51 protein-coding genes and 9 pseudogenes are annotated in these 56,667 nt (G+C 60.7%); 36 read left to right on the top strand and 24 right to left on the bottom strand.

What is annotated here, in order from left to right:
* The first annotated feature begins 500 nt into the window (after positions 1-500).
* Positions 501-1,256 carry a ThuA domain-containing protein gene (locus FOM02_RS43495; RefSeq protein WP_265441124.1) on the top strand — a complete coding sequence of 252 codons (756 nt, stop codon included), beginning with the start codon at positions 501-503 and terminating at the stop codon, positions 1,254-1,256.
* 599 nt (positions 1,257-1,855) lie between these two features.
* A pseudogene (locus FOM02_RS47440) lies at positions 1,856-1,915 on the top strand (MBL fold metallo-hydrolase); the annotation flags it as partial.
* A gap of 627 nt (positions 1,916-2,542) precedes the next feature.
* On the opposite strand, the gene FOM02_RS43485 reads toward FOM02_RS47440, so the two are convergent.
* The 3 genes from FOM02_RS43485 to FOM02_RS43475 all read right to left on the bottom strand — a co-directional run bounded on the left by FOM02_RS43485 (position 2,543) and on the right by FOM02_RS43475 (position 4,633).
* A complete protein-coding gene (locus FOM02_RS43485) occupies positions 2,543-3,400 on the bottom strand; it encodes a glucose 1-dehydrogenase (RefSeq protein WP_027561288.1) in 858 nt (285 codons plus the stop codon).
* Positions 3,401-3,539: 139 nt separating this feature from the next.
* Positions 3,540-3,872, bottom strand: a complete 333-nt coding sequence (locus FOM02_RS43480) for a metallophosphoesterase family protein (RefSeq protein ID WP_322596936.1) — start codon at positions 3,870-3,872, stop codon at positions 3,540-3,542.
* Between the two features lie 266 nt (positions 3,873-4,138).
* Positions 4,139-4,633, bottom strand: a complete 495-nt coding sequence (locus tag FOM02_RS43475; RefSeq protein WP_156950897.1) for a hypothetical protein — start codon at positions 4,631-4,633, stop codon at positions 4,139-4,141.
* A gap of 340 nt (positions 4,634-4,973) precedes the next feature.
* Here FOM02_RS43475 and coxB point away from each other — a divergent pair, with 340 nt between their 5' ends.
* From coxB to FOM02_RS43420, 11 genes are all read left to right on the top strand, one after another.
* Positions 4,974-6,026 (top strand): cytochrome c oxidase subunit II, encoded by a 1,053-nt coding sequence (gene coxB / locus FOM02_RS43470; protein ID WP_265441123.1) that lies wholly within the window; start codon positions 4,974-4,976, stop codon positions 6,024-6,026.
* A gap of 2 nt (positions 6,027-6,028) precedes the next feature.
* Entirely contained in the window at positions 6,029-7,936 is a 1,908-nt protein-coding gene (gene ctaD / locus FOM02_RS43465) for a cytochrome c oxidase subunit I (protein ID WP_035730388.1), read from the top strand.
* Entirely contained in the window at positions 7,933-8,532 is a 600-nt protein-coding gene (locus FOM02_RS43460; RefSeq protein ID WP_027561294.1) for a cytochrome c oxidase subunit 3, read from the top strand. The genes ctaD and FOM02_RS43460 overlap by 4 nt, the downstream gene beginning before the upstream one ends.
* The gene (locus FOM02_RS43455) at positions 8,529-8,882 is read left to right on the top strand and encodes a hypothetical protein (RefSeq protein WP_265441122.1); all 354 of its coding nucleotides are present in this window, start codon (positions 8,529-8,531) and stop codon (positions 8,880-8,882) included. Before FOM02_RS43460 ends, FOM02_RS43455 begins: the two co-directional genes overlap by 4 nt.
* A complete protein-coding gene (locus FOM02_RS43450; RefSeq protein WP_265441121.1) occupies positions 8,870-9,790 on the top strand; it encodes a cytochrome c oxidase assembly protein in 921 nt (306 codons plus the stop codon). Before FOM02_RS43455 ends, FOM02_RS43450 begins: the two co-directional genes overlap by 13 nt.
* Positions 9,791-9,867: 77 nt before the next feature.
* Positions 9,868-10,659, top strand: a complete 792-nt coding sequence (locus FOM02_RS43445; protein WP_265441120.1) for a heme-binding protein — start codon at positions 9,868-9,870, stop codon at positions 10,657-10,659.
* A 111-nt stretch (positions 10,660-10,770) separates the two neighbouring features.
* On the top strand, positions 10,771-12,615 hold the full coding sequence (locus FOM02_RS43440) for a methanol/ethanol family PQQ-dependent dehydrogenase (RefSeq protein WP_265441119.1): 1,845 nt from the start codon (positions 10,771-10,773) through the stop codon (positions 12,613-12,615).
* Entirely contained in the window at positions 12,599-13,438 is an 840-nt protein-coding gene (locus FOM02_RS43435) for a substrate-binding domain-containing protein (protein ID WP_265441118.1), read from the top strand. The genes FOM02_RS43440 and FOM02_RS43435 overlap by 17 nt, the downstream gene beginning before the upstream one ends.
* Before the next feature lie 23 nt (positions 13,439-13,461).
* The gene (locus tag FOM02_RS43430) at positions 13,462-14,058 is read left to right on the top strand and encodes a c-type cytochrome (protein WP_416207748.1); all 597 of its coding nucleotides are present in this window, start codon (positions 13,462-13,464) and stop codon (positions 14,056-14,058) included.
* A 20-nt stretch (positions 14,059-14,078) separates the two neighbouring features.
* A complete protein-coding gene (locus FOM02_RS43425) occupies positions 14,079-14,468 on the top strand; it encodes a c-type cytochrome (RefSeq protein WP_265441117.1) in 390 nt (129 codons plus the stop codon).
* A gap of 83 nt (positions 14,469-14,551) precedes the next feature.
* A complete protein-coding gene (locus FOM02_RS43420) occupies positions 14,552-16,864 on the top strand; it encodes a membrane-bound PQQ-dependent dehydrogenase, glucose/quinate/shikimate family (protein WP_416207802.1) in 2,313 nt (770 codons plus the stop codon).
* On the opposite strand, the pseudogene FOM02_RS43415 reads toward FOM02_RS43420, so the two are convergent.
* Positions 16,849-18,634: pseudogene (locus tag FOM02_RS43415) on the bottom strand (SDR family oxidoreductase). The gene FOM02_RS43420 and the pseudogene FOM02_RS43415 overlap by 16 nt on opposite strands.
* 798 nt (positions 18,635-19,432) lie before the next feature.
* Between FOM02_RS43415 and FOM02_RS43410 the strand changes: the two are divergent.
* Positions 19,433-20,776 (top strand): tyrosine-type recombinase/integrase, encoded by a 1,344-nt coding sequence (locus FOM02_RS43410; protein ID WP_265441115.1) that lies wholly within the window; start codon positions 19,433-19,435, stop codon positions 20,774-20,776.
* Between the two features lie 77 nt (positions 20,777-20,853).
* Here FOM02_RS43410 and FOM02_RS47020 read toward each other — a convergent pair whose 3' ends face one another.
* Complete coding sequence (locus FOM02_RS47020; RefSeq protein ID WP_322597002.1) at positions 20,854-21,057, bottom strand: DUF2269 family protein; 204 nt, start codon at positions 21,055-21,057, stop codon at positions 20,854-20,856.
* A gap of 259 nt (positions 21,058-21,316) precedes the next feature.
* Between FOM02_RS47020 and FOM02_RS43400 the strand changes: the two genes are divergently transcribed.
* Entirely contained in the window at positions 21,317-21,772 is a 456-nt protein-coding gene (locus tag FOM02_RS43400) for a YidB family protein (RefSeq protein ID WP_265441114.1), read from the top strand.
* A gap of 41 nt (positions 21,773-21,813) precedes the next feature.
* Positions 21,814-22,077: a GlsB/YeaQ/YmgE family stress response membrane protein gene (locus tag FOM02_RS43395; RefSeq protein WP_197948269.1), complete on the top strand. Its 264-nt coding sequence runs from the start codon at positions 21,814-21,816 to the stop codon at positions 22,075-22,077.
* A gap of 108 nt (positions 22,078-22,185) precedes the next feature.
* On the opposite strand, the gene FOM02_RS43390 is transcribed toward FOM02_RS43395, so the two are convergent.
* The 6 genes and pseudogenes from FOM02_RS43390 to FOM02_RS43365 all read right to left on the bottom strand — a co-directional run bounded on the left by FOM02_RS43390 (position 22,186) and on the right by FOM02_RS43365 (position 27,201).
* Positions 22,186-22,920, bottom strand: a complete 735-nt coding sequence (locus FOM02_RS43390) for a hypothetical protein (RefSeq protein ID WP_265441113.1) — start codon at positions 22,918-22,920, stop codon at positions 22,186-22,188.
* Positions 22,917-23,333, bottom strand: a complete 417-nt coding sequence (locus FOM02_RS43385; protein WP_265441112.1) for a phage holin family protein — start codon at positions 23,331-23,333, stop codon at positions 22,917-22,919. The genes FOM02_RS43390 and FOM02_RS43385 overlap by 4 nt, the downstream gene beginning before the upstream one ends.
* Entirely contained in the window at positions 23,330-24,010 is a 681-nt protein-coding gene (locus FOM02_RS43380; RefSeq protein WP_265441111.1) for a hypothetical protein, read from the bottom strand. The genes FOM02_RS43385 and FOM02_RS43380 overlap by 4 nt, the downstream gene beginning before the upstream one ends.
* Before the next feature lie 12 nt (positions 24,011-24,022).
* Positions 24,023-24,982 (bottom strand): DUF3618 domain-containing protein, encoded by a 960-nt coding sequence (locus FOM02_RS43375; RefSeq protein ID WP_027561306.1) that lies wholly within the window; start codon positions 24,980-24,982, stop codon positions 24,023-24,025.
* A 768-nt stretch (positions 24,983-25,750) separates the two neighbouring features.
* Positions 25,751-25,972: a hypothetical protein gene (locus FOM02_RS43370; protein ID WP_027561307.1), complete on the bottom strand. Its 222-nt coding sequence runs from the start codon at positions 25,970-25,972 to the stop codon at positions 25,751-25,753.
* Positions 25,973-26,266: 294 nt separating this feature from the next.
* A pseudogene (locus tag FOM02_RS43365) lies at positions 26,267-27,201 on the bottom strand (Ku protein).
* Positions 27,202-27,325: 124 nt separating this feature from the next.
* Here FOM02_RS43365 and FOM02_RS43360 point away from each other — a divergent pair.
* Positions 27,326-27,688, top strand: a pseudogene (locus FOM02_RS43360) (hypothetical protein).
* Between the two features lie 104 nt (positions 27,689-27,792).
* On the opposite strand, the gene FOM02_RS43355 reads toward FOM02_RS43360, so the two are convergent.
* The 8 genes and pseudogenes from FOM02_RS43355 to FOM02_RS43325 all read right to left on the bottom strand — a co-directional run bounded on the left by FOM02_RS43355 (position 27,793) and on the right by FOM02_RS43325 (position 39,642).
* Positions 27,793-30,960 (bottom strand): ATP-binding protein, encoded by a 3,168-nt coding sequence (locus FOM02_RS43355; RefSeq protein WP_265441110.1) that lies wholly within the window; start codon positions 30,958-30,960, stop codon positions 27,793-27,795.
* 57 nt (positions 30,961-31,017) lie between these two features.
* Positions 31,018-31,143: pseudogene (locus tag FOM02_RS47435) on the bottom strand (double zinc ribbon domain-containing protein); the annotation flags it as partial.
* A 574-nt stretch (positions 31,144-31,717) separates the two neighbouring features.
* Positions 31,718-33,592 (bottom strand): alpha-amylase family glycosyl hydrolase, encoded by a 1,875-nt coding sequence (locus FOM02_RS43350; protein ID WP_265441109.1) that lies wholly within the window; start codon positions 33,590-33,592, stop codon positions 31,718-31,720.
* Positions 33,593-33,595: 3 nt separating this feature from the next.
* A complete protein-coding gene (locus FOM02_RS43345; protein ID WP_265441108.1) occupies positions 33,596-36,049 on the bottom strand; it encodes a family 16 glycoside hydrolase in 2,454 nt (817 codons plus the stop codon).
* Positions 36,050-36,233: 184 nt separating this feature from the next.
* Positions 36,234-36,953: a hypothetical protein gene (locus tag FOM02_RS43340; protein WP_265441107.1), complete on the bottom strand. Its 720-nt coding sequence runs from the start codon at positions 36,951-36,953 to the stop codon at positions 36,234-36,236.
* The gene (locus FOM02_RS43335) at positions 36,950-38,302 is read right to left on the bottom strand and encodes an ABC transporter permease subunit (protein ID WP_265441106.1); all 1,353 of its coding nucleotides are present in this window, start codon (positions 38,300-38,302) and stop codon (positions 36,950-36,952) included. Before FOM02_RS43335 ends, FOM02_RS43340 begins: the two co-directional genes overlap by 4 nt.
* Before the next feature lie 7 nt (positions 38,303-38,309).
* Entirely contained in the window at positions 38,310-39,056 is a 747-nt protein-coding gene (locus FOM02_RS43330; protein WP_265441105.1) for an ABC transporter ATP-binding protein, read from the bottom strand.
* Positions 39,057-39,222: 166 nt separating this feature from the next.
* Positions 39,223-39,642, bottom strand: a complete 420-nt coding sequence (locus FOM02_RS43325; protein WP_265441104.1) for a hypothetical protein — start codon at positions 39,640-39,642, stop codon at positions 39,223-39,225.
* A 1,117-nt stretch (positions 39,643-40,759) separates the two neighbouring features.
* On the opposite strand from FOM02_RS43325, the gene FOM02_RS43320 reads away from it, so the two are divergent.
* The gene (locus FOM02_RS43320) at positions 40,760-41,260 is read left to right on the top strand and encodes a phasin family protein (protein ID WP_265441103.1); all 501 of its coding nucleotides are present in this window, start codon (positions 40,760-40,762) and stop codon (positions 41,258-41,260) included.
* 193 nt (positions 41,261-41,453) lie between these two features.
* On the top strand, positions 41,454-42,413 hold the full coding sequence (locus FOM02_RS43315; RefSeq protein WP_265441102.1) for an alpha/beta fold hydrolase: 960 nt from the start codon (positions 41,454-41,456) through the stop codon (positions 42,411-42,413).
* A gap of 236 nt (positions 42,414-42,649) precedes the next feature.
* Here FOM02_RS43315 and FOM02_RS43310 read toward each other — a convergent pair.
* Positions 42,650-43,714, bottom strand: a pseudogene (locus FOM02_RS43310) (alpha/beta hydrolase family esterase); the annotation flags it as partial.
* 387 nt (positions 43,715-44,101) lie between these two features.
* Between FOM02_RS43310 and FOM02_RS43305 the strand changes: the two are divergent.
* Positions 44,102-44,350, top strand: coding sequence for a hypothetical protein (locus FOM02_RS43305; RefSeq protein ID WP_265441101.1), 249 nt, complete (start codon positions 44,102-44,104; stop codon positions 44,348-44,350).
* Positions 44,351-44,371: 21 nt separating this feature from the next.
* On the top strand, positions 44,372-44,530 hold the full coding sequence (locus FOM02_RS43300) for a hypothetical protein (protein WP_181411709.1): 159 nt from the start codon (positions 44,372-44,374) through the stop codon (positions 44,528-44,530).
* Positions 44,531-44,635: 105 nt separating this feature from the next.
* On the opposite strand, the gene FOM02_RS43295 is transcribed toward FOM02_RS43300, so the two are convergent.
* Both FOM02_RS43295 and FOM02_RS43290 read right to left on the bottom strand, forming a co-directional pair.
* A complete protein-coding gene (locus tag FOM02_RS43295; RefSeq protein ID WP_265441100.1) occupies positions 44,636-45,286 on the bottom strand; it encodes a hypothetical protein in 651 nt (216 codons plus the stop codon).
* Entirely contained in the window at positions 45,265-45,552 is a 288-nt protein-coding gene (locus FOM02_RS43290; protein WP_265441099.1) for a hypothetical protein, read from the bottom strand. Before FOM02_RS43290 ends, FOM02_RS43295 begins: the two co-directional genes overlap by 22 nt.
* A 496-nt stretch (positions 45,553-46,048) precedes the next feature.
* Here FOM02_RS43290 and FOM02_RS43285 point away from each other — a divergent pair, with 496 nt between their 5' ends.
* Positions 46,049-46,369, top strand: coding sequence for a hypothetical protein (locus FOM02_RS43285; protein ID WP_265441098.1), 321 nt, complete (start codon positions 46,049-46,051; stop codon positions 46,367-46,369).
* A gap of 12 nt (positions 46,370-46,381) precedes the next feature.
* Positions 46,382-46,750 (top strand): annotated as a pseudogene (locus tag FOM02_RS43280) (hypothetical protein); the annotation flags it as partial.
* Between the two features lie 363 nt (positions 46,751-47,113).
* On the opposite strand, the gene FOM02_RS43275 reads toward FOM02_RS43280, so the two are convergent.
* The gene (locus FOM02_RS43275; protein ID WP_416207747.1) at positions 47,114-47,353 is read right to left on the bottom strand and encodes a DUF2934 domain-containing protein; all 240 of its coding nucleotides are present in this window, start codon (positions 47,351-47,353) and stop codon (positions 47,114-47,116) included.
* A 646-nt stretch (positions 47,354-47,999) separates the two neighbouring features.
* On the opposite strand from FOM02_RS43275, the gene FOM02_RS43265 reads away from it, so the two are divergent.
* The 3 genes from FOM02_RS43265 (at position 48,000) to FOM02_RS43255 (ending at position 49,491) form a co-directional block, all read left to right on the top strand.
* On the top strand, positions 48,000-48,338 hold the full coding sequence (locus tag FOM02_RS43265; RefSeq protein ID WP_265441096.1) for an NUDIX domain-containing protein: 339 nt from the start codon (positions 48,000-48,002) through the stop codon (positions 48,336-48,338).
* A 357-nt stretch (positions 48,339-48,695) separates the two neighbouring features.
* The gene (locus tag FOM02_RS43260) at positions 48,696-49,250 is read left to right on the top strand and encodes a sensor histidine kinase (protein WP_027561354.1); all 555 of its coding nucleotides are present in this window, start codon (positions 48,696-48,698) and stop codon (positions 49,248-49,250) included.
* Positions 49,251-49,254: 4 nt separating this feature from the next.
* Positions 49,255-49,491: a hypothetical protein gene (locus tag FOM02_RS43255; protein ID WP_159073942.1), complete on the top strand. Its 237-nt coding sequence runs from the start codon at positions 49,255-49,257 to the stop codon at positions 49,489-49,491.
* A gap of 291 nt (positions 49,492-49,782) precedes the next feature.
* Here FOM02_RS43255 and FOM02_RS43250 read toward each other — a convergent pair whose 3' ends face one another.
* Entirely contained in the window at positions 49,783-50,688 is a 906-nt protein-coding gene (locus FOM02_RS43250) for an NAD(P)/FAD-dependent oxidoreductase (RefSeq protein WP_265441095.1), read from the bottom strand.
* 89 nt (positions 50,689-50,777) lie between these two features.
* Here FOM02_RS43250 and FOM02_RS43245 point away from each other — a divergent pair, with 89 nt between their 5' ends.
* From FOM02_RS43245 to FOM02_RS43200, 10 genes and pseudogenes are all read left to right on the top strand, one after another.
* A complete protein-coding gene (locus FOM02_RS43245; RefSeq protein WP_051378245.1) occupies positions 50,778-51,716 on the top strand; it encodes a DUF72 domain-containing protein in 939 nt (312 codons plus the stop codon).
* A complete protein-coding gene (locus tag FOM02_RS43240) occupies positions 51,713-51,868 on the top strand; it encodes a hypothetical protein (protein WP_167336471.1) in 156 nt (51 codons plus the stop codon). The genes FOM02_RS43245 and FOM02_RS43240 overlap by 4 nt, the downstream gene beginning before the upstream one ends.
* A gap of 229 nt (positions 51,869-52,097) precedes the next feature.
* Positions 52,098-52,559, top strand: a pseudogene (locus FOM02_RS43235) (ferritin-like domain-containing protein).
* Between the two features lie 23 nt (positions 52,560-52,582).
* Positions 52,583-53,125: a DUF4142 domain-containing protein gene (locus FOM02_RS43230; protein ID WP_051378247.1), complete on the top strand. Its 543-nt coding sequence runs from the start codon at positions 52,583-52,585 to the stop codon at positions 53,123-53,125.
* Positions 53,126-53,152: 27 nt separating this feature from the next.
* A complete protein-coding gene (locus FOM02_RS43225) occupies positions 53,153-53,611 on the top strand; it encodes an Hsp20 family protein (RefSeq protein WP_027561357.1) in 459 nt (152 codons plus the stop codon).
* Positions 53,612-54,214: 603 nt separating this feature from the next.
* Positions 54,215-54,298, top strand: a pseudogene (locus tag FOM02_RS47015) (chemotaxis protein CheW); the annotation flags it as partial.
* Between the two features lie 31 nt (positions 54,299-54,329).
* The gene (locus FOM02_RS43215; protein ID WP_027563594.1) at positions 54,330-54,716 is read left to right on the top strand and encodes a response regulator; all 387 of its coding nucleotides are present in this window, start codon (positions 54,330-54,332) and stop codon (positions 54,714-54,716) included.
* A 60-nt stretch (positions 54,717-54,776) separates the two neighbouring features.
* Complete coding sequence (locus FOM02_RS43210; RefSeq protein ID WP_027563593.1) at positions 54,777-55,655, top strand: CheR family methyltransferase; 879 nt, start codon at positions 54,777-54,779, stop codon at positions 55,653-55,655.
* 2 nt (positions 55,656-55,657) lie between these two features.
* The gene (locus tag FOM02_RS43205) at positions 55,658-55,975 is read left to right on the top strand and encodes a hypothetical protein (RefSeq protein WP_027563592.1); all 318 of its coding nucleotides are present in this window, start codon (positions 55,658-55,660) and stop codon (positions 55,973-55,975) included.
* Between the two features lie 147 nt (positions 55,976-56,122).
* The gene (locus FOM02_RS43200; protein ID WP_027563591.1) at positions 56,123-56,626 is read left to right on the top strand and encodes a response regulator; all 504 of its coding nucleotides are present in this window, start codon (positions 56,123-56,125) and stop codon (positions 56,624-56,626) included.
* Positions 56,627-56,667: the final 41 nt, after the last annotated feature.

Genomic DNA, 56,667 nt, shown 5'->3' with positions numbered 1-56,667 from the left:
GACGCCGAAGCTCAAGCCAAAAAGTTCTTAGAGGCTCATCCTGCTGTTGAAGTATGGGATGGTCCTCGCCGAGTTGCACGGCTAGTGCGTGAGAGCTGTCGAGGCGGACAGCAAGAGTGATCCGCCACTCGCTGTCGTGGGTGAGCGTGATGCAATTAGTCGCACAACACGACGAACTGTGCCCGCCGGCACCCGATCGACGACCTCAGTGTTTAGCCAGGGGGAACCTCGGGCTTCGAGCTACGAAGATCTCGAGCACGAGCGCTGCATCCATTTCCGGTTAGGGTCAGATGCGTCCTTTTGACCAGCAGTCGGGCGCTTTCGGTTTACCCGCGACTCCGGACATCTCGCCGCGATGCACCAACGGAAGCGATGGGCCATCAAGCGACATCGTCAAGTCGAGGCTATCAATTGAACCCGCGAGCGTAGGCCGGCGCCGCAGGGCGCGCGGCGCGGTGATATGTGCTAAGCTCTGGCCGGTTAAGCATCGAGAGAGGATTGTGACGCGACGCGAGTTCATCGCACTCGTCAGCAGCGCGGCGGCAATCCGACCGCTCGGCGCGCGTGCAGAGCGCCCGCCAGAACGTGTCCTCTATTTCACATACTCGGCCGGCTATCGGCACGACGTGATACCACTTTCCGAAGCAATCCTGACGCAGCTTGGAAGGAATTCCGGTGCCTTTGAAGTCATCGCAACGGAAGACTTGTCTGAATTTTCGACCGGAAACCTCGAGCGGTACGCCGCTGTGATGTTCTACACCAGCGGAGAAATTCCGATGAGCTGCGCCCAAAAGATAGCACTTCTCAACTTTGTGCGCTCGGGCCGTGGCTTTCTCGGCGTTCACTCGGCCACCGACACATTCTACACTTGGCCAGATTATCTCGATCTGATCGGCGGCTACTTCAACGGTCATCCCTGGCATCAGGGTGTGACCATCGAGGTGGCTGATGTTGCGGATCCACTGGTGGCGTTTCTGGGGAATTCGTTGCAGTTGAACGATGAAATCTACCAGATTAGCGACTTCGACTATCGTGGATCACGCGTGCTCCTGCGCCTCGACCAAAGCTCGGTGGACCTCAATAAGGCCGGTGTGCATCAACGCTTCTATGGTTGGCCGCTCGCCTGGAAACGATTTTACGGCGAGGGGCGAGTATTCTATTCGGCGCTTGGCCATGAGGCGTCGGTCTGGCAGGACCCGCGTTGTCAGAAAATCCTCACTAAGGCTATCCTCTGGTCTACGAGAAGGTCGGCCTAGTGCAACCGGATTGCTAAGCCGCTTGCGCCTTTCCTACAGGCAAATATTGTGGCGGCTATCGACAATGCCGCTCGTCTGGATCGAGACTGGCTGTCGCCCGCCATGACTTATTCTCGGAAGTACCCGACGCTGCAAAGAATTGGAAGACAAGAACAAGGCCATCGCCCGCTCAGTGCTGGATATCACTTCGGATTGGGGCACAACGCGAAGAACTCAGGTTGAGCAAATCTGATCCGCTCGGCGCAATTAGCGGACCTACGCCAGACGAGGCGCAACTTCACGAATGGGTCAAGAGGAGACATTCTACCTTTGCCTGTATCCGTCTTGCTGCTACCCTCTGAATGGATTGCGACGAACGAAACCGGGGAGGTCTTCCATACAGCCGGTCACCCGCTACGCAAAGAGCGGCGACGTTCACGTCGCCTACCAGGTATTCGGCGAAGGGCCGATCAATTTGATTCTTGCCCCATATTTTGTATCGAACATTGAGGTGTACTGGGAGCACCCCGCGGTCGCTCGATGGCTGTTGGGGTTGGTATCCTTTGCTCGGGGCGGCGCGTGCACGGTTCGGCGGCAACGGTCTGCCGGTCGCCATCATCATGACGCATGCTCATTTCGACCATGTCGGTGCGCTCAAGACCTTGGCCGGCGAATGGGACGTGCCGGTCTATCGGCCGAACATTATTATCTCGAGGGCATTTCGCTTCCGGCGCCCCACGCTTCCAGCGCCGCTTTCATCGGTGGCGCAGCAATGGCCAGATCGTAGAAGCCGAGGGAGGCTTGTGGAGCTTGCGCACCATGCCATCTGCATAGCCCCGATCGTTTCATAGGGCGCTCCCCGACGGCGCCATGCGACGAGCACTCCGAGCAGGAACGCCACGGCGAGTAATCGGAGCGGCGCCGCCGCTGTGATCCGGCGCACTCGTCGGACAGGCGCGCCGTAGCCGATCGCGCGTCGAACGACGGCTCACCCGCCCCTGCGCCATGAGATGAGGCCTTGTCCGCGGCTATAATCATTCTCGAGGCCGAATGCTTCGGTCATCGCTGAGGCGTCTGCCACGTCCACCGGTTGGTCTCCTTGGCATCGTACGTATTTTCACAGGCAACGCAGCTCTCAGATTGAGCGCGGCCCTCATGGAACCTCAACGGGGCAGCACCATTATTTCCAAATTGGCGTCGTATGGGGAAACTCGTCTTAAGCGTTGTGGTAGTCAGCCTCGCGATCGTTCTCGCGTTCGCGGTCTACGTTATCACGCTGTGAAGGAGCGGCGCTCAAGGTCGGCCGCTCAAATGAAGGGCTTGCCTCCAGTAACTGCCAAAGTTGCACCCGAGGTATAGCTCGAGAGCGGATCCGCGAGCATGACGTATGCCGTCGCAAGCTCGGCCGGTTGGCCGGCGCGCTGCATCGGCACTTGCTTGCCGAAGTTCTTCACAGATTCCTCCGGCATCGTCGACGGAATGAGCGGCGTCCAGATCGGACCGGGCGCCACCGCATTGACGCGAATGCCTTTCGCAGCCAGCATCTGCGCGAGCCCGCCCGTGAAGTTCTGGATGGCGCCCTTGGTGGTGGCGTAGGCGAGCAAGCTCGGGTTCGGCGTGTCGGAGTTCACCGAGGCGGTGTTCACGATTGCAGCTCCCGGCCGCATGTGCGGCACAGCCGCCTTGGCCAAGTAGAACATCGCATGGATGTTCACCGCGAACGTCATCTGCCACTCCTCGTCGCTGATGTCGGCAATGTCCTCGAACATCGCCTGGTGAGCCGCATTGTTGACCAGAATGTCGATCCCGCCGAGTTCATCGACAGCGCGTTGCACGACGGCAAGACAATGATCGGGACGACTGATATCGCCGGCAATCAGGACGACCTTGTGGCCTTCACGCTCAATCAGCGCCTTGACCTCGGCAGCATCATCGTCCTCGTTCAAGTAGGCGATGACGAGATCCGCTCCCTCCCGGGCGTAAGCAATCGCAACGGCACGGCCAATGCCGCTATCGCCGCCGGTGATGATCGCCTTCTTGCCGGCGAGGCGGCCCGAGCCCTTGTAGCTCTCCTCGCCGTGGTCTGGCCGCGGATTCATCGCGCCGGTCGAGCCAGGCATCGGCTGTTGCTGACTCGGAAACGGCGGCTTGGGATATTCGGTCATGGAGCAGCTCCGGAACTCTGCTCCGCTAACTGTGCTCCACCGGAAGTGTTCCTAGCGGATCCGTCACCGGACCAGCCCGCTCAAAGCGTGGACGACAGGCTGTAGCGGCCCGTTCAGTCAAGATCGACCGTGGCGAGTGTCACCGGCAGCTTGAAGCGCCGCGGGCCGACGCTCCCTGGATTGAGAGAAAGGACGCCATCGTCTTGACGCTCACCTTGTGCGAGTGGCCATAGATCACCGCATCAACGTTGTTGGGGGCCAGTCTATCCTCAAGCTCCGCCACATCGTGCAGGATGTAGAAGCAGTGCCGGCCGATCTGCACTGTTTGCGTCGCGGGATAGACGCTTGCCCAATCGCCGATATCGACATTGCCACGGATCGCGGTGACGGGCGCAATCCGGCGAAGCCGATCGATGATGTCGACAGCCCCTATATCGCCGGCGGGATGATGTGCACAACGCCGGCCAGACAACGCTCCGCCTCTGGCCGCATCAGGCCGTGCGTATGGGAAATGACTCCAATCCTAGCCATGTCACTCTCGGACCAGTACGAACTCGTTGGGGTCGCATTTTAGGAACGACAATAAAAGGCCCGCATTGCCTGCTTATTAGCAGGAGCACGCACATGGGCAACACTGGAGTTGGAATGCTTTTGGGAGATACTTCCGTGAAAGCATGGTATCTTCTGTTGCTGGGCGTCGTCGTCCTCGGCATCGCGATTTGGTACGGCCTCAGACGATCAGGCCATTTGCGGCGCAGCGAGCGAGCCCAACTCGACCGGAATACGGAAGCTGCCCAGCGCCGGGACGACCCGCAAAAGCCGGTCGTGAGGTGATGGAGCCGAACACGATGGTGAGTTCAACAGATGCTTGAAGACCTTCGCGCGATCGCCCAGCCGGGCGCAATCCTTGCTGTCGTCATCGTCCTGCTGCTGATGGCTGCAGCCGATGCGGCCATCGTCGTCACCACCAAGGGCTGGCCGTTTTAGTCCGGTCACATGGACAATGTTGGACAGGTATTCTTTAAAGGTTGCGCGCCTCTCCTGCGGACCGCCATCGGCACGACGGCTACCTACGTAGCGCTGGTTGTCCTGCTCCGCATCGCCAGTCCTCGAACGCTCGCCAAATGGTCTGCGTTCGATCTGATGGTCACAGTTGCGCTCGGCTCCGCATTTTGCCAATGGCGTCCTCTCAGGCAGTATCAGCGTGGCGCAGTCGTTGGTCGGGTTCGTCATCCCGATCGGGCTGCAATTCATCATCGCATTTTTAGTGGCGCACCGGAGCAGCTTGCGAGTGGTCGTCAATCCGCAGACCGCGCTTCTGCTTCACAACGGGTAGTTTGCGCACGACGCCACGCGGCGCCAGCGCGTGGCGGAGGCCGATGTGCGTGCTGCAATCCGACATCAAGGCATTGACTGCATTGAGAATGATGGCGCGGTCGTGCTTGAGGCGGACTGCACTTTCAGCGTCACAAGCAGCTCGGCCCAGGCGCCTCCGCGCTCGCCGACGTCCCCGAGCTTGGCGGCTCCAATTCAGCAAACCGACACACACACATGAATAGGAACCTTCATACGATTGACCGGTTCCGCCTCCCACAGGGGAGCACGGCGAACATCGATGCCTGTCCGAATGCGAACGGCCCTGGTGCCATTTGTGACACTGCCGCTGGCTGCCTGCGCCGGGCGGCAGTCCGCGCTCGACCCCCATGGAATTCAGTCCGATCAAATCCTTCGCACCCTCTTCGTCTTTCTGATGATCGCGGCAATCGTCTGGCTCGCCGTCGTGATTGTGCTCGGCATTGGTCTGTTGCGTCGAAAGCGCGCCGCCGAACGGCCGCTCGCGCTGCACTTGCCGTTCGAGCAAGCCACTGGTCGCGTCGTGCTGGGATTAGGACTCGCGACCCTCGTGATCGTGCTCGGGCTCTCGATCGTCAGCTATGCCGGTCAGCGCACCGTGTTCGCCAAGGACGACAGTGCCCTCACACTCAAGATCATCGGCCATCAATGGTGGTGGGAGGTGCATTATGAAGGTGATAGCCCCGACCGGAGCTTCGTGACCGCCAACGAGATCCGGATTCCCACCGGTCAGCCGGTGAAAGTGGAGCTGGAATCCGCCGATGTGATCCATAGCTTCTGGGTCCCGAGCCTGACCGGGAAGATGGACCTGGTCACCGGGCAGGCCAACGAGCTTCAATTCACGGCTAAAAATGCTGGCGTCTACCGCGGACAGTGCGCCGAGTTCTGCGGACTTCAGCACGCCCATATGGCGTTCGCCGTGCTCGCATTGCCGCCGGACGAATTCGGCCGCTGGCGGGATCACGAAAACCAGAGCGCCAATAGTCCCGCGGACCAGCTTGGCAAGCAGGGCGAGCAGCTATTCCGCGCGAGGGGCTGCGCACTCTGCCACAATATTCGCGGAACGCTGGCCGGCGGGCAGCTGGGGCCCGATCTGACACATGTCGGTAGTCGCACGACTGTCGCGGCCGGGACGCTGCCGATGGCGCCGGCGACGCTCGGCGCCTGGATTGCCGATCCCCAGCACATCAAGCCCGGCAATTTCATGCCGAAGATGCCGGTGCAATCGGACGAACTCATCGCAATTCTGCACTATCTGGAGCAGCTCAAGTGAGCATGGCAGCTGACGAACGCGAATTGCGGGACGACGCGCTGAACGGCTTGCAGCTGTCGACACGGCTCGAAACTGTCTGGCGTACGCCTTCCGGACTCCTCGGCGCGCTGATGTCCGTCGACCACAAAGTCATAGGTCGCCGCTACATCGCGACTGCATTCGCGTTCCTGACACTCGGCGGCATCCTTGCAGTGTTGATGCGCATTCAGCTGGCGAGGCCGGAACAAACGTTCCTGTCACCAGACAAGTACAACCAGATCTTCACGATGCATGGCTCGACGATGATGTTCCTGTTCGCCGTGCCCGTCATGGAGGCATTCGCTGTTTACCTCGTGCCGCTCATGGTGGGCACGCGCAACATCGCCTTTCCGCGCCTGAACGCCTTCAGCTACTGGATGTATCTCTTCGGCGGCTGCTTCCTCTGGATCTCTTTCCTAGTCAATACCGGACCGGATGTCGGCTGGTTTGCCTATGTCCCGCTCTCGTCCCTGCAATACACGCCGACGAAACGGCCCGATGTCTGGGCGCAGATGATCACTTTCACAGAGGTCGCGGCGCTGGCGGTTTCCGTGGAAATCGTCGTCACCGTCTTCAAGCTGCGCGCCCCCGGTATGACGCTCGATCGCATTCCGCTGTTCGTCTGGGCGATGCTCGTCTCGAGCTTCCTAGTGATGTTCGCGATGCCATCGATCATGGTCGCGTCGACGTCGCTGATCCTTGATCGCCTCGTCAATACCCGTTTCTACGACCCCTCCTCCGGCGGACATCCGCTGCTCTGGCAGCACCTGTTCTGGTTCTTCGGTCACCCCGAGGTCTACATCATCTTCATTCCCGGCACGGGCATGGTCTCGGCGATCCTCGGAACGTTCTGCCGGCGCCCCGTGATCGGCTATCCCGTCGTCATTCTTTCACTGATCGCGACCGGATTTCTCTCGTTCGGTCTGTGGGTCCACCATATGTTCGTGACCGGCCTGCCGCAGCTCGGCGCCGGCCTGTTCACGGCCTCCAGCATGCTGATCGCGGTGCCGAGCGGGCTGCAAATTTTCTGCTGGCTGGCGACGCTTTGGGACGGCCGCCCAGTCTACCGAACGCCGCTATTGTTCGTGCTCGGCTTCCTGGTGATCTTCGTGCTAGGTGGCCTGTCCGGCGTCATGGTCGCATCGGTGCCGATCGATACCCAGGTGCACGACACCTATTTCGTGGTCGCGCACTTCCATTATGTTCTGATCGGGGGCGCGGTCTTCCCTCTCATCGGAGCCGTCTATTACTGGTTCCCGAAAATCGCCGGCCGTATGATGAGCGAGCGGCTCGGCCGCTGGAATTTCTGGTTCGCCTTTGTTGGCTTCAATGTCGCGTTCTTTCCGATGCACATCCTCGGGCTGATCGGAATGCCGCGACGTGTTTATACCTATACTGCCGACATGGACTGGGCCCATCTGAATCTTCTGTCCAGCGGCGGCGCCGTGATTTTCGCGATCAGCTTTGCGCTGCTGCTCGTCAACGTGATCTCCAGCCTTCGCAGCGGCGCCCTTGCGGGCGATAACCCCTGGGACGCTTCGACGCTGGAATGGGCGACCTCCTCACCTCCACCGCCGCACAATTTCGATCGTATTCCCGTCGTCAAGCACCGCGATCCCCTATGGTTCGACAGCGACAGTCTTCCCGTCGTCGCCGGGCTCAGCGTCGAGCGACGCGAAGTCTTGTTGACATCGCTCGCGGAGGCCGACCCTCAGACCCGCGAGGCTTCGCCTGAGTCGAGTGTTTGGCCGCTCATCACGGCGATTGCGACAACCATTTTCTTTATCGGTTCGATCTTCACACCTTGGGCTGTGCTCTGGGGCACCCCTCCGATGGCCGTCGCTCTGATCGGCTGGTTCTGGCCGACCGGCAGCAAGGAGGACGAGGAGTGAGACAAACCATCGTCCGCAACGTCGCCGAACTGCCAACCTATGGCTACGGCCCGAAAAGTGGCCCATGGTGGGGCGCCATGGGTTTCATGGCGCTTGAGGGTATGGGATTCGCCATTGCGATCGGTACATACCTTTATCTCTATGCCGTAAATTCCGATTGGCCGATCGGTGCCGCGCCTCCGGATCTTTGGCCGGGCACGGTCGAGGTCGCAATTTACCTGTTGAGCATCATCCCGAACGAGATGACCAATCGCGTTGCGCACCGGCAGGACCTCACGAAAGTGCGCATTGGCCTCATTGTGATGTCGCTGATCGGCATCGTTCTGCTGGTCCTCCGCGGCTTTGAATTCGCGCATCTCAACACGCGTTGGGACAACTCTGCCTACGGATCGATCGTCTGGCTCATCCTCGGACTCCATACGACGCATCTCGCCACCGATCTCGGCGACACGGTGGTGTTGACGGTGCTGATGTTCACCCGTCACGCCAGGCCGCGCCGGTTCAGCGACGTCACCGACAACGTATTCTACTGGAATTTTGTCGTGCTGGCCTGGCTGCCGCTTTACGCTTTGCTCGACTGGGTGCCGCGCCTATGACGGCCAACGATACCCATACAAGACTGCTCTACTGGGCCGGGGTCGCGCTCGGTCCGCTTGCCTGGGGGATTAACCTGCAAGGCGTCTACGCGTTCGCGCACTTCTCCTGCGAGACGACGCGCGTGAGTGGCACTATCATGGGGGCGGCACTGGCTATCGTCGCCCTCGTCGGCACCGCGATATCCGCACGCGCCGTTCGTCGCGGCGCCGGCGCCGAATGGGCCGATGCGCAGGGCGGGGGTCCCCGGACGTTCATGGCGTGGCTAGGAGTCGGCAGCGGCGTCCTGTTCGCGCTCGTGATCGCAAACCAGCTTGCGGCTTCGTTGATGATCAGCCCATGCCTGCGCTGAGCCTGCTCGCGCTTCTTCTCGCCCTGCTTGTACGGCCGGCGATGGCCCATGGCATCTCGCAGGTCGATCCGGGATCGTTATGGAGCTTCGATCCCTGGCTTTTAAGTCCGCTCTACGTCGTCGGCATCGGCTTCTACGGGGGAACGCAGCGGCTCTGGCACCATGCCGGCGGCGGACGCGGTGTCAGCTTCGCCCAGGTCGCTGCATTCTGGACGGGATGGCTGATCGTGGCACTCGCGCTGACCTCGCCCCTGCATTGGCTCGGCGAGCGCCTGTTCACCGCCCACATGGTCGAGCACGAGCTGCTCATGGTCGTGGGCGCGCCTTTGATGGCCTTTGCCCGCATCAATGGGCCGATGATGTGGAGCTTGCCGGCTGCGCTTCGTCCCGCGGCAGGTCGATGCTTGAACCTGCCGATCGTGGCACGGCCATGGGCGCTGATCAGCCACCCTATCAGCGCGACGGCTCTCCACGGTCTCGCGCTGTGGATCTGGCATGCGCCGCCACTCTATGCCTGGGCCCTGCAAAACACCGGCATCCACCGCCTGCAGCACATCAGCTTCTTTGCAACCGCATTGTTGTTCTGGTGGATGCTGCTGCATGGCCGCGGGGCCGGTCGCAGCGTACGGCTTCGTGACGGTATCGCAATTGTCTGCCTGTTCGTCACCGTAATGCACTCCGGTGTGCTCGGCGCGCTGCTCACTCTGTCGACCCGCCTGTGGATTCCATCCCAAGATGTCTTTGCAGATGAATTCGGACTGACGCCGCTCGAGGACCAGCAACTCGCCGGCATGCTGATGTGGATGCCCATGGGCATTCTCTACACCGGCGCGGCGCTATTCTTCGCCTATCGCTGGTTGACCGCGATGGAGGAGCATTCCCGCTTGCGTCCCATCCGGGCCGATTGATCTAGCTCGGCCTCTTCATAGGAACCGCGTGATGCAACCGACGTTCGCCTGCTATAAACAACTTCTGCGGAGCGCCTATGGCTAAACATTCTGCTCTGGCAATAGCAGCCGTCATGGCGGCAACATGTTCGATTTCGGCCACCGCGTTCGCGCAGGATCAGCCCCAAGCGGCAGCGCCCTGCCCCATTGACCATGACCATCTCGCAAATACTCTTCGAAAGAGCGTGAAGCCTGGCGGCAGCCCCACTAATGGCGGCCTCGACAACAACGAATGGGCTGCGGTCGTGAACCGACAGGGCATCGTCTGCGCCGTCGCCTTTAGCGGCGGCAAGGTCGACGATCAATGGCTCGGCAGCCGAGCAATCGCGGCCGAAAAGGCAAACACGGCCAACGCCTTCAGCTTGAAAAGCACGGCGATGGCGACAGCCAACCTCTATGCCGGCGCCCAGCCCGGTGGATTCCTGTTCGGCGCGGGGTTGAGTAATCCACCATCCCCTGAAGCGATCTATGCTGGCACGCCGGACCAATTTGGGACCGATCATGATCCCATGGTCGGCAAGCCCGTCGGCGGAGTGATCGTCTTCGGCGGCGGGCTTGCGCTCTATGACGACAAGGGCATCGCCGGCGCGCTGGGTGTCAGCGGCGACAGCTCTTGCGCCGATCACAATGTCGCCTGGCGGGTCCGACACCAGCTCGGACTTGATCGTGTGCCGGCGGGGGTCAGCCCAAACATGAAGGATGCGATCATCTATGACATGGGCCCCGACGGCAAAAGCCCATCCGGATTTGGTCATCCCAAGTGCAATGGCAAAGAAGATCAGATCGGAGTCGATCTTGGCGCTGCTGTCTCAGGCAACGTCGTGCGGTAGCACAGACGCTCCCAAGCAGCGTTAGGAACCAAGCACAGGCGCGAGGTTTGTACGTGCGCAAAGCGGCCTGCAACGCAGCACGGCCTAGCCAACGCAGTGGAGAATTCACCTATGTTAATCCCTCGCGTCGGGCGGCGATTGCGCCGAGCGTTTGGCGCGCTTTGCACCTGCAGCGTGTTGCTATCACCCGCCTTTGCCCAAAGCGATCTTGCCGCAAGGATGAAGGACCCCGGTCAATGGCCAATGGCTGCCCGCGACTACGCCAATACGCGCTACAGCGATCTTGACCAGATCAACGCGAGCAACGCCGCGCATTTGCAGCTTGCGTGGACGTTCTCGATCGGAGCCGACCGCGGCCAGGAAGCCGCCCCGCTCATCATTGATGGCATGATGTATGTGGTCGGCCCCTATGCTGGCCCCTACCCCAATCGCGTCTTTGCGCTGGATGCCACCACGGGCGAGATTAAATGGTCCTACGCACCGAAGCCCGAGCCCGCAGCGGCAGGGGTTGCTTGTTGTGACGTCGTCAGTCGCGGACTCGCATTTGACAACGGCAAGATCTTCCTGAACACGCTCGACAACCATTCCGCCGCGATCGATGCCAAGACGGGCAAGGAACTCTGGCATACGAAACTTGGCGAGATCAACAAGGGCGAGACCATCACAATGGCGCCCGTCGTTGTGAGGGGTAAAGTTCTCATCGGGAACAGCGGGGGCGAACTTGGCGTGCGCGGCTGGGTCACCGCGCTCGATGAAAACACCGGGGCGATCGCCTGGCGCGCCTATGCGACGGGTCCTGACACGGATGTGTTGATTGGCGACGACTTCAAGCCGTTTTACGACAGTCTCAAAGGCAAGGATCTCGGCGTGAAGAGCTGGCCCGCCGATCGCTGGCAGGTCGGCGGCGGCACCATGTGGGGATGGATCTCCTACGACCCCGATCTCAACTTGATTTATTACGGTACCGCCAACCCAAGTCCCTGGAATGCAAACCAGCGCAGCGGCGACAATCTCTGGAGCACAACCATTTTTGCCCGCGATCCGGACACAGGCTACGCCAAATGGGCCTACCAGGTGAATCCGCACGATCTCTTCGACCATGACGAGATTAACGAGAATGTGCTGGTCGACCTCGAGCTCGGAGGCAAGCTCCGCAAGGTCCTGATCCATCCCGGGCGCAATGGCTACATGTATGTCATCGACCGCGCCACCGGCGAAGTGATCTCGGCGGACGCGTTCGACTTCGTCAATGCCTATAAGGGCGTCGACTTGAAGACGGGAAAGATCATTCCGAACGAAGAGAAAACGACGCTGCTCGGCAAGACCATCGAAAATATCTGTCCGAGCGCTCCCGGCGCCAAGGACTGGCAGCCGTCAGCGTGGTCGCCGCGCACCAAGCTGCTTTACGTGCCGCATCAGCATCTCTGCATGAACTTCAAGGCCTATCAGGTCGGTTACATCGCCGGAACGCCCTATGTCGGCGCCGACGTCGACATGTATGCCGGCCCCGGCGGTTATCGCGGCGAGTTCATGGCGTGGGATCCGATCGCGCGGAAGAAGATCTGGGAAATCCACGAAAAGCTTCCAGTCTGGAGCGGGGCACTCGTAACGGCCGGCGATGTCGCGTTCTACGGAACCATGGATCGTCTGTTCAAGGCGGTGGATGCAAAGAATGGGCACGTGCTCTGGCAATTCCGTGCCGGCTCCGGCTTCATCGGCCAGCCGATCTCCTACCGCGGCTCGGACGGACAACAATACATCGCGATCCTGTCGGGTGTGGGCGGCTGGCCCGGTGTGGTGGCCAACGCGGAGGTCGATCCACGCGTGCGCAATGGCGCACTCGGCTTTACAGGTGCGACGCAGGACCTGCCGTTCTACACCACCGGCGGCAGCGAACTGCTGGTGTTCAGGCTTGGCGCCACTGGTCAGGATAACGGTCATGCGCCTGCGCAGTGATTGTGCCGCCATCACCCTTGGCTGTCTGATCGGGCTCGCTTCTCCCGCAATCGCGGCGCCAGATGGCGAACTTCGCGTTTGCGCTGATCCGAACAATCTGCCGTTTTCCAACAGCGCGGAAGCAGGGTTCGAAAACAAGCTCGCGACGATGATCGCGCAGTCCTTTAGAAAGCAGGTCGTCTACACTTGGTGGGTACAGCGCCGTGGATTTGTCCGCAACACCCTGAGGGCCGAAAAGTGCGACGTCGTGATGGGCGTGCCTGCCGGCTACGATCTGGTGGAGACCACCAAGCCGTATTATCGCTCCACCTATGTCTTCGTTACCCGGCAGGATCAGAATCTCGATCTGTCCTCCCTGCTTGACCCGCGCCTGCATCATCTTGTCATCGGCGTACATCTCGTCGGCGACGACGGCAATAATCCACCACCGGCAGAGGCGCTTGGTGAGCAAGGCATCGTGGACAACGTCCGAGGCTACTCAATCTATGGCGATTACCGCCAAGCTGACCCGCCCGCACGCTTGATCGAGGCAGTCGAGCACGGCGAAATCGACGTCGCCGCCGCATGGGGGCCGCTGGGCGGCTACTTCGCTCAGCATTCGCCAGTGCCTCTCACGGTCACCCCAGTGCAGGACGGCGAACGCTTCGCGCCCCAGCAATTCCAGTTCGCCATCGCGATGGGCGTGCGCAAGGGCGACCACGCCCTGCGTGACCGATTGAACTCCTTCATCGATGAGCATCGGTCCGACATCATCTCGCTGCTTCGCAGTTACGGCGTGCCCCTCGTCGAACTCCCGGCAACCGCTTCCGGAGGACATCAGTGATGCGTGCGATTGCCACCTCCGTATTGCTGCTGATCGCCGTAAGCGGTCCTGCAGGCGCCCAGCAAAGCCTCCCGCAATCGCAGGAGGCACAGGTCCCGACCGTGGCGGCGCGCCCGAACTTCGGCGAGAGCGTCGGCAACGGCAGGCCGGGCGTGTTCATGCAGGTCCCGGTCACCCATCTCTTTCCCGGCGCGCAGCCAAATCCGCCGCAAATCAAAAATCCTTCGCAGGGCGACCCGAATGCGGAGCAGCGCGGAATGACCTACTTCGTCAATTTCAACTGCATCGGCTGCCATGCGGCTAACGGCGGCGGCGGCATGGGCCCGGCGCTGAGCAACAGCACGTTCACTTATGGCGCGCAGCCTGAAAATATCTATCTCTCGATCTATCAGGGCCGGCCGAATGGGATGCCCGCTTGGGGCGGCGTGCTGCCGGACAGCGTGATCTGGGACCTCGTGACCTATATCGGCAAGATCGGCAACGAGCCGAGCCATCAATGGGGTCGCACGTTCTCGGCAAACCCGCTCTCACCAGAGGTCGAGCAGGTCCCAAGCGAGCAGGTCTCAACGACCGATCCGTGGTCGGCAACCAAGACGTTCGGTTTCGGCCAGAAACCCTGATCAAGCGATCGGAGCAGTTCATGGGCCACAACCCTGCCAGTCCCGTCATTCGCGTGGTGATCGCCTCTTTGATGGCGTCAGGGCTTGGCGCCTGCGGGCAGAGCAAAGCCGCCGGACCGGACAATTTCGATGGTGACGCGCATCGTGGGGCGAAGCTGATCGCGCATTACCAGTGCGGAAGCTGTCATGAGATTCCGGGCATTGCGGGTGCGGACGGCAACGTCGGTCCGCCGCTCCGACGCGTGGGAACACGGACCTACATTGCTGGCTTCATTCAAAATTCGCCCGACAACATGGCGTACTGGATCGAGGATCCGCAACGGATGTTGCCAGGCAATGCAATGCCGGGGATGGGCATCCCGCAGAACGACGCTCGCGATATTGCAGCTTTTCTCTACACGCTCAACTAGCCGAGCAACCTCCGATGATCCCTTTCAACACCCTCTTCCGCGAAACGCCTTGGCTTGCCGTTACCATTGTGGTTCTCGCCATAATGGGTCTGTATCTGTTTCTCGGCGGCGTCTGGCTTACCACCCTGGGCGGCTCTCCTTATTATGTGATTGCCGCAGTCACTCTTCTGGTCATCGGCTGGCTGCTGGCGAACCGCCGCGCTGCCGCGCTCTGGGTTTATGCTGCACTACTGCTCGGCACAATGGCGTGGGCCATGTGGGAGGTCGGGCTGGATTTTTGGTCACTGGCACCCCGCGGTGACATTCTCGTGCCACTCGGAGTATGGCTGCTATTGCCCTTGGTTTCAGCGCGCTTGATGCCGCGATTACGAGCGGCGCGATCGGCTCTTGGCCTCGTCCTCATCATTGCAGCAGTTGTTCTGGGCGTTTCGCTCGTCAAGGACCGCCGCGCCATCGCAGGCGTTCTGCCGGATAGCGACACATCAGCAGCTGCAACGCCGGCCGGGCCTGCGGCGGGCGCGGACTGGACAGCCTATGGCGGTACCGGCTTCGGCACCCGATATTCCTCGTTGAACCAGATCACCAAAGACAATGCGAAGGACCTCAAGCCGGTGTGGGAGTTTCGGACCGGTGACCACAAGGGACCTGATGATCCGGACGAGATCACCAATCAGGCGACGCCGCTCAAGGCCGGCGATCTCCTCTACACCTGCTCTCCGCACCAAATCGTGTTTGCGCTCGAAGCCGCGACGGGGAAACTGCGCTGGAAGTTCGACCCGCACGTTCAACACAACAAGGCCTTCCAGCATATGACGTGCCGCGGCGTGGCCTATCACGCTGCCAAATCCGGCGCGCAAACCGCTGACGGCGCTGCTGCCCCGAGCGAATGCCCGGCACGGATTTTCCTGCCGACAAACGATGGTCGCATGTTCGCACTGGACGCCGAGAGCGGCAAACCCTGTGAAGGATTTGGTGATCACGGGCAAATCGACCTCAAGCAGGGTAGCGAGGTGACGACGCTCGGGTTTTATGAGGGAACCTCCCCGCCAGTCGTGACCGACAAAATGCTGATCGTCGGCGGAGCCGTCATCGACAACTACTCGGACCGCGTACCTTCCGGCGTGATTCGTGGCTTCGACATCTATTCTGGACACCTGATATGGGCATTCGATGCCGGCAATTCCGACCCGAACGAGATGCCTTCGGCTTCACATCATTTTACGGCTGGCTCGCCCAATTCCTGGAGCATCTCGGCGGTCGACGAAAATCTGGGCCTCGTCTACGTCCCGCTCGGCTCAAGCTCTCCTGACATCTGGGGCGGCGACCGCTCGGCAGACAAGGAGCGCTACGATTCCGCGCTGGTCGCGCTCGATATCGCCACCGGCAAGTTGCGCTGGTCGTTCCAGAACGTCCATCACGATCTCTGGGACATGGACATGCCATCGCAGCCAAGTCTGGTCGATCTTCGGGTCGGCCAGGGAGTGATCCCCGCGATCTACATTCCAGCCAAGACCGGCGATATCTTCGTGCTCGACCGCCGCGACGGGCACCAGCTGGTGCCGATGCCGGAGAAACCGGTGCCGCAGGGGCCTGCGTCGGGCGACCGGCTGTCGCCGACCCAACCCTTCTCCGAATTGAGCTTCCGCCCGCGCGGCATGCTGACCGGCACGCAGATGTGGGGCAGTACGATGTTCGACCAGCTCGCCTGCCGCATCAAGTTCAAGCGCCTGCGTTACGAAGGGCCATTCACGCCGCCATCGGAGCAAGGCACGCTGGTGTTCCCCGGCGATTTCGGAATGTTCGAGTGGGGCGGCATCGCCGTCGATGCAGGGCGGCAGATCGCAATCGCAAATCCGCAATCCATCCCCTTCATCTCCCGCCTCGTGCCGCGCGGAAAAGACAATCCCGCGGCGCCGAATGCAGCACATCCGCCTGGCACAGAACTCGGCGTGCAGCCGATGTACGGCGCACCCTATGGCGTCGATCTCGGCATTTTCCTTTCGCCGCTCGGCATCCCCTGCCTTGCGCCGCCCTGGGGAACCGTTGCAGCTATCGACCTCAAGACGAACAAGGTCGTCTGGCAGCATCGCATCGGCACGATCCGCGATCAGGCACCTGTTCCACTCCCCTTCAAGCTCGGCGTGCCCATGCTGGGCGGACCAATGATGACGGCTGGCGGCATCTTCTTCATCACGGGAACGATGGATAACTACATCAGGGCGTTCGACGTCGACGATGGCAAGCTGCTCTGGCAGGATCGGCTTCCCGCTGGCGGGCAGTCGACGCCGATGACGTACGAGTCCGGCGGCAAGCAGTATGTCGTGACGGTCGATGGCGGTCACGGCTCGTTCGGTACCAAACTCGGTGATTACATTAGGGCCTACGCATTGCCGTGACGGCGACGACCTCCGCGCGCTCTCACTTTGGGCCTGCGCGGAGAGCGGGCCGCGGACACGGCCAATGCCACACAGGCAGCAATACCGACCATCACAAGCCCCGCGCTGATGATGCCAGCCGGCGGAAGCTGTTTCCTCGCCAGCCAACCGCCATCCGCCGAAGTACCGTCCGACGAGACGTTGATCAGACTACCCTCGTTGATCGGCGCGCGTCGCGCGCGCGACAGCAGGAAACGAAACGCTCGTCCCAGCAGATCCTCCGTCAGCTTCGGAGCGATCGCATACGACATCTGACCGGCGCGTGCCGGCCAGCCGACGGCCACCTCGTCGCGAGGTGCTTGAACCAGACTCAAAAATGTCCGGGCGACGTCTTCGGACTGATACAGCATCGGACCAGGATCGAGCTGCTTTCCGGACACGTTCGCGCCGTGCACGAAGCCCGGCGTGTCAACCATCGCCGGAAACACGCCGCAGACATGAATGTTGGGGTGCGCACCGAGCTCCTGACGCAGGCTAGCGGTGAACCCGCGCAGGCCGAATTTGCTTGCCGTGTAGGCGGCGGCGAACGGCGTGGGCGCCCAGCCTCCTAGCGAAATGTTGTTGATCAGGATCCCGCGCTTTTGACGCAAAAAGATCGGAAGCACGGCGAAAGCACCGTGCATCGTTCCCAGCAAGTTTACCTCGATCGTGCGGCGATGAAGCGCCAGATCGGCGTCCTGATAGGCCCCGAACACGCCCGTGCCGGCATTGTTGATCCAGACATCGATGCCGCCGAACGTGTCCTCTGCCTGCCAGGCTAGAATCTTTACCGCCTGCGCGTCAGTGACATCGGTCGGGACTGCCAACGCCCGCCCCCCCGAGCGCCTCGCATTCGGCTGCAAGCCGCGCCAGAACTTCACCGCGTCGCGCGGCCAGCGTGACGCTGGCGCCTTCGCGCGCGAACGCAAGCGCCGCGGCTCGGCCAATTCCGCTGGATGCGCCAGTGATGACCACGCGTCTGCCGGCATTTGGCCGCGTCGGTGCCGCCGCGTCTACCATTGGAAGGATCCAGCGCAGGGATCGTCGAAGTCGGGCAGATCCCTCCGTAGCGAACCAATCGCCATGCGCGAAAATGACACGCTCGGGAGCAAGGTCCACAAGCCGCTCGGCTGCGGCCTGCACCGAACGGCCGCCGAGGTGCGACAGGAGCCGCAAGTAAATCGGAGCTCGTCCGTCGGGCTTGGTGATGCCCAGCACATTTGCGACAGCCTCGGTCAGAGCCGGAAGGTGGCTCGCGTTCAGATTCTGGACGAGATCCGTGAGGATCAGCGTGCGGCTGCGTTTGTCGAATATCTCGACCTCGGAAAACATCGGAGCATTGACGGCGATGGTTTCGAATTCCGCCGTCCATGCGTCGGGCACAATGTCGCCGAGTTCCTGATCGATCCGAACACCGGCCTTTCGAACCTGCCGCCGCGCCGCAAGGCCCCGCGCAGCGTATGTCACGGCATGCGGCAACTCCTTTTGCCACGCAGGCAGGAACATCCAGTGCGCGACATTCGGCGCCAAAAGGAACTTGATTGACCCCAATTTTCCCATTTCATCGCGAAGGGCCAAAGAATATCGCACCGGTGAGTGCAACACGAGATCGCCGTTGGAGAGCCTGATGACCGTCATGCGCACCGGCAGTTGCAACCCAGCAGCGTTTATCGGTCGATCATCGGCCATCCAGATATCATCGGTAACCCTTGTGAGGCGGGCCTTCGAAATCATGGCATCAGGCTTGTTCATGAAGTTTCCAATCAGGCTGCTGCTCCAAATCCCTGGACTGATGCCCGTTCCAAGGAGGAAGCCCTTAGAGGCCGACGTGGGTCGCAGCGCGCCGCCTGACCGCTCACGTTCGCGATGTGCCGGGGCTGCGGGCTTGCGCGGGAACAACGGTTCCTGCATATCAATATGATTAACGTCGATCAATTTACACCGCGCGATTATCCGACACGAACTGGCGTTCTCGCGACGCAATGCGCCCGAGCTCTGCACTGTCGCCAAAGAGGGCGCAGGGAAGGCCGGGTGCCGGCTGGCACCCGCGGTTCACTGTGCGAATATTGCGCTACAAGAGGCTGCACAACGGCATAGAGGTGAAGACAGGACATCCAGCCTTCCCTGCGCAGTGCGTTGACGGCTTATGTCGTGATCTCCCTGGGGAGCGATACACTATTGCCCCCGTCGCCTTGCGGATCACTGGTGCGCGAGCCCGGTTGGGCCACATGCATCACCACAAGACTTGGCGCACAAACTCCGGGCGTCAGGACCACACGTCTCTATTTTGGCATTCGGTGAAACACGCCGAAACTAAGAAAGCCATTTAAAACAAGTGCTTTTCCACTACCTGATATGGGCTGTTTCAGCGGGCTTCACCAAAATAAGGGCCCGGCCCTAAGCCTTCAGCGTCCGCACGACAGACTGAAAGCCCTAAAGCCGAGCCCTTTGGTCCCGAGCCTTAGGAGCCGAAACCACATGGATAGTAGCATTGTCCCTTCCCGCGCCGGCAAGCGGGGCCACAACAGCAGCGTCATTCTGACCGACCGGATGTACGAGAAGCGGGTCCCCAAGCGGACCAAGCTCTACGACCGCAAGTGCCCTGGCCTCTACGTCAGCATCACCGCGGCAGGCCTAGCCACCTTCGCCTTCAAGTTCACCGACAGGCAGTCCGGCAAGCAGCGCACCGGCTGGCTCGGCGTCTACAATCCGGAAACCTTCACGATCGAGGACGCCCGCAGCAAGGTCTACGGCCTCAAGGCCATGGGCGGCAACGCGCTTGCCGAGACCTTCCACGACCAGAAGACCGCAAAAGCGAAACGCGGCAAGACCGTCGCCGAGATCATCGACGAGCGCATCAAACGGATGAAGACGCCAGGCAAAAAGCCGGACGGCGAGATGCGACCTCGGCTGGAAAGCTGGGAGAACACGGCGAGCCACCTTGACCGCTTTATCCGCCCTCGCCTCGGCAAGAAGCTGGCCATGGAGGTCACCAAGCACGACATCGCCACGCTCTCGAACGATATCGTCGGGTGCAAGTTCGGCAAGCCCTCGGTCAGCAACGCGCGCCATATGCGTAAAGGGGCCTCGGGCCTGTTCAACGGGGCGGCAGAAGCGGGCCGCGACTACGTGACGGCCAGCCCCTGCGTCAACCTGCCCAAGCTGGACGCTGAGCATCCTCGTACTCGGGTTCTGTCCGAGGATGAAATCAGGATCTTCTGGCACGGGCTAGACCGCAACGACCTCCCCTATGACCGGCGGACGCGGCTGGCGCTCAAGTTCGAGTTGGTCACCATGCTGCGCTCTCGTGAACTGCTCGGTGCGCACCGGGACGAGCTATTTGACCTCGATGGCGAATACCCGCGCTTCGACGTCCCGCTCAAGCGGGTTAAGAAGCGCCGGGTGATCCAGCAGCCACTGTCTGATCTGGCCGTCGAAATCATCAAGGAGGCGCTCGCCTCGGACCGTCAGCAGTTTGTGTTCGAGAGCCCGATGTACAAGGGCCAGCCGATCCACCGCAAGGCAATGGCGGACGCGCTGCGCGGCACTAAGCACGAGAGGAACAAGGACAAAACTAAGACCGCCGGCCTCTGCGAACTGCTCGGCCTCAAGCCATTCACGCCGCATGACCTTCGCCGGACAGCAGCGACGTTGGCCGGCGATCTCGGCTTTGACGACGTGTGGATCGCGAAGTGCCTCGATCATGCTGCGGGCAAGAAAGCGGAGCAGATCGTACCGACCGTTACCGGCAAGGTCTACAATCACTCGAAGCGGATGAAGGAGAAACGCGCAGTGCTGAATGGCGTCGCGGCCGAATTGCGCCGGATCGTCGGCGAGCCCGCGTCTGCGATGCCCGCGAAAGCCGACCTGCGTCTCGTCAGTCTCGTCACCTGAGCCTCAGCCTAGATTTATTGCCCACTTAGATAGCGCGCGGTAACGGCGGGACCGTGCTGCGGCCGATCGATGCCGCCTTAGGTAGAGAGATTGTTCACGGTAAATGCCGTGATCCTGCAGCCGATCACGGGCACATGGCTCGCCTGGTCGAACGGGTATTCCCTTGGCGATGGAGTAGCTGGGTGGGCGATCATCAGCCAGAAGATCGCCAGCACGGCTGCGAACGCCGGAAATCCGAATGCGAACCACGAGCGGAAGAGACGGCAATATGCGGCAGGCAGCTTGGCGTCCGTCTCGATCGCGCGAAAGGCAACGTTCGCGCATTCGTATTTGCATGCACACCACAGGCAGCCAGAAGGCTGCCGGTCACCACCACGTAGAGTGCGATGGACACTGGGACTGATTGACGCATCTTTCGCTGCCGCTCATCCACCCTCTTTTATCAGGCCTGCGCCGGATGCGGCAAACCGAGAAGGCAGGGCCAGGAACAGAACCGGACTGACTGAGTTCGAGCTGTCTAACCTTTTACGGAGTGACAAAATGAGCCGCGGAATGCCGTCCATGACTGCACTTCTCGGATTGCTCGCCATCGCGGGTTATCAGAATCGGGACAAGCTGGCGGAGTTTCTCAAAGGCCCGGGTTCTGGATCTCTCGAGCCCGCCAATGCCCAACAGCCGCTTGGCGGCTTGCTCAGCAACCTCACGGGCATGCTGAGCGGGGCAGGTGTCGGCGGACTGCTCCAGGGCGGAATTGGCGAGCTGCTGGAAAAATTTAATCAAAACGGCCACGGGGACGAGGCTCGGTCTTGGGTCAGTTCGGGGCCGAACAAAGAGATATCGCCCCCGCAGCTGCGGGAAGCAATCGGCCCCGACGTGTTAGACAAACTCGAGAAGGAGACCGGGCTTTCTCAAGAGGAAATTCTCGGAAGGTTGTCGCGCGAGCTGCCCCAGGCAATCGACAAGTACACACCTGAGGGGCGTTTACCCACCTCATAACCTTCGAACTGTCGCTGTTATCTATGCAGGAGGAGCGAAGCATGAGTATTATCTGGACTATCATTATCGGCTTTATCGCGGGGGTGATCGCAAAATTCATCATGCCGGGGGACAACGAACCCTCCGGGTTCATCCTTACGACCATCCTCGGGATCGTTGGCGCCTTCGTTGCCACATATCTGGGCCAGGCCCTGGGCTGGTACCGTCCCGGAGAGGGTGCCGGACTCATCGGCGCCGTGGTCGGCGCCATTATCGTGCTCTTCGTGTATGGCCTCTTCGCCGGACGGCAACGGCGCGCGATTTGAAGAGCGGCTTTTTTCAAAGATCCTTTTTCTTGAAGCGAATCGTGCTTGATCAAGTACACGCAAAGGGCGCGCCGCCGATTACCGGCGCGCCCCGCCTCATTTGTCTGATTAAGGAGACTTGACCTCTGCACGAGCAGCTGTCGCGGCCTCCATGCCGGCTTGCTTAACCCGGTCCACCATTTCCGCGCCAGTGTCGTTGATTTCTGCGACGACCGTGTCCGAAGCTTCCCGCACGGCTTGCGAGACCGCGCCGGCGCGCCGATTCAGGTCGGCCTTCACATCGTCGCTGACTTCGCCAATATACTTGTTCTCGATCTCGGACGCGCGAAACGCGCCTGCAACCGCCGCACCGATGGCGATGCCCATGATCCCGAGCACGAGGGGTTGCCGTTCGAGTAGATCGGCGAGTGACGATTTCGCATTGTTTAGTGCTTCTCTATCGTGAAGCGAGTTGCCGAGGTTGCTAAATTTCTGCTGCGCGAAGGCGACGCCCTCCTCGAAACGATCTCGGACGTTGTCCGCAGCTCCCGAGACCGCATCGGAAGCGGCGGCGTTCGCGCCGCGAAGAGCTTCTCCGACGCCTAGCGAACTGTCGTCTTCCATTTCAGGTGCGGTCGGAGGCGCCACGGTCTGCTTGACAGCGGATACCGCCGATCTGAGACCACTTGTCCCAATGTCCGCGGCGGGTGCGACCGCCTCCACAGCCGAAAGCGCCGCAGTCTTCAGCTTCTGGTCACCGGCGAGCAACCAGAGCGCTCCGCCTCCGATCAGCGCGGCGGCAACCGGGTTTTCCCGGGCGGCGGTCACCAAATTATCCATAAAGCTGGTTCTTGTGCTGTTCATTGCACCATTCCCTTCACGGTATCCTTATCCTTTTCGAGCTGGCCGATCGTTTCCCGGGGGGCCAGATGACGCGCATCAAGCCGGTTGATGCCCATTGCGACCAGCGCGCCGGCTACGGCTGCGGCGATAACCGCCGATGTCAGATATGACAGCGGCTGCGACCATCCCGCGGAGATCAATGCCGCGGATAGGGCAAACAGGGCCATGACGATAGCCGGGATCACCAGAACGGCGCCACCTACGATCAGGCCCAGCGCCCCACCGATCTTTTGAAGCTTGTCGCCAAGCTCCGCCTTCGCCAGATCAATCTCGTTCTGGAAGAGCTTGGCGAACTGCGACATGGCATCGCCGAGCAGCGTCGAGATCGCCCTGAACTCGCTCTGGCCGGTTTTGATATCACGCTCGATGCTCATGGTGCTTTGCTGCCCTGTGTGGATGAGGTTTGTTGCGAACTAGGACCGCGCCGCACCGACTCCTGAGCCCAGCTTTGTTGTCCCGCCGAAAACGCGGTCCCGCCCGGCTGCTGACCGCTTCCCGACGACGATCTGTCCGTCGAGTCGCGCTGCCCTGGGGATGAGGACCGTCCTTCCGATGCCTTCAGAAAGCGGACGGCGGCGAAGCCCGCAAGCACCGATATCCCGAGAAAGGCGGCAGGCTGACGTTTGGCGAAATCGGTTGCGCCTTCGACGAGATCTCGGAAGCTCCCCTCCCGGATCTTCTGCGCGGCGCCCTCGACATAGTCGGCGGCGGAATCGATGCCACGTGCCGCGAATGGTACGTCGGTCTCAAAAGCTCTGCCGGCTTCACGGATGTTGCCGGCCAGGCGCTCGACAAAATCTGCACCGGATCGCTGCTGCTCGCGCGCCTGGCTCTGGATCTGGTCCACGGCTCCTTCCGCGACCCCCTTTGCTGCATCCGCGGCCTCGCCAAACTTGTCGCGCGCGAGATCGGCCGATGCCTGGAAAGCATCGCCGGCGCGTTGCTTTATCTCCGCGCCGGTATCGCCAATCTGTTCTTTCATATCCTTCGGGGTGCCCTTGTCCTGGCTCTTTCCAAATTGGGTGACGTTGTGCGGGTCCAGATCGCTCATGATAGTTTTCCTTCAAGTGTTGCTTTGAGAGGGGCTAAAGGCAGCTTTGACCACATCGTCCGCAGCCTCTTTCAATGTGTCAGCCATGTTCTGGGTCATACGACTAGCTTGGTTGCCAAGATCAGCCTCGGCGACCTTCTGCGCCGCAGCATCGGCTGCCGATGTGGCCGCGTCTTTCGCTGCCTCGAATCCGGATTGCGCGGCCGCGCCCGCAGCCTGCTTCACTCCGTCGCTTGCGCGTCCCATCACCTTTGCCTCAGCCTTCGTCTCAGGAAGAGCCGCAGCAATGATGGCGCCAATCGCGACGCCCAGGCCTGCTATGAGTGCAGCATTGTCGCCAATGACTTGTCGCGCCTGATCAGGCGCGCTCGCAGCGGCATCTTTGGCTGCATCCACACCGCTCTTGAGCCTTTCACTTGCCAAATCGACGGCCCCCGCCGCGCTCGCCCGGAGATCAGCGGCGAGACCAGGGGCCTTATCCTGCGGGTCACCAGCCATCCCAGCAGTTCGGCTTTGGGCGGAGGATAGCGTCTCCTTGGCATCGCCCTGCATGGCCCGCGCGCCTTTCGTCGCCTCCTTAAGCATCCGACCGGCTTTGTCCATGATCGGATCGGCGGCATCGGCAGCGCGATCCCGCACCGTCTTCGAAGTCAGGGCAAGCCCAGCGCCGATCATGAGAAGGGGCATCGGCGTACCCCGCATCAAACGCAGCAACGGAACGCCCACTGCAGCGCCCGCGGCCACTGCCTGCATCGGATTGTTCATGATCTGTTGCTTCAGCCCGTCCAGCCAGCTCTGGGTCTTGTGGCTGACGTAATCGGTGACTTCGGATTTAATGTGCGCTGGCGAGACTTTATGGCGGATGTCGTCGGCGGTGTCCGATATCTGATCCTTCAATTGGCTTACCGTCGCCGCCAACTCCGCGCGGCTGCGCTCGGACTCGCGCCTCAACTCCTCCACGGATCGTGTCATCGATTCATCCTCTTGCTTACTTTCTCTATTTGGTGACGAACTCACGCTTTGTTGAATTGTTCCTCGCGTGGCCTGGCGGTTGCTCGTCACGATAAGAAGGAGTGCGATCAGCGCGCACGGAGTGCGGCGATTGACGACCGTAAATGCTGGCCCGGAAGCCACCCGCTACGACGGATGTTGCGGTGCGGTTTCGAGCCTGAACGTCGGTTAGATGGCCAGCATCCGACTGCAGGGTTGCTCGGCTGAAAGATGGTGATCCGCCGATCTTGATCGCGGGGCTAACGGCGCCCGCGTTGCTCTCGTAACTGATCTCGAACGCGAAGCCGCCGCTTCTCGCGCTCATTTTTCCCTTCAACCGCACAGGGGATGTATCACCGTCGTTCTTCCCTTCGCTTACAGGGAATGGAAGATCGCCAACTGGGGCGCTCTCTTCACTTCGGTGAACGTCCCGGCGAGACAAACCATTCTCTCAGGTGAGAAGCAGCCTTAGCTCGACGCGTTGGGCGGACAAATCGGCCCCTGCCGGACGAAAGTCCTGTCCGCTCCCGCAGACGCTGCCCCGCCACGAGCAGCTCTTCCAAAGTTGTATTTTTGAAACGAAGCCGTCTCAGCATTGTGTTGCTCCCTCAGGGAGCTCGATCGCTCTCTCAGCCACCTTAGCTACAGAAAGTCAGTCTTAGCCGGTGATCGGGGCAACTGTCTGCAGGAGCGAAAGTTGCTAAGCTGAGCTCACGAAGCAGCTTAAGAGCCCTAACAGCTCCCACTCAGTTACCTCATCTCGAGTTGTTCGATAGCCAGACGCGAAATCTCCGCCGGATCATGGACGCCGCTTTGGGCGATCTTGACGATCTTGTTTGCAATCATTTCCGTCAGCGGGTCGTCGCGATCCTTGACACAAAGCGAGTGCAACGCTTGCTCATAAGCCGCGTGGATGCGGTTGACCATATCCGGCTGCAAATTGAGTGTGTGTAAGCGTAGGTAGGTAGACATTCGGATATCTCCCCAGCCAGGAACGTTAATCATACCACGGGAAACCGGAGGACAACGGACGCTTGCGCCCGGCGGATGAAATTACGCGAAAATATTGGCGGCTTGGGCGGAGGTAGGAGTAGCCTCGCGCGTTAAGAACGCGCAGAGATACTCCCCCACTACCGTCGCAACTGGAGGGGCTGTTAGAGCGATTTACAGAGTTTGACGGCTGCGCACCGGCATTCGTTCTTGACCAGGACGATGCACCATCCTTGCCATTCTGGAAGCGCCTAATGACCTTTTGGCGGTCGCAAACTACGCAGAGCGACGCTGTTGCTTGGCCGACGGCTTCTTTATCCCCGTCGCCTTCGCCTGCTTCTTACCGGCTATCTGCATCAGCATTTCCTTCTGACCAGTCGCCGCCTTGCGCGGGTTCTTGGCTGACTTCTTCGGAGCTGTTGCTGCTTCGGGCGGTGCTTCCCTTCCGACGCTGCGGCGCAGCGCCTCCATCAGATCGACGACATTCTCGCCCTTTGGCCGCTCCATCGGCCGGATCACCTTGCCTGCCCGCTTCTGGTTGATCAGTTCGACCAATGCGCTCTCGTAGTGGTCCTCGAACTTCTCGGGATCGAAATTGCCGGCCTTCTGGTTCACGATATGCTTGGCTAGATCCAGCATGTCTTTGGTGACTTTGACGTCCTGAATCTCGTCGAAGTATTCTTGCTCGCTGCGGACTTCATAGGGGTATCGCAGGAGCGTTCCCACGAGCCCCTTGTCCATGGGCTCAAGAGCAATGATGTGTTCGCGATTGGTCAACACCACACGGCCGATCGCGACCTTGTTCATCTCGCGGATGGTCTCACGGATCACAGCAAATGCATCATGACCGACCTTGCCATCAGGCCGCAGATAGTAGGGACGGATCAGATAGCGAGGATCGATATCGGCTTTATCGACAAACTCATCGATCTCGATCGTGCGGGTGGACTCCAGCGCGACCTCTTCGAGCTCTTCCTTGGTCACCTCGATGAACTTCCCCTTCTCCAGCTCTTATCCCTTGACGATGTCCTCATGGCGACCTAGTCACCGGTGTCCGCATCAACCTTGAGATACTTGATGCGGTGGCCCGTCTGCCGATTGAGCTGATTGAAGGAGATCTTCTCGGATTCGGATGTCGCCGGGTACAGCGCCACGGGGCACGTCACGAGGGACAGACGCAGGAAGCCTTTCCAGTTGGCGCGCGGGGCCATTTACGCAGAACTCCGTTTCGGGGCGGCCTGGATTCAAGACGATCCAAAGCGGCTGGTTCCGACACCTCCAACCCCAAATTTTTGGCGAGCCTCCTTTGGTCGGACCCGACATTTGTTCTCTGGCATGAGCGATCGACCCGCGAGCTGGCGCATGCCGACCCCGAAACAGATGGCTGCGAAGCCGGGATTGGCCCGGATGCCTGATCTACCACCCGAATACTGGCAAGCCCTCCTGGACGATCCCTGCGCCGATACTCGGCCGGTCCCCTCTGGAGCGGCGCTACGGCTGAGCCAGATCAGCCAACATGTTGTGAACTGTCGCCGTTGCGCCCGGATCGTCGAGATCAGAAGGCCGATGCAGTGCGCCGCTACGGACTGGAGGCTCTGTGGAAGAACGTCGGACAGCGCCTGCTGGACACCACGTGCTCGCAGCGCACCGGGCGGCAACGAGGAAGACGGCTGCTGGCCGTCGTTCGACATGCCATAGCCGGCGCACGGCCATGGCACCGAAACACCACCCGACGCCACTCTCCGGCGGCGACCGCAAGGCTCTCGCGCGGTTGGGACGCCTTTACAGGGATTGCCACACATCTACACGCCTAGTTCTTCCAGCAGCGCCATGCTGTCGGTCAAGTCGCGCACGTCGAAACCCTCGTTGAACCAGCGGCAGACCGGCGCCAGTAGACGGCGTGCTTCATCGCGCTTGTTTTGTTTGCGCCAAAGCCGAGCCAAGCTCAGGGCAGAGCGGAGTTCCCAAAGTTTCGCCTTCTGTTCGCGCGCAATCGTGATGGCATGGCGAAAATCGGACTCCGCGTCGGCCTCGGCACCTGGTCGAGCAGTCAGCATCAGCTCACCTCTCCGCCGCAACAGCTCCGCCTCAAACCATCGCACCCCAGATTTTTCGGTTAGTACCAACGCCTCGCTTAGCTGGCCGAGCCCATTTTCGAACCGCGCTGCTTTTGCCTCCGCTGTCGCAAGTTGGGCAAGATAGAACGGCAGAATCCATGCGGCGCCGGACGCCTGGAATCCTTCAATACCGCGTCGGAGTAACTCCACTCCAGCCTCGGTGTCACCAGCCTCGACCAACGTCCAGCCGCGATATGCGGTGCCCATCGCGAGAAAGAAGCCAAAGCGGTGCTCCTTGGTAAGCGCGATTAGCTCCTCTGCCCGGCGGCCCACGATGGCCACATCATCGAGAACAAAATGTAGCCGGCACGCGACGCTAAGTGCAAATGCAAGGCTGATCGGATGCAACGACTCCCGCGCCTCTGTCAAAGCATCATTGCTCTGATTGCGCGCCTGATCTGCGAAGCCAAGAAGACCACATGTCAGTGACAAGAACGAAAGCATTGCCACGCGGGCGTTTTCCGCGAACAGAGCCGTCAGAGAACGCTGCTGCGCCGGATCGTAGAGAGCGAGCCCCTGCTCGAGATGAGCGCGCGCTAAGGTCAAGTGCCCGCGATGAAGCCAGCTATCGCCGACTGCGCGATGACCTGCGACCAGAATGGCCGCATCCTTCTGTCGTTTGGCGAAGTCGAGCAGGGACTCAGCGATACGATGCGACCTATCCGTTTCACCCCGTACGTGATAATGCACGAACTCGCCCCAGAGCGCCTTGAGCAGGGTCGGGCTGTCGTTCAGGAGCTCGCAGAGGTGGCGGGCCCGAGCATAAGCCTTGCCTGTTTCTTCGGCCGCATGGCCCTTCACGGCGATTAGCGCTCCACCGAGCGCGAGTTGAAGTTCTGTTTCGACGCGCTGGCGCCCGGGGGTATCCGGCAGTTGGAGAAGCAGGTCGAGCGCCCTTCTCATCTGCCCGATCGCTTCTGTCATTGCCGATCGAGCCTTGGAACGCTCACCCGCCTCCTGCCAATAGGAAACCGCCTTCTCAATCAGACCAGCATGTCCGCAGTGGTGAGCAAGGATCTCCGGTTGCTCCTGGATGCCTCTAGCGAGCCTCTCCTCGAGCACGCCCGCGATCCGCGCATGCAGTTTGCGGCGTTGGCTGCGCAACATTGTGCCGTATGCCGCGTCCTGCACCAGTGCGTGCTTGAACAAGAAGTTCGCGTCGGGCGGTTCGCCACGCCCAAATACGAGCCCGGCGCTGATCAGCCGGTCGAGCGCCGCCTGCAACTCGCTGTCACGCCGCTGCGCGATCGCGGCAAGCAAATCGTAGGAGAACTCGCGGCCAATGGCTGCTCCGACTTGCGCCACCTCCTTTGCTATCAGACCGATTCGGTCAAGGCGCGCCATCAATGAAGCATGCAGCGTGGCTGGCACGGCAACTCCCGGCAGCGGCGCGAAGGAAATGGCCCGCGGGATCTCCTCGGGGCTCGCTTCAAGCACCGCTTTGGTCAACTCCTCGACGAACAGCGGAACGCCATCTGTTCGTTCAGAAATTTCATTGACGATTTCGGTCGCCAGCGTGCGGGCGCCGGCTACGCTCCGGATCAACGCGGCGCCCGCGTTCTGGTCAAGCCGGTTCAGCACCAACAAGGTGACATGCGGCTTCCCGGTCCATACCATCTGACAGTCGGGACGGTGGGTAACAAGCACCAAGACCGGTAAGTCCGATATATGATCGACCGTCCTGTCTAGCAACTCGCGCGAGCTCGGATCAATCCATTGCACGTCCTCGAACACGATCATGGTTGGATGTCGTCGCGCCAGAGCTTCGAGCTGTCTAATCAGAGCGGCGAAGCTTCTCTCCTTCCTTTGTTGCGGCGTTAAGGGAGACGGCAGGTACAGATCACCGTTCGGGATCGACAGCAGCTCGGCCAGGATCGCCTCGTCCTCGTCAGGCGGCAATGCCGGGGACAGCAGCACTCGGAGCTTGTCAAGCTTGGCCCTCGGTGTGTCCTCACGATCGAAACAAGCCGCTCGCTGGAGTTGTGCAATGAAGGGATAGAGCGCACTCTCCTGATGATGCGGCGAGCAGAAGTAGCGCAAGCAGGTGTGCGGTTCACGTTCGATACGCTCCTGGATAGCCGCGACGAGGCGAGACTTGCCGATCCCCGCCTCGCCGGAGAGCAGCACCACTTGACCGGAACCCGTCCTCGCACGCCGCCAGCTCCGCTCGAGCCAGGCTAGTTCATCGTTACGCCCAACCAGTGGGGTGAGCACTGAGGGGTGCAGCGCCTCAAAGCGACTTTCAGCCGTTCCCTCATGCAGCACCCGCCAGGCCTGCACTGGCGCGACGAAGCCCTTTAGCGTGACCAAGCCAAGATCCTCGTAGTCAAAGAGCCCGCCGATGAGCCGTCGCGTGTCCTCGGCAATGACCACCCCATCTGGCTCGGCGAGCGCTTGCAGCCGAGCGGCCAGGTTCGGCGTCTCGCCAAGGACCGCCTGTGCCTCCGCAGCTTCGCTGCCGATAAGGTCGCCGACCATCACGAGACCAGTTGCGAGTCCCAGACGAACCCGCAGCTCGAAAGCCGGTGGGCCTCGCGGCGCGCGCATGGAGGCGGCGATCTCAAGCGCGGCGCGCACCGCGCGTTCGGCATCATCCTCATGCGCTAAAGGGTGACCGAACAGGATGAGCATGCCATCGCCGATGTAGCGGCTAATGGTACCACCGTACTTGCGGACCGCCGCTGCGACGCTGTCGCGATACTCGGCGATTATCTTCCCTAGGTCTTCCGGATCGAGCTTTGTCGCAAGCGCCGTCGAGCCGACGAGGTCACAGAACATTACTGTCAGCTGGCGACGCTCGGCGGAAGAAGATGGCCCGGGTGACAGGCTTGAGCGCTCCGTGAGCGGTGGCACGGTGGATGTCGATGGGCGGGCCACTACCGGCGGCACGAGCTGGGCACCGCAGTCGCCGCAGAATTTCTTGCCCGACGGGTTGTCCGCCCCGCAAGCGGGGCAGCGGAAGAATAGCGGCGCGCCGCAATCGCCGCAGACCTTTCTTCCCTCTGGGTTGACTCTGCCGCAACTCGGGCAATCCATGCCGCACCCGATCGAACTGCTGACCTATACGAGTCCACGTCGGTATAAGGCAAATATTCAGAGGTCTTCGAAGATACCTCTTTCGGCTGCCTACCAAGCGCCAAGGACCATCAAACTCACAATGATCAGGATGCAGACACAGGCGATAGTCGCAGGGAAAATAAGCCAATCGGGTGTCATCGTTGCCTCCCGAGCGGTTGTCTCAGAAAGCTTAAGGCGGCAGGCTCGACATGAATTATGAACTGGCTAACACTCTGCGACTCAAGCCCATTTTCAATCTAAGAAGGCTGACAACAGCCTCACACGACCCAAACGCGAAGTGACGATTCGCATCGTGCCCAGAAGCGGGCGTCAGCTAACGTTGTCGCCTTGTTCGCGAGGAAGCGGCCAGCGTGTGACACCCTCTACGTAAACTCAATCCGGAGCATACAACGTGCTGCGAGACAGCGGCAATCTCAGAGGACGTCCGGGCCCCGTGCCGTTGACTGAGCCTCTCTCCGCCACGCCCTCACCAAGCTCTCGTCCGGAGCGTTGGGCGGTCTTTCTCGACGACCAAGCACTTGCGTTTTCGCTCTTACGTCAGCGTCCAAACTCGGCCGTAGTGCGAGGGGATGTTTAGCCAGACCTGCTGCAGCGCAGGAACATTCTTCAGATCCAGAGCGCCCCCATGTAGCTCTTCGGCGTAGTCACCGGCGATAGGAAACCAGAACGGGACGGTTCGGTCGGTGTCGCCGAAATTGACGGAAACCAACGTGTACCTGGCGCCGTCGTAACGCGCGAACAACAGGATGCCGAACCGCTGATACCGGTCCCAATCATTGAAGAAGAAGTACGTGCCCTGACGAATGTGGTCTCTCTGCCGCCGAATGCGCAGCAGCCTACGAACCAGGCTCACGATCGGCCGGCCCGACTCGTCGTAGAAAAAGTCCCAACGCATGGGTCGCAGCAGCGATACCCGGCCCATTCCGAAATCGGGCAGAAAGTAGTTCTCCGCAAACTCCTCGCCTTGCCAGAGCATCGGAATGCCTTTGCTCATCAGCAGACAGATCAAATAGGGCTGCAACATGTACCAGCGCGTGCGGTCGCCCTCCGCAAACAGCGGATTGCCTGCTTCGTCCGGATTGGAAGTACCGAAGTTGCACAGGAATCGTTCGTGGTCGTGGTTCTCGATGTACTGGAGCGCGGTCTTCGAGATGTCGTCGCCATTGACAGTTTCCCGGTCCGGGTAGCCGAACAGCCCGAGCTTGAGACCGAGGTCGGAAAGCTGCCCGCGGTGGCCTTGGGCCACCGCGCGCGCCGCGCCGAAGGTGCCATTCTGCCACGTGCTGTTGGAATAGGTAGACCGCAACACCTCCTCAGGGGCTTCGAGCTGCTCGGCCATTTGCACCAGCGCCAGCGGCTTGCCGGCTCCCGCGTCGAAGCGGCTCCAATATGGACGACCAGCGGCAATGTTCGCCTTCGTCAGCTGGTGCGTTTCATAGACAAGGCTCGCGTAGCCCACGCCCATCGGGCCGTCCCAGTAGTTCGGGACGCAGTCGTAGCGAAAGCCGTCGACGTGATACACGTCGAGCCAATGGTGATTGGCCGTATAGAAGTAGTCTCGCGTGATCTCCCGATTGAAATCCGTGCTCTTGCCGAAATTGCTGAAGTAGTCCTTGGCAAACGGCCCCATGAACGGATTGTCGCGGTACTGCAGCCGCGTATAGGCATCGTAGTACGGGAAATCTACGCCAGCATGGCCATAGACGACGTCCACGATCACGGCGATTCCGTGCTGATGGCAGATGTCGACGAGCTGCTGGAAATCCGACCGCTTGCCGAAGCGCTCGTCGACCCCGAAGTAGCCGATCGGCAGATAGCCCCAGTCGACCGAGTTGCCGACGTTGGATAGCGGCATGATCTCGATAGCATTGATCCCGAGGTCAGCGAGATAGGCGACGAGGCCGCGGACACGATCGAAGTCGTTGCCGAATTCCGCGATGTTCAGTTCATAGAGGATCAGATCTGCCAGCGACGGCGTTCGCCATTGGGCCTCACCGGCACTCCAGACATAGGGCTGGTAGCCCAGGGTGAAGGCGGATTGCTTGCCGACACCGAACTCGCGCGCAAAGGGGTCGATGATCCAGTCGAGCGTGCCCACGTTCGGGTTCGTGATCGTGTACCGGTGGACATAACGACCCGGATTGCCCCAGGCGGAGCCCTGCACAGCGGGCGGAGTTCCGGCGATGGGGACCGTGACCGACCAGAAATCCCCGTAGGGAGGACGAACACTGTGCGCGAGCTGAAACTCCCTCGCCGATATCGCCTGCAGAAATTGGTCCGCCTCATGGATGATCTTCACGGTGACGACGTTGCCGTCGGCCGCCGAGACCCAAGGAAGCCAGAGTCCGAAGGTTACGGTGCCGTTCGTCTCCACGGCACCCAATGATCCCAGCGGCATCAGGTCCATCGTTCACAGCGCCTTCCACTGGATGTTGCGGAAGAGCACACGGCCCGTATGCGTCTGTAGGCCGATGAAGCGCGGGTCCTGTGCGGTCGATGGAAGCCCGCGGCGCGGAGACTGCGGATCGCCCGCGAAATGGAAGAGGTTGACCGTCTGTCCATTCAGGGCGACGGTGATGTCGGCGCCATCGACGGTGATCTCATAGTCGTTCCATTCTCCAACCGGATGGACGGTCAATGGACCATCAGTCGGGCCTTTGAAGGAGTAGACCGCTCCAGTCCTGTGGATCGGCGCATTGTCGGGACGCGCCAACTGGTCGATCTGGATCTCGAATCCGAAGTTGACGCCGACATAGGCGGTGTTGTCGTAGCCTTCGTTGCGCGGGTCCGGAAAGCTGATGAAGACGCCTGAATTGTCATCTGCCGCCGTCATCATCCATTGCAGCCGCAAGATGTAGCGGCCGGGAGTCGGTCTCTTGAGCCAGAGCAGGCCCAGGTCCGTCCCGGTTCGTCCCTCGAGAACGCCACGCCGGACGCGGAACGAGCCGGGGTCGTCCCGCCCGGGCTGGTTGCTGATCGTCGACATCGTCCAGTCGCCGAGCGAGGTGCCATCGAACAGCGTCTCGAAGCCCGCATCGGCCGCGAAAGGCGGCGGCGTCATGATGAGGTCGCCGGTGCGGCGCGACAGCGCGATGCCGGTCAGCATCGGGTTGGGTGAGCCGATGCTCGGGAACAGCGCCGGGCCCGCCGCATAGAGATCTTCGGTGTGATGGAAACGTCCATTACCATCCGTGACACTCGCGGTCGGGTCGGTCCCCATCCAAAGAGTCCCGGCTTCATGATGGGTCGTCCCGAGACCGTCTTGATTGTTTTGGAGTACCTGCATCGGCTGCCCGTTGGCAAAAATTGCGGCGACCTGTTGCATGGCCGCGTCCATTGCGCCCCAGAGGTCCTGATCCCGAGGCGTGGTCGTGAGTGTTACCGACGCGCGACGAATTCCATATTCGTCGGGGCGCGAACTCAAGTCGACACGGCTTGGGTGGGCAGCAAGATTGGCCGGATCGATGGGCTCCATCTCTCCAAGTCCTCTTATTGCAATAGCCACGTGTGTATCGTTGGAGGTACGAAGCTGGTCGTAAAAGTCGACATCAGGAACCTTGCGGTAGAGCTCATCCTCCCCTCCGACGGTATTGCCGCCACCGCTCGCTGAAATCTGAAGATGGAAGCGGCCGATCAGATCGCCGTTAGGCCGCGTCGCTCGTCCCTTCACGAACAGGGCCGCGGTTTGCAGTTCGTTGACGGTCGGCGAAAGGCCGGAAATCGCCGCCCGGGGCACGCGGATGACGAGGTTCGAACGCAGATGCGCGATCAGATTCTTGCCAATGAGCGGCAAGGTCGGAAGTCCGGTAGCGTCAAACGAAGCCAGCGCAAGCCTGGCGTTCTCGATCGTACCAAGCGCCAGGATGACGGCACCACCCGGTGCCAGATCGATCGGGCCGCGGCTTGTATCGATGCCGGCAACGCGCCAGGTACCCCCTGCAGTCGGAACTGTACGCAGCGTCAAGACGTGCGTGTCCGGCAGCACCATGAACTCCTTGACTGAATCATTGCCGTTGGAGTCACTTGCCGCCGTCCGGGCCGCCTTCATCAGGAGCGGAACGACGCTGAATTTGTTCAGTGGAAAGAATCCCGCATGGGGCGGCCGCGCCTGTACCGCGAGGGGCGCCTCCAGCTTCAGCAAATTCAGGAGGTCGTTTTGAGAAAGTCCGCCGGTAGACGTCAGACCGAGTACCTGTGCAGGGTCAGCACCCGGCTTCAAGAGCGGCGAAGGCGGGAGCGCGTCGAGGGAGAACACACCTGGGACGCTCGCAAGATTGTCGAAAAGTCGACGTCGCAGGGCGTTCTGTAGTTCGCCGGCGATAAAATCGTTCGCCTCGTCGACACCGATTTGCCGGGAACTCTCGTCGAAATAGCGGGTGTTCAGATCGGTCACGGTAGTCGGCGGCCATGTCGCCATTTCTTCATCGAGGAGACGCGGCGACCACCCGCCCCAATAAAGCGATCTGCCACCCACCGTATATGCGAGCCCTTTGAAGGGGATGGTCGACTTCCAGGGGATGCCCCAGACCTCGTTGCGTGGCTGCTCCGGCTGCGGCAGGTTCTCGTTCAGGAAGAATGGATTAGCCGGGTCGGCGAACCCCTGGATCCCGGTGTTCTGGACGTGCTCGGGTACGGTGAACCTCCCGGCCTCGACGATCAGCGTCCGCAATCCGCCGCCGGTTTGTTTTTGTCGGAACCACAAATGCTCGGCGATCGCCGAGCCGAACGTCCCACCTCCCACAATGATGAAGTCGAACGGACGCCCGCCTGCGGATTTCCACGCATCGACCTCCGCGAGGTTGTTGCAGAGGTAGCGGCCCTGAACGTCTTTGGTGAACGAGGTTGTCTCCGTAGTGAGCGGCATTGCCCGTCTCCTGGTGCAATCCTCGAACTCGCCTTCTCTTAGTGAGGCACGTCCTCCTTCAACCTCAAATGATCTAGTTCACAGATTGCACTTTTTCCCTGGCGCAGCAAACCTGAGACGGCTCTAAACGTGAAAGGGTGCGACGGGCATATAGTCGGTCGCATCCATAGCGCCCAGTACCTGTTCAATTGCCGGCCGCCACGATGTAATCCGCGAAATACATGTGGCTGTCGGCCTTCGACCAAAGCCCGATCCGGCCGGACACCGGTTGCGCCAGCGTGTGTTCCAGATAAAGCTTTCCGTCGAGATAGCCTTCCACCTTCGTGCCGTTCACGCGAACCTTGAGGTCGTGCCACTGCCGCGTCGCGGTCGGTGTATTGCGTACCCATTTGACCGAAGACCGCTTGCCGTTCTCGAACTTCCACAGCACGATATTGTTCTCGAGGCAGTTCGCGCGGACTGTCAGGTAGTCTCCGTTTGGCTTGAGATTGAAGAGGATGCCGGCGCCCTGGTCGATGCGTCCGGACAAGCCTTCAAAGCGCACCGAAATCTCGCCATCGCTGAAATTGTCGATTTTTGGCGCGACCGCGTAGGGATAGTAGGCGTACGCCTGCACGCGATCGAGAAACTCAGCGTAGCGTTGCCCGTAGAGAGCCCGTGCCTTGTCGGCGATACCTGCCGACGATTGCCCCTCCTTCCACTGGCGACCATCGACCGTGATCACCTTCTTGCCCCCCTCCTCCTCGATCCTCCAGAAGCCAACCACCGGCACCAGTGATTTTGGCTCCCCGCCGACGGTTTCATTCGAGAGGTCAATTTTGATTGGTTCTGCCGCCAAGCTCGGCAGCACCGCACAACCGATTGCCAAGAGGATGGCGGCTCCAATTTTCTTACTGATACTCATGGCTTGACTCCTTGCTGAACGGGTGAGTCCTTGTTTTGGGCGAGCCGGCGAATGTGTCGCCAGGCGAGCACGATCAGGAGCGGCAATCCGCCGACGAACCACAGCAGCGCCACGTCCGCACTGACGACCAAGGGATAACCAGGGTACTCTTCGCCAAGGCCGGGCGAAGGCGGCTTCGCACCCGCGAGCGCGTACAACAGCGGCAGAATTTCACGCGGGCTGGTAGAGCGGCTTACGTCGGTTCGATCACCGTACGCATAATCAATCTGACCATAGGCGTCCGGATTGGGAATGTTTGACCACCCGCTCGTTAGAACGACGGTGACGTCGGGCATGACGCGCTCGAGCTTCACGAGAACGTTCCGACGGAGATCGATATAGCGGGGGTCCTCAGCAGCGAGATTGACCCTAATCACCAAGGGGCGCCGAAGCGTCGCTAGTAAGCGTTCATCTGCACGCGAGAAGGAGTTGCGGCGATCCTGGCTGACGTCCACGGACTCCCTGATTTGGCCCGCGGCGGCGAGTCCAGCTACGATCGCCAGCACGCACAGGCTAGAACGGATTACTTTTGTTCGCACCGGCGTGCCGGGCGGAAGCCAGACGATCGTGAGCGCGGCGAGCCCACCAATTACGGCGGTTATGCCGAGCACCAGGCCAGCCGACAGAAGCCCCTGCTCGAACGGACGCAACGTCTGGGTTAGCGACAGCTGCGCAAGCCAGGCCGACAGACCAGAGCGGCCAGCGAGCGCGAAATCCAGCACCCATGATCCGATGGTGACAGCGAGCGCGATGATGGCGGCGGTTGCCGAACTGTCGGATACGACCGCGGCCAGCAAGCCAATGGCGCCGGCAAGCAAACCGTACAGTAGATGGCCGAACAGAAGGTTCAGCGTCTCTGGCGCAGCCAAATGGCCGCCCAACATGACCCAGACAGCCAGCGCGGAAAGCGCTGGAATGCTCACGATGAGCCAGGCTGCCAGCGTGGCGCAGAATTTTGCGGCGATGAGCGTCGAGGTCCGGTACGGCAACTGGACCAGCAGGCGCAACGCGCCGCTTTCCTTCTCCTGGCCCAGCACCCGGATCGCTACAAAAGGAAATAACAATGTCACCGCCACATAGAACGAGCCGAATGTCGGGACCAGGATTCCATCGAGCGGTGACAGGCTCCTCGCCAGAACTGGCGACTGCAGGGCCGCCGCACTTGACTCGCTGTACAGCGACACCGCCTGGACGAAGCTGTATCCAACGAGCGGACAAACCAGCAGCAGCATGGTCCAAAGCGCTCGACCGGCCGTGACCTCGCGGAGCTCTTTTGCGAGCAGCGGAGCGATCGGTGCGGTAGGCCGCACGTATGCCTCACGTGAGTGCAAGGAAGATATCCTCCAGTGAGCCGTTCGGCAGTCCCGTCTGCGCACGTAGTTCCGCAAGTCCGCCGGACCCGCGCACCTGCCCTGCCGAGAGCAGGATGAAGCGGTCACAGACCCGCTCGGCGTCCGCCAACTGATGGATGGAGAGAATCAGCGTGCGCCCGCGTGCCGTCTGACGACGCAATACGCCCATGACGTCGCGCGTTTGCCGCAAGTCAAATCCGTCAAACGGCTCGTCCATCAGTAGCAGGTCGTGCGGCGCGAGCAGTCCGATGGTCAGCATCAGCCGTCGGGCATAGCCCTTTGACAGAGCGTGGACGCGCTTTCGAAGCACCGGCTGTAACCCCAACGCTTCGATGATCGAGCCGATGTCTGCGTCTGACCGTCGAAACACGTTGCCGACGAACGACACGACCTGCAGGACCGGTTGGTCTTGGTATGGGCGGACGCCATCGGGCAGGTAGAACAGGACGTCGCGCCGACGGCCTGCGGGCAGCGGCTCTCCACACCAAACGACGTCGCCTGAGTTTATCGGTAGAAGCCCGGCAACGGCTTCCAGTAGCGTCGTCTTGCCGGCGCCATTTGGACCGATGACGCCGAGGATTTCGCCCGCGACAGCAGAGAACGTCACGCGGTCTATGGCGGCGCCGTCGCATCCATAGTGCTTGGTCAGGTCTTTCACGCTCAGCAAAGACGACGAACGATCTGGCGAAAACCTGTCGTTGACGGTTGACATGCTGCGTCCTTCAGGAGTCCGGACGCGATGCTTGGGCATGTCGCCTCATGGGGAGATCGCATCCCCAGGCCCCGACTCTGCCAAAGCGGGCCTACTTGTCAATTAGGAACCACCCAGACGCGACGCCCCACGGTCGGTCAGATTGGACCCTTTGAACCCCGCGCTTCTAGCAGTCCGTCGCCATTTTCTGGGACGGTGCAGGCTCGGCCGCCCCGGCCGTTGCCTTCTTTGATTGCTCAGTGGGCGCGGGACGGGTCTGCTCGACCGTGCCTGCCGTCCTATCCGGTGCCTGCGTGGAGGGTGCGGGTTGGGTTGCCGTTGACTGCTCGGCAGCGGTAGGCTGGCTCTGCATCTGGCGCTGCGCGTCTTCCGACGACGTCGCGGTATGCTCTGAAGCTTTGCCCATCGAAGATGTCGGCGGATGTTCCTTGGCATCAGATGCGGTGGAACCGATGGTTTGCCCGGTATAGCCCGGGACGTTTCCTGATCCCGCATCGCGGCTCGCCGTGTTGCAGGGACCGGCATTTACGGAGTTGGTGCCGAAGACGAGCACCGCGCCCAAAATAATAAGTCTGTTAGCGATCATGACCCTTCTCCTGAACTCTCTAGAGATTGAACAAAAGGAGAAGTCTTCCGTTCCGGACGCGCGAGCAGCGCCACGGCTGAGTTCATGGGGAAATAGGGCTGCCTCAATGGCGGCCTCTTCCTCGTCATCACGTCTTTGCGCACTTCTCCTTCCACAAAAAAGCGAACCTAACTCGGCCAATGGAGCCTCAAGGGCAAACTCCGTCACAAGTTTTCGCGACCGCCTGAGATATTCACTTCGGATTATCTTCATTGAAAGGCAGGAAAAGGCTGTTTCTGATCGACGTTGCTGGTCCGAGAGCCTGGAGTGCCGATCGGCAAGCCGTTCGCGGCGTGACCGACGCCAACGGCTGGGGCACTGACGGCGCCGGGAGCTTGGTCCTGAGGAAGCGTCTTGATCCCAGTTCTTGCTTGTTCGGCGGGGCTCATCTGCCGATTGTTGTTGGTGCTGTTGGCGCCGTTCGTTGCCGTGAGCCTCCACCAGCACCGCCACCGCCTCCGCCACCTTGGGCGAGGACAGGTGTAACAGCGAGGGACAACGCAGGCGTAAGAAGAGGAGATTTTCGGTTCATGGCCTTCTCCCGATGGAAAGAAGATCAATGGCGTGAAAGAGGCGATAGTTCTAGGTCGACCGCTCTTCAGGAGGCTATCCCTCTCCCGTCCCTCCCCTTCTTTCCTTGCGAGTGAACGGTGACTGCTATCGTCGTCGCGAAAAATCAGGACGCAGCACTCGCGGTTCTCTTCAAGCCGACCAACGATCCTGTTCTTCTTGATGAGCATGCTCGTTGAGGCGTTCGACGTGCTGGTCAGCGAGCTCTACCCGGTCGACGGCGATATCTCTGTACGGGCGCTAAAAGCGCCGTCGCGCCGCATCGGCATAACGAGCGGGGCTGACTGTCCTAGGACTGGCCGCCGTCAGACATGGATCTCGCGGATCGCAAGCTCGGCGTTCGTGGGATGGAGCTGCTACCTAAAATAATCATCAACATCAGAGCGCGCGATTGAGCTGCGACCGTGCGGAACTCGCACATTTCGCGCGTTTGGAACGCCGACTTCCAAACCCTGTTGTATTTTCAGAAATGACCGTTGTGGTCGTTCCCCATATTGTTGAGCTTCGGATGAGCAAACGTAAGTCAAGCAAACGTAAGCTGGCAACACCGTCAAAGCGCGCGCGCAATCCGAAAATGGTCGCGCGGCCTCAACGGAACAAGCAGGCCATTGTTAGAAGCCCGAACGAGAATCCACTTCGCTCTGTTGCGACAGTCTCAATTAAACCGACTCCGAATGACGATCCAAAACACGAGGCTCCCATCATTGAGACTCGGGTGGATGCCATACCAGATGACCTCAGTAAGAGGATGAGAGACAGCGATCCATTAAAAGCTTTCACCTTAGCGACGGTAAACATGCAGGCTTATCAGGCGAAGCTTCTCGAAATAGCCCAGTCTAACGCGCAATTTGCCTTTGAATTCGGCCTGAGGTTTGCAGCGATCAGGTCGCCAGCTGAATGGTTCGCCGTCGTTTCTGAATTTGCAAGCAAACGGATCGATATGTTCGGGCAGCATTCGAAAGAAATGGCTGCATATCCGTTCTGGCGCATCGAGGCGGTGGCACGATAACGGCAAGCCTCACCGCTGCACGGGTTTTCTTGCCTTCGGCTGAGGGGCCAATTGCCCGATTCCGCTCCCTCGTTGTGAGCCCGCGCGTGCCCCGTAGTGAGCCTCCGCTTGGTGCCCATTGGCCTTTCGAGCCGAGGTCCTCAGTTGTTCAGTCGAAATACCGCGCCAGCGCGTACCGTCTAAGGATTGACAAATGTCCACAACTGAAACGGTCCTACTGATCATTTTGGCCATACTTGTCGTTCTGATACTCGGCAATATCGCATTTCAGGTGGCCGCCGAGCGAAAGAATCCGCCGATCGGCGTTTTCATCGAGTGCGACGGAGTGCGCCTGCACTATATCGAACGCGGTGATGCCGGCGCGCCTTGCGTGGTCCTGTTCCACGGGAATGGCACCATGATTCAGGATCTCATCCTAAGTGGTCTGGTCGATCGATTGGCGCACAACTTTCGCGTCATTTGCTTCGACCGCCCCGGATTTGGCTACAGCGACCGTCCGCGTACGCGCATCTGGACGCCCACAACGCAAGCTTCTTTGTTCGCTAAGGCTCTTGATCAGCTTGGAGTGCGCAAGCCGGTGGTGCTCGGCCACTCCTGGGGAACGCTGGTGGCAATCGCGCTGGCGCTGAGAACCGGCTATGCCGTGAGTGGGCTCGTGCTTGCGTCCGGCTATTATTTTCCAACCTCTCGGATGGACTTTTGGCTCATGTCGAGTCCGGCATTACCACTGCTCGGCGACCTGATACGCTACACTATTTCGCCCATCATATCGTGGGCCATTATGTCGAAGCTGATGCGCACGCTGTTCGCGCCGCGTGCGGTTCCGCCCGAATTCAAGAACGAATTTCCGATCTCCTTGACTCTTCGGCCTAAGCAGTTGAGGGCAGCCGCCGAGGAGAGCGCGTTCCTTATCCCAGCTGCCGCGCAGTTGCAGCATCAATATCGGGACATACGGTGCCCCGTTAGGATCGTGCATGGAAAGGGTGACCGGCTCATCGAGGCCGACCAATCGCGCCGCCTGCACGAAGCGTTACCCCGCTCCCTGCTGCAGCTGGTCGAGAATGCCGGTCATATGGTTACCTATGCGGATCCGCCGGGAATAGCGGATGCCGTGGCGGCGCTGGGACTCACCGCACCAATGAGGATCACGTAGGCTTTCTTGTTGCAAAGCCGCCTGCTCGGGGCCCCGACCTGCCAAAAGTGCAGAGGCGTTGGAGCGCCGAACGCGGAGCCGTTCACACTCGATATTCATCATAGCCGAGAAGAGTGCGAAAGCATCGCTCAACGCACAACCCCGCAGGTGACCGAGGCGCGAGGTCAGAAGCTCGGTGATTCTGAGATCGCAAGAACGCGCCCAGCGGCGGACCTGAACGCGTTGGCGAAGTCCGACTATTCATCAAGCGAATGCTCAAGGAAGAAGCGCAGCATTTCTCTCGTTGCATCCGGCCCTTGCGGATCGGTATAGGATCCTGCGGGGCTGCCGCCCGACCACGCGTGTCCCGCGCGTTCGAAGATTTTTCGATCGCCCACGTCGCTCAGGACGGTGCGAGTATAGGCGTGACCGTTGGGTACGCGTCCGCGAAGTACCTTCGTTGTCAGTCTCGTCGCGCCGGCTGACTGCTCGATGATCCGATCGCCATTCTTTGGATGCACCGTCGTGTCCCGATCGCCATGGAAGACGATGGTCGGGATGACAGATGTTTTGTCATCCGCAATTGCCTTGGAGCCGCCTCCGTGCCGCATGACGGCGAACGCAGAGGGAAGATCGCTCGCGACCCCGCGCGCCAGTCCCGAATGAACACCCACGGCAGCGTACAGGTCGCCATACGTCGCGCCCATGATAGCCGCGGCGGCGCCGCCGGCAGACAGGCCCCCGACATAGACACGCTTCGGATCGATCGCATGGTCGCGCATGATCTGACGCGTGATGCCGGCGATCATCGAGGGCTCGCCCTCGCCGCGGCGCTGGTCGCTCGTGCGAAACCAGTTCCAGCACTTTGACTGGTTGGCTCCGCTAGGCTGCTCGGGATACACCACGAAGCAATTCTGCTCTTCCGCCAGGAAGTTCATCCGGGTGCCGGCGGCGAAATCTTCTGGCGATTGCGTGCAACCATGGAGCATGACGATAAGGGGAAGCTGTCTTCCCTCAGAGCGGCTCGGAACGAACAGCTTGTAGGTCCGGCTCCCCGCCGCGTTGCTGTAGCTGCCGGCGATGAACCGTGTGCCGTCCGGCACAATATCCGGCGTTGATGGTGAACGGCGTCTCATAGGACGTTGCAGGCCGACCTCAGAAAACTTCCTCATGCCATCGAGCGGTGAGGTACGTTTACGGCCCTGAACGGAGCTAGGCTGCGAGGTCGACCGGCTTTCCCTTTCCTCGACGAGGTCAGCCTTCGCGTCGATGGTCGGCGGCTCGAGCCGCGGAAGCGCCTGAGCGGGGCTGCGGGACGTCGGTGCTGTGGTGATGCCAGTCGCGCCTTACTTTTTTCCATAGCAGATGTTGAATTCTGGCCAGCCGCCCCACCTTCCGCCCCACCTGGGGTGCCCCGGTCATTTAGCGCTCCCTTCACAAGGGAGAGGTCTAAGGTTCGATCCCTTGTGCGCCCACCATTAAAACCTCTGAAAACGCAGCGCTTTCTGAAAATTCGCCCTCGTGCCTATTCGGCAGTTACAGGCACGAAAAAGCAGAACTAAGGAGCAACAGGCGGGGAAAGAGCGGGGAATTTGTTCGCCTCACGTTCCTCGCTACAGCAGGTCGTGCCTCAGATGAAATTTCGTCAGCTTGACGCCCTCATTAGACCGCCCTTCGCGTGATAGAATGGCCGTCAACGGAGGCGGCTTATGTACACGGCAAAATTGATCGGGGAGTCCGACAACCACATTGAGACGCGCCAATTCGCCGAAGAAGGCGCGGCCATTCGCTGGATCACCGGAGCCGGATTGGCTGATTTCAGCGATCAGACCGCCAGAGGCGAGGTTTGGCGCGACGGCCAAGTGATATGGACGCGGGGCAATCTCCAAACCAAAGAAAATGAGGAAAGAGACCGACTGGCCTATGCTGCTCGGTGGCGCGCTGGCGCGTTCAATTAGATCACGAAGGATAGCGGACCGATGCCCAAGGGCAATAAGGGCGAGAAGCGCCACGCCGACACCGCACAGAACGCCATGCTGATCGGCAGGATAGCGACCGGCGAAGTCGAGGACGCGCCCAGCGAGGCACCTTGCTCGCCCATCTCGATTGATCACCTCAGAGCGAACTCGGATTGCTAAAAAGGCAGATCCTCGGGTCTGCCGACATGGCGCACGTTTTCAACTCGTTTGTGGAGCACCAAAGCCTCACCATCGGGTATGTCACGTTTTACCAGAGGCACGACCCTACAGCAGCCTCATCCCAGTCTCTTCGTCCCATTCGAGCTCGCACAGCACCTCCGCCTCCACAGAGGTGTCGCTGTAGAAGTGCTTTGCATGCTCCGCGAGCATTCGCCGAGCGGCGTCTTCTGCCTCCGCCCTAGAGTTATGCCGCTCGTGGAAGGAAGCCGCCGCTTCTGCGGTCCGGCGAGACGCCTCCCACTTCAGCAGTTGCACGATCGCGTACCAAACGCCGCGACCCGTTCGCCGCCGGACAAGTATTTCGCGGCAACGATCGGCCGCTTCGGCAACACCTAGCCACATTGCAGCGTCGGCCTCGACCTTCGCGTTCTCGCGCGCTTTGAAAGCGACGCCCTTCAGCGCTGGCTCAGTGAGCCGTCTGAGTTTGTTGTCGATGGTCATGAGATTTTTGCCGATCTCTCGGACGGCCTCCTCGGCCTCCCACGTCAATTTGAGGGGCCTGGGAGCCGCTCCTTTGGCCCGCTCGACCTTGGGCTGCCCGGCGCGCTTGCGCCGCCAGATATCATCCGCAATTGCGTCCAGGTCCTCCTGGGAGGGCGTCCACCGGTTCTCGCGCTCCCACTTCTCCCGATTGAGCTTAGGAGTAAGATCAACGATTTTCGTCTGAGGCTTCTTCAGAGCCTCTTCGAGCGCCATGCCCGTCTCCAGCGCTGCGAAACCCGAAGCCACGAGATCCTTGTGCACTTGTCGTTCTCATCGAACGTCAGATAGCTGCCCTGCACTCTCTCGATGCGAACCGGCCTCTTGCCCTCGCTCTCCAGGATTACGTCCGCGACCTTCTGCTTTGTCCCGGCGTACTGCGGCATCGCGTCTTTGCTGCGGATCAAACCCATCATCACTCGTTGCGAGATGCTCTGAAGGCCGTCTTCGGCAAACAGATAAAAGCGAATCGAAAGCCCCATGGATAGTCCTCAATGATCCCGCATGTTTCCGTACCTCAATGCAACGGGCAATACCCAAGGGCGTGGAAATCTCCGACGGCAGCCATGCCGTGGCGCGCTCTGAAAGCGCCTGAAAGCTGGCCTTGATGCTCGCAATGTCCTACTCGAGAGGCTAAGGAAGCGACCGAATCTGCTGAGAGGGGGCCTGAAAAGATCAGCAACCGCCACTCTATTGCCATTGCGGCCATGTCGCCCTCGACGCCGATCGTTGACCTGACGCCGTTCGATTGTCCGATCTCAAGCCGTTGCCGCTTACTGAAGTTGGGAGTTCCGTCCGAATTGGCCTCGAATGCTTGGGCACGCACGGTCCTAGAACTTTCGATCCGATCACGACTGTATCGCACGGCCGCTTCGTAAAGCGAGAGCGGACTACGGCACTACGCAGCTTCGCGCAGTAGAAACTAATTCGAATCTCACTTGTTGTAGCCGGCACAATCACTTGCAGGAGACAACAAACATGCAACGTCTAACTTTGCTGGCCGCAACCCTGTTGCTGCTCGCGTCCCCGCCAGCGGGTGCCCAGTCGCAGCCCGCACAAAGCGGGCCTGGCAACAACGCCGTCAACAGTTCCGATAAGAACAATTCGAACGCACCGGTCTCGGGCCGCAACAGCTTTACCGAGGGCCAAGCGAAATCGCGGATCGAGGACGCGGGATATTCCAACGTCTCCGGCCTGCAGAAGGACAACGAAGGCGTCTGGCGGGGCAAGGCCGATAAGGCCGGCACCAAGACCGACGTCAGCGTCGACTTCCAGGGCAACGTGAACCCCGCAAAATAAGGAGCAGATAGCATGACGACCACAATTTCTCGCCTCTACGACAGTTATTCCGATGCCGAGGGGGCCGTCACCCGGCTCGAGAGTGCCGGCGTGCCGCACTCCGACATCAGCATCGTCGCCAACAATTCCGACAATTGGTACGCTTCACAGCGCGGCAAAGTCGACCGTGACCACGACGGCGTCGATGATCGCGCCGAGGGGGCGGGCGCGGGGGCCGGCATTGGCGCCGGAATCGGCGGCGCGGCAGGTCTCCTCGCCGGCCTGGGCCTATTGGCCATTCCCGGTTTGGGGCCGGTCGTGGCTGCGGGATGGCTCGCTTCCACGGCCGCCGGCGAGCAGCTCCGGGCGTTCGCAAAGGCAAACACCCCAACCGGTGTCATCAGCCTCAAGATGCAGCGCCCGCCGGGAGCGATCTCGAGCAAGGCACAACGCGAGGGCATCTCACTGAAACCGGTCAACCGTTCGCCTTATAACCGGCGTGCGACGAAGGCACGCACGACAAAGCGGCGCTAATACTTGGTAAGCGGGGTCTCGATCATTTTGCGGACCCCGCCCACGTTCGGCTCAGAGGCCAGAGGCTGGAAGGATCCACGAGCTAAACTCAAGCCAAGCACATAGGACAAATGACAAAGGCCCTGTGGGCGTTACGCCACATGGCCTTTGCTGGCACTGTGATTCCGTCCCACTTAGCAAACAAATGTTGCTCGATTCGCGTTCTCGGTAACGAGAAGATTTTAGGGTAAGCTATTTGCCATCCAAAGGCATCTCATCGTTCTGTCTCCGCTCAGCAAGAAGCTCCTTCTCGGCTTCGTACCAAAAGGTATCCATTGCGCCCGGAGGCTCGCCGGCCTCTTGCCAGAGCCGGTACGCGCGACTGCGGATATCTTCCTCACTCAAGCTGGTCATGACTTCCTTCCTTTCAGAAGCAAAGCCGCGCAGGCCGCCCGGTTCCTTTTGTGCGGCAACAAGTCTTGGCAAAGGCACGTGCTCTCCTGACTTCCGATAAGTGACTGGAAGTCAGTGCGCGCCGACGATGGAGTAGCGAGGAACAAAGCCAGTCACGCAAGCTTTGGACTCTTACTGGCCCGCCGACCGAGCTGGCGGAGCGGCCCCGGCCTCCCAAAAGCCCCCCAGCCGGGGCTCGCTCTTCGCACCCGGAGTACCGGAGTAAGCGTATGTGCTCGTCGCCAGCAATCGTGCCAGCAGATCGTCTCGATCGCGATATCTATCTGGTGCTGGAAGACTTCGGAGCGCACGCCGGTTGCGCCTGGCGGGAGACTGACGAACAGGACGCGGACCGCGAGACCGTGCTGCGGGATATCCTCTCAGGCCAATACGCCTATCCGCTTAGCATTGTCGCATCCAATACGGCCGAGGGCTGGTCTCGCGATGTCACCGAGGAGATCGCCGATATGCTGGCGAAACACGCTGCCCACGAAAGTCTTGATCTTCCGCCCGCGCTTGACGCCTCATTCGAGCCAACGCGACCCGCGCAGCAGACTTGCAATTGCGGTTGCCATTTCGAGCGCCGTCGAATGCAACACGGTACCCCTCTCCCGTCCTTGAGGGAAAGGCCAACCAGCTGCTTGCCCGCGGTCAATCGTATTAGGCCCCAAACGATAGTCATCGCATGCAACGGATCATCCCCGGGATAACAGCCGTCATCCTATCAGACGACCGCCGCCGCATTCTTCTGCATCTTAGATCAGATAACCTGCAGTGGAGTTTGCCTGGCGGGAGCGCAAAATTTGGTGGGAAGATCGAGGATCGTGTTCATCGCGAGGACTTGGAAGAAACAGGAATTCGTGCTGGATTGTTCGACCATGCGCGCTTTACTCGTCACCTGAGCATTTCGCAATTCAGTCTCCCGGTGGCAATGAAGTCGTCCTCGGTATTGAATGCAGAAAGATTAGAGGACAAGAGATGTCCCAAGATGATGACAGCATTGGAGCGAGATGGTTCGACCTGAACGAGCTCCCCGCTAATCTTATGCCGATGCAGTACGAGTTAATCGAGGATGCCATCGCCAACCAAGCCTTCTTGCTCAAATGAGTTATGAGGGAAAGGAAGCCTTCGGGCTTTTTCATTGGAACGGCCTTAGGCCAAACTCATTCGACCTTTGAGTGGACTACGCGTCCGCTCGTTACAGGGAAAGCCCCGTCGCGCCTCCGCCGTGGGGGGCTTTCTTCACGGAGGTCTCATGGGTAATCGCACAGGTAACGAACCGGCACCGTTAATTATTTTTGGCATAGCCGTTCTGCCAGTTATCGCGGTGCTGGCTTACTTCGCTTTTTGATTCAAAGAGAGCGCGAGACACGCCACCGACATGGCGCTGCAAACGGCGCGCGAGAGCGCCACCGTGGGCGAGTTCATCGGTCAATTTGACCGCCGGGTTCTGGGGCTGGCGCAGTCGCAGGACCTCCTGCTCCGCCAGAACTGGCGAGGAGCGTGGATGCGCGATCTGGTGCATGCCCACCTCGAGCCGTTCGGCGCAGGGCCCCGCGCTCTAACTAGCGGGCCGGACATCTTCCTGGACACGACGGCGGTTCAGAATGTCGGCTTTGCCCTCCACGAACTCGCAACGAACGCGTCGACATACGGTGCGCTGTCGAATGAGGCGGGACGTCTGGTCGTGGTCTGGGCGGCGCTGGAGGACGGTGGGGTTAGCCTCACGTGGGAGGAACGCGACGGCACCGCCCCGCACATGGAGCAGGAAGGATTCGGCTACCGCGTGATCACCGTGCTCGTTCCGCGCGCGCTAAATGGATCCTCCGAACAGAATTCACCCCGCAGGGCGTCCGATGGGAACTCACCATACCGGCTGACCATGTCGTCCAAGGAAACGAACCCAAGCCTTCCCAGGAGTGAATGTGGACGCTAATAAATTGAAGGTGCTGATCGTCGAGGACGAGTTCTTCATCGCTCTGGACGCAGAGGAGCAAGTCAAGTCGCTCGGCCATACGGTGGTGGGCACCGCAGTTTCCGCCGAGCAGGCGGTCCGGATCGCAGGCGAGGAAAAGCGGATGTTGTACCGATGGACATCAGGCTCATCGGGGCGGTCGATGGAATTACGGCCGCGCTGGAGATTCGATCTCTCTACGGCATCGAGGCGATCTTCGTGACCGCGAACACCGACCAATCAACCCTCGCTCGAGCCGAATCCATAAAGCCCCTCGCGGTTCTGCAAAAGCCGCTGACCAAGGACAGGCTGGCGTCACAACTAGCCCGGTTGCTCACAAGATAAGCCCCCCTGATGCCCCACTTAGGCATTTCACCGCTCACTAATCATGTTGCCAAAACGAAGGGCGCGTCCTGTGTTGCGATGAGTTCGTCGGGAAGCGCATAGCCCGCCACATCCCGAGGATTAATGTCGAAGATAGCTACGTAAGGCGAAAACTAACCGCCGAAGGAAGCTACTCGCACAGACCTTTGCGACGCAGGAGAGCCTTGTTGATGGCAACAGCCGCCTTGGCTCCTTCTCCGATCGCGACCGAGACAAGCAGAACATCCCGCGAAACGTCGCCTGCAACATAGACACCTGGCACGCTGGTCTCCTCGCTTTGGGGGTCCGTGATCACCCCGCCCTTATCACCCCTGCGGCAGCCTAGACGCTGCGAAAGATCGGAAGCCTGATGGCATCCCGTCGCGAAAAAAAGCCCTACGCGCACCAGATCTGGTCCGCTGGCGAATTTGATTTTTGTCAGCAGCCCCCTTGCACCCTCCAGAGAGCGGATGGGCTCGGCACGTAGCGGGATGCCATGCTGTCTGAGCCGACCGAGCGCCGCCCCGCTGACTGAAGACCCGTCGCTACAAGCGACGACGTCACTGACCCAGTGCTTCATCATCACTGCGAGATCGGCACCTCTATCGCCTTTACCGTAAGTTGCGACCGGCATTCCGGCATATTCATATCCGTCGCAATAGACGCAATGATGGACAGAGGTGCCATAGAAGGCAGCAATTTCGGGGATATGCGGCAGTTCGTCGGTGATGCCTGTCGCAAGAAGGACTTTGGCTGCGGTCCCCGTCGTTCCATCCGCGCAGAGAAATTCAAATCCCTCTTCGGCAGGACCGATATCTGTGACCCGCGTTTGCCGGATGGTCAAAGTGGGATAGCGACCAATCTCTTCGCGGGCAGTCTGCAGAAACTGAGCTGGCCGAGTGCCCTCGCTTCCCAACAATCCATGGATCGCGTGAGAAGCGCGGTTGCGCTGGCGCAGGTCATCGCAAAGGAGCACCGTCCTGTGGCATCGTCCCAATATCAGCGCGGCGCTCAGCCCGGCCGGGCCGCCACCGGCAATCAGTACATCGACGTTCATGGTGATCGTTCCACCATCTATCTAGGTCGCCTGCCTGTCACGGAACCTACCGGTGCCGTTCGCTTGTTAACTCCTGTAGAAGGTGAAAAATGCTGCGCCCGCCCATCGTTCCTCAAGGGAAAGACCTGACGCCGGAAGAACGGCGCGAGCGGCGGCGGCTGCGGCGGGAGAAGCAGCGTGAGGCCAATATCGTCCGCGCGGCGAAGATGCGCCGTGCCCGTCTCAAGCTTGAGTCCGAGGGCAAGATCAGTCGAGGCCGGCCGGGCCGAGCCCTCTATGTCGGCTGCTCAGGCTGGCGCTACTGGAAGTGGCGGGACAGCTTCTATTCTGAAGTACCTCAGCCGGAATGGTTCAGCCATTACCTCGCCTCCTTCGACACGGTCGAGATCAATGCATCGTTTTATTCATGGCCGACCGTTGCGGGCGTGCAGGCCTGGCGCCGCCAGCCCAGCGACGCAGACTTCGTATACACAGTAAAGGTCTGCGAGCTCATAACCCACGTCAAAAAGTTCAAAGACACTAAAGAGCTCATACGGGACTTCGGAGTGATCGCCGATATTCTCGGGGAGAGGATGGGCTGCTTCCTGTTCCAGCTGCCGCCGAGCTTCCACTACACAAAGGCCCGGCTGAATTCGATTGTCAGCCAGTTGGATCCGGCCCGCCGCAACGTCGTCGAGTTTCGGCACAAGAGCTGGTGGAACGACGAGGTCTACCGTGCCTTCCGAAGCGCCGGCATTATCTTCTGCTCCTGCAGCGGTCCGCGCCTGCCGGATGAGCTCATCCGCACGGCCAATGAAGTTTACGTGCGCCTTCACGGGCCACAGCGTTGGTACCGGCACGATTACTCAGATGAGGAGCTGCGCGAATGGGCGAAGCGGATCAAGGCCAGCGGCGCAAAACATTCGTGGGTTTACTTCAACAACGACTATGACGCCCGCGCGCCAGCCAACGCAAAGACGCTCTATCGCTTGCTCTCCGCACCAACTCGCAAGCGGACGCCACGCGACAGGAACTCCCAGGATCGGTGACGCTTGTCCTGCTCCCGGCCTCCGCCGCGATGAAGGAGATTCAAACCGTGCTTGTCTGGTACGCCGCACTAACGCTGATGCTCGACGCAATGCAGGTCGTGGAAATTCGGCTCCGCCGGATGGCGGAGGGAGGAATTGTTCCTGATGACTAGCGAGAAATTGGATGCTGCAGCGGAGCCGCGCGCCATTTTCATCAGGGGCGGCAATTACGGTCAGGTTGTGGAACGCTAGCGTAAAATTGTGTCAGCAAGTATCGAGCGATTGTCGCCAGACGTTCGCCTCCGGGCAACCCGACAAGCTGTTATCGGCAACATTCAGCTAGGAACCGCGCTTCGGTTGTAATGTTGAAGCAGGCCTTTTTTCACATTCCAGGGGATCACCATGCCTGAGAAAGACCTCAACAGTCTGTTCGTCGATACGCTCAAAGACATTTAGTACGCTGAAAAGCAGATCTACAAGTTGCTGCCAAAGATGCCAAAGCGGCTTCTTCCGACGAATTGCTGGCGGCTTTCGAAAAGCACCATGACGAAACCGAGGGCCAGATCGAGCGGCTCAAGCAAATCTTTGAGCTGCTCGGCAAGCCGGCGCGCGGCAAGAAGTGCGACGCCATCGAGGGCATCCTCGATGGCGGCAAGGAAGTCATGGAAGAATACGAGGATACGCCTGCCCTCGATGCTGGACTGCTAGCGGCCGCGCAAGCCGTGGAGCATTGAGGACCTGGGCCGACAAGCTCGGCCACAAGGATGCCGTCAAGCTTCTCGATGCGACGCTCGCCGAAGAGAAGAAGACCGACGCGCGCTGTCGAAGCTGGCGATCTCGGCTGTCAATGCCGAAGCCGCGTGAGGTCGTCATGAAGCAGTTCATGCTTGCAATGCTGCTGGCGACAGCCCTCACCGCCCCCGGGCTTCGCCCAGTCGATTGGAGAAAAGATCGGCGTCGACTCCGCTCTTGGTATCGCGCCCAAGACGGAGGACTTCGTCAAGGAAGCGGCGATGAGCGACATGCTGGAAATGGAGGCGGCGGAGATAGCCCAGCAGAAAGGTAATTCAGACGAGAAGAAATTCGCCGATCAGATGATTGCAGATCACACCAAGATTAGCAACGAGCTCAAGGAAATGGTGCCGGCCGATTCCGCGGCGGCTATTCCCGCCAAGCTCGATGACAGCTCGCAAAAGAAGCTGGACAAGCTGCGTGACACCAAGCCCGGAGACTTCGCGAGCGAGTATGATCCGATGCAGGTCAGCGCTCACAAGGATGCAGTATCACTCTTCCAGGGCTATTCGGAAGGTGGCGCCGATCCTAAGCTTAAGAATTGGGCAGGCAAGACCTTACCGGCGTTACAGCATCATCTCGGCATGGCCGAGGATCTGAACAAGAACCTCGGACCGCCGTCTTGCGCTCCTTCGTAACCATCTTGCTCTTTGGAGGACTTGGATATGAGGACCACGTTCGACTTCGCGCCCCTGTGGCGCTCTACTATCGGCTTCGACCACCTGGCCGGCCTCGTCGACAGCGCGTTGCGCCAGGCGACCGAGGACAACTACCCGCCCTACAACATCGAGCGCTCCGGCGAGGACCACTACCGGATCACGCTTGCCGTGGCGGGCTTCGGCGCCGACGACATTGCCGTGACCGCGGAGCAGAACGCGCTGACCATCGAAGGCAAGAAGCCCGAGAAGGCCGCCGGCGAATTCCTGTACCAGGGCATCGCAGCACGTCCGTTCCGCCGCATCTTCAATCTGGCCGACTTCGTCCAGGTGAAACAGGCATCCTTCCAGGACGGTCTTCTGATCATCGATCTCGTCCGCGAAGTGCCGGAGGCCATGAAGCCGCGCCGGATCCAAATCGCAGGCGCGACGGCTTCGCCCCAGATCGAGCAAAAGAAGGCAGCCTGATCGTTCTCATGCGATCGGCAAGCGGCGGCGGGCGCGCAAGCCCGCCGCCCATCACACCATCCCTTGGAAAGGAGCGTAAGGGAGACCACCGATGACCGATGCCAAAACCAATTCCGGCAATCTTAGTCCCCTCTTTCACCCCGCTGCGCACTACGGATCTCCTGACGACGTCCTGAACGACGCCGACCTCTCCACGTCGGAGAAGCGCATCATCCTGTCGTCTTGGGCGTCCGACATGTTCGCGGTCGAATCCTGCCCCAACCTGCGCGAGATACCTGGCATGGGGCATACGATCCGACTCGCCGATATCTTGGCGGCGCTGCGGCGCCTCGACGGCGAGGACGACGGTCCACCTCGCCCGGGGCGGGGCGACGATGCGACTGCGGCGGCCTTGGGCCGCCGCGCTCATAGCGATATCGACGGCCTCGACCGCGCGGGCTGTCTCCTGAGGGCCGGCTCGTGCTCAGACGGATCAACCCACGTTAATGCACGCGCTCTGAACCGCCCCAAGATCGCGTGGTTCCCTAAGTCGGCTGCACCGACAGCAACGTATCCTGCGCCCCAACGTTGTTCTTTGAAAGCGCGACTTGGATGCATCGCGCCCACCGTCTCGACGGCCAGCTCATGGTCGTCCTCGACGTCGACCGCGTGCTCGAGTTGAAGACCGAAGTGCAGATGGCTGCGTGAACCAACGAAACATCGAACCCGGAGAACCAAAATGAAGACATGTTTGGTGGTCGATGACTCCAGCGTCGTGCGCAAGATCGCGCGCCGGATCCTGGAGGGCCTGGAATTCCAAGTCACCGAGGCCGAGGACGGCTCCAAGGCGCTCGAGATCTGCCAGAAGCAGCTGCCCGATGCGGTGCTGCTCGACTGGAACATGCCCGTGATGGACGGCTTCGAGTTCATGGGCCACATGCGCCGCCTGCCCGGCGGCGACCAGCCGAAGGTGGTGTTCTGCACCACCGAGAACAACGTCGCTCACATCGCTCAGGCGCTCAGCGGCGGCGCCAACGAGTACATCATGAAGCCCTTCGACAAAGACATCATCGCCGACAAGTTCGCTGAAGTTGGTTTGATCCCGGTCGGACAAGCCATGGTCTGAGTGTGTCTGGCCTGACGTTTGGGCCAGAGTGTTCCCAGTACAGCTTCGAAGAGGCTATCCGTGACCCCGACCGAGTACGAGTATCTGCGTAAGTTCCTGAAGGATAATTCGGGTCTCGACCTGTCCGCAGACAAGCAATATCTGATCGAAAGCCGCCTGCTGCCGCTTGCCCGCAAGGTGGGGCTGTCCGGCATCGCCGAGCTCGTGCAGAAGCTGCAGGCCGGCTCGCGCCAGCTGATCACCGACGTGGTCGAAGCCATGACCACCAACGAGACCTTCTTCTTCCGCGACAAGGTCCCGTTCGATCATTTCCGCGACACCATCATGCCCGAGATCATCAAGGCGCGCGCCGGCAGGCGCAGCGTGCGCATCTGGTGCGCCGCCGGCTCGACCGGGCAGGAGCCCTATTCGCTGGCGATGTGCCTGAAGGAAATGGGCGCGGCCCTTACCGGCTGGCGTGTCGAGATCATCGCGACCGACCTGTCGCTGGAGGTGCTGGAGAAGGCCAAGGCCGGCATCTACAGCCAGTTCGAGGTGCAGCGCGGTCTGCCGATCCAGATGCTGGTGAAATATTTCAAGCAGACCGGCGAGACCTGGCAGATCAATCCCGAACTGCGGGCGATGATCCAGCACCGTCAGCTCAATTTGCTGCACGACTTCGCCCAGCTCGGCACCTTCGACGTCATCTTCTGCCGCAACGTGCTGATCTATTTCGACCAGGACACCAAGATCAACATCTTCAACCGCCTGGCGCGCCAGATCGAGCCCGACGGCTTCCTGGTGCTGGGTGCGGCCGAAACCGTGGTCGGTCTGACCGATACGTTCAGGCCGATCCCGGAGCGGCGCGGCCTCTACAAGCCGAACGACCCGCGTGCCGCCGTTGCCAAGCCGGTGCTCGCCGGCGCGGCGCCGCGCATGGCGGTCATGGCAGGACGATAGGCATGGCCGAGGATGGCAAGGGCACCGAACGCGTGACGTTCAGTCGCGGCTATGATGTCTGCATCATGGCCATCGACGGCACCTGGCGCCGCGACTGCAAGCTCAATGCGATCTCCGACACCGACGCCATCCTCACGGTGGAAGGCTCGATCCAGGGATTGAACCTGAAGGAGTTCTTCCTGCTGCTGTCGTCCACCGGTCTTGCCTACCGCCGCTGCGAGCTGGTGCGGGTCAACGGCGCCGAGATGGACATCCAGTTCCTGCGCGGCAAGAACCGGAAGAAGCGCGGCGCAGCCGGCGGCCACGACGCGGCGGCCTGATCGGCGAGCAGTTGCGCAGGACTGCGCGCTTTCCCCGACGTTGCTTTATATTTGCTGAAACATCTGGAAGAATTTGCCGCGGCGGTTTTACGGCGCCTAAGCGCGAACCGTGTACCCATTGCCGGTCTCAATCTCAGGAATACGGCAATGCCCAGAAGTTCCCTCTCCCCTGTCTCGTCCAACCTGCCCGACGTCGCCGAGCGGCGTGCGCTTCAGCTGCTGGTGGTCGACGACGATGCCACGCAGCGCAGCCTGATCACGGTCGCCGCCAAGCAGGCCGGCCACGAAGTCACCGTGGCGCCGTCCGTGGCGGAAGCCATCGAGAAGCTCCGCGCCGCGCGCTTCGACTGCGTGACTCTCGATCTCGTGCTGGAGGACGGCGACGGCATCGACGTGCTGCGCGAGATGGCGGAGGCGAAATTCGCCGGTGCGGTGATCGTCATCAGCGGCATGGACGGCAAGCGCCGCAGCGCCGCCCGCAGCTTCGCCCGCTCCGTGGGGATCGAGCTCCAGAGCCTGCCGAAGCCGCTGGACCTCGCGGCCCTGCGCATCAGCCTCGCCAATCTCGGCAAGACCGCGATGGGCCTGCCGGCGATTCACACCTGGGGTGGTGTCGCCACCGACGCGATCGTGGAACGGCACCGCGCCTGAGGCGCGGAGCTGCCATGCAATCAGCTGCGGCTGGTCAGCCG

Source organism: Bradyrhizobium sp. SEMIA, assembly GCF_014844175.1.
GTDB lineage: Bacteria > Pseudomonadota > Alphaproteobacteria > Rhizobiales > Xanthobacteraceae > Bradyrhizobium > Bradyrhizobium arachidis.
This window is presented reverse-complemented; position numbering and strand designations above follow the sequence as displayed.

What these genes read in the sequence shown, in the direction of transcription:
- FOM02_RS43485 (WP_027561288.1), bottom strand. Translation starts at nt 3,400, where the DNA reads ATGACCGAATATCCCAAGCCGCCGTTTCCGAGTCAGCAACAGCCGATG.
- FOM02_RS43475 (WP_156950897.1), bottom strand. Translation starts at nt 4,633, where the DNA reads ATGACGAACCCGACCAACGACTGCGCCACGCTGATACTGCCTGAGAGG.
- ctaD (WP_035730388.1), top strand. Translation starts at nt 6,029, where the DNA reads ATGGCAGCTGACGAACGCGAATTGCGGGACGACGCGCTGAACGGCTTG.
- FOM02_RS43455 (WP_265441122.1), top strand. Translation starts at nt 8,529, where the DNA reads ATGACGGCCAACGATACCCATACAAGACTGCTCTACTGGGCCGGGGTC.
- FOM02_RS43450 (WP_265441121.1), top strand. Translation starts at nt 8,870, where the DNA reads ATGCCTGCGCTGAGCCTGCTCGCGCTTCTTCTCGCCCTGCTTGTACGG.
- FOM02_RS43445 (WP_265441120.1), top strand. Translation starts at nt 9,868, where the DNA reads ATGGCTAAACATTCTGCTCTGGCAATAGCAGCCGTCATGGCGGCAACA.
- FOM02_RS43440 (WP_265441119.1), top strand. Translation starts at nt 10,771, where the DNA reads ATGTTAATCCCTCGCGTCGGGCGGCGATTGCGCCGAGCGTTTGGCGCG.
- FOM02_RS43435 (WP_265441118.1), top strand. Translation starts at nt 12,599, where the DNA reads ATGCGCCTGCGCAGTGATTGTGCCGCCATCACCCTTGGCTGTCTGATC.
- FOM02_RS43425 (WP_265441117.1), top strand. Translation starts at nt 14,079, where the DNA reads ATGGGCCACAACCCTGCCAGTCCCGTCATTCGCGTGGTGATCGCCTCT.
- FOM02_RS43420 (WP_416207802.1), top strand. Translation starts at nt 14,552, where the DNA reads ATGGGTCTGTATCTGTTTCTCGGCGGCGTCTGGCTTACCACCCTGGGC.
- FOM02_RS43410 (WP_265441115.1), top strand. Translation starts at nt 19,433, where the DNA reads ATGTACGAGAAGCGGGTCCCCAAGCGGACCAAGCTCTACGACCGCAAG.
- FOM02_RS43400 (WP_265441114.1), top strand. Translation starts at nt 21,317, where the DNA reads ATGAGCCGCGGAATGCCGTCCATGACTGCACTTCTCGGATTGCTCGCC.
- FOM02_RS43395 (WP_197948269.1), top strand. Translation starts at nt 21,814, where the DNA reads ATGAGTATTATCTGGACTATCATTATCGGCTTTATCGCGGGGGTGATC.
- FOM02_RS43390 (WP_265441113.1), bottom strand. Translation starts at nt 22,920, where the DNA reads ATGAACAGCACAAGAACCAGCTTTATGGATAATTTGGTGACCGCCGCC.
- FOM02_RS43385 (WP_265441112.1), bottom strand. Translation starts at nt 23,333, where the DNA reads ATGAGCATCGAGCGTGATATCAAAACCGGCCAGAGCGAGTTCAGGGCG.
- FOM02_RS43380 (WP_265441111.1), bottom strand. Translation starts at nt 24,010, where the DNA reads ATGAGCGATCTGGACCCGCACAACGTCACCCAATTTGGAAAGAGCCAG.
- FOM02_RS43375 (WP_027561306.1), bottom strand. Translation starts at nt 24,982, where the DNA reads ATGACACGATCCGTGGAGGAGTTGAGGCGCGAGTCCGAGCGCAGCCGC.
- FOM02_RS43370 (WP_027561307.1), bottom strand. Translation starts at nt 25,972, where the DNA reads ATGTCTACCTACCTACGCTTACACACACTCAATTTGCAGCCGGATATG.
- FOM02_RS43350 (WP_265441109.1), bottom strand. Translation starts at nt 33,592, where the DNA reads ATGGACCTGATGCCGCTGGGATCATTGGGTGCCGTGGAGACGAACGGC.
- FOM02_RS43345 (WP_265441108.1), bottom strand. Translation starts at nt 36,049, where the DNA reads ATGCCGCTCACTACGGAGACAACCTCGTTCACCAAAGACGTTCAGGGC.
- FOM02_RS43340 (WP_265441107.1), bottom strand. Translation starts at nt 36,953, where the DNA reads ATGAGTATCAGTAAGAAAATTGGAGCCGCCATCCTCTTGGCAATCGGT.
- FOM02_RS43330 (WP_265441105.1), bottom strand. Translation starts at nt 39,056, where the DNA reads ATGTCAACCGTCAACGACAGGTTTTCGCCAGATCGTTCGTCGTCTTTG.
- FOM02_RS43325 (WP_265441104.1), bottom strand. Translation starts at nt 39,642, where the DNA reads ATGATCGCTAACAGACTTATTATTTTGGGCGCGGTGCTCGTCTTCGGC.
- FOM02_RS43320 (WP_265441103.1), top strand. Translation starts at nt 40,760, where the DNA reads ATGAGCAAACGTAAGTCAAGCAAACGTAAGCTGGCAACACCGTCAAAG.
- FOM02_RS43315 (WP_265441102.1), top strand. Translation starts at nt 41,454, where the DNA reads ATGTCCACAACTGAAACGGTCCTACTGATCATTTTGGCCATACTTGTC.
- FOM02_RS43305 (WP_265441101.1), top strand. Translation starts at nt 44,102, where the DNA reads ATGTACACGGCAAAATTGATCGGGGAGTCCGACAACCACATTGAGACG.
- FOM02_RS43300 (WP_181411709.1), top strand. Translation starts at nt 44,372, where the DNA reads ATGCCCAAGGGCAATAAGGGCGAGAAGCGCCACGCCGACACCGCACAG.
- FOM02_RS43295 (WP_265441100.1), bottom strand. Translation starts at nt 45,286, where the DNA reads ATGGCGCTCGAAGAGGCTCTGAAGAAGCCTCAGACGAAAATCGTTGAT.
- FOM02_RS43290 (WP_265441099.1), bottom strand. Translation starts at nt 45,552, where the DNA reads ATGGGGCTTTCGATTCGCTTTTATCTGTTTGCCGAAGACGGCCTTCAG.
- FOM02_RS43285 (WP_265441098.1), top strand. Translation starts at nt 46,049, where the DNA reads ATGCAACGTCTAACTTTGCTGGCCGCAACCCTGTTGCTGCTCGCGTCC.
- FOM02_RS43265 (WP_265441096.1), top strand. Translation starts at nt 48,000, where the DNA reads ATGCAACGGATCATCCCCGGGATAACAGCCGTCATCCTATCAGACGAC.
- FOM02_RS43260 (WP_027561354.1), top strand. Translation starts at nt 48,696, where the DNA reads ATGGCGCTGCAAACGGCGCGCGAGAGCGCCACCGTGGGCGAGTTCATC.
- FOM02_RS43250 (WP_265441095.1), bottom strand. Translation starts at nt 50,688, where the DNA reads ATGAACGTCGATGTACTGATTGCCGGTGGCGGCCCGGCCGGGCTGAGC.
- FOM02_RS43245 (WP_051378245.1), top strand. Translation starts at nt 50,778, where the DNA reads ATGCTGCGCCCGCCCATCGTTCCTCAAGGGAAAGACCTGACGCCGGAA.
- FOM02_RS43225 (WP_027561357.1), top strand. Translation starts at nt 53,153, where the DNA reads ATGAGGACCACGTTCGACTTCGCGCCCCTGTGGCGCTCTACTATCGGC.
- FOM02_RS43215 (WP_027563594.1), top strand. Translation starts at nt 54,330, where the DNA reads ATGAAGACATGTTTGGTGGTCGATGACTCCAGCGTCGTGCGCAAGATC.
- FOM02_RS43205 (WP_027563592.1), top strand. Translation starts at nt 55,658, where the DNA reads ATGGCCGAGGATGGCAAGGGCACCGAACGCGTGACGTTCAGTCGCGGC.
- FOM02_RS43200 (WP_027563591.1), top strand. Translation starts at nt 56,123, where the DNA reads ATGCCCAGAAGTTCCCTCTCCCCTGTCTCGTCCAACCTGCCCGACGTC.